General features: G+C 42.4%; 67 protein-coding genes, 1 tRNA gene, 1 pseudogene and 1 riboswitch (2 of these 70 cut by a window edge). Of the genes and pseudogenes, 48 read left to right on the forward strand and 21 right to left on the reverse strand.

The annotated features are described in order from the left end of the window. A protein-coding gene (locus tag AXI57_RS09920) for a Nif3-like dinuclear metal center hexameric protein (protein ID WP_061669978.1) crosses the window boundary here: on the forward strand, positions 1-21 show its 3' portion. The gene continues 1,101 nt to the left of window position 1, outside the view; only the last 21 of its 1,122 coding nucleotides appear in the window; the start codon falls outside the window, past its left edge; it ends in the stop codon at positions 19-21. A gap of 21 nt (positions 22-42) precedes the next feature. On the opposite strand, the gene AXI57_RS09925 is transcribed toward AXI57_RS09920, so the two are convergent. Further along, positions 43-987 carry a 4-hydroxy-3-methylbut-2-enyl diphosphate reductase gene (locus AXI57_RS09925; RefSeq protein WP_061669979.1) on the reverse strand — a complete coding sequence of 315 codons (945 nt, stop codon included), beginning with the start codon at positions 985-987 and terminating at the stop codon, positions 43-45. A gap of 124 nt (positions 988-1,111) precedes the next feature. After that, positions 1,112-1,789, reverse strand: coding sequence for a VrrA/YqfQ family protein (gene vrrA, locus AXI57_RS09930; RefSeq protein ID WP_061669980.1), 678 nt, complete (start codon positions 1,787-1,789; stop codon positions 1,112-1,114). Positions 1,790-1,961: 172 nt separating this feature from the next. Between vrrA and AXI57_RS09935 the strand changes: the two genes are divergently transcribed. Beyond that, positions 1,962-3,278, forward strand: a complete 1,317-nt coding sequence (locus AXI57_RS09935; protein WP_004429519.1) for a DEAD/DEAH box helicase — start codon at positions 1,962-1,964, stop codon at positions 3,276-3,278. Between the two features lie 9 nt (positions 3,279-3,287). Further along, positions 3,288-4,181: a deoxyribonuclease IV gene (locus AXI57_RS09940; protein ID WP_061669981.1), complete on the forward strand. Its 894-nt coding sequence runs from the start codon at positions 3,288-3,290 to the stop codon at positions 4,179-4,181. A gap of 27 nt (positions 4,182-4,208) precedes the next feature. Here the strand turns inward: AXI57_RS09940 and AXI57_RS09945 are convergent, their stop codons facing one another. After that, positions 4,209-4,463 (reverse strand): DUF2624 domain-containing protein, encoded by a 255-nt coding sequence (locus tag AXI57_RS09945; protein WP_004429521.1) that lies wholly within the window; start codon positions 4,461-4,463, stop codon positions 4,209-4,211. A 116-nt stretch (positions 4,464-4,579) separates the two neighbouring features. On the opposite strand from AXI57_RS09945, the gene AXI57_RS09950 reads away from it, so the two are divergent. Together AXI57_RS09950 and zur are read left to right on the forward strand one after the other, a co-directional pair. Next, positions 4,580-5,461, forward strand: a complete 882-nt coding sequence (locus AXI57_RS09950) for a YitT family protein (protein ID WP_004429522.1) — start codon at positions 4,580-4,582, stop codon at positions 5,459-5,461. Between the two features lie 153 nt (positions 5,462-5,614). Further along, complete coding sequence (zur, locus tag AXI57_RS09955; RefSeq protein WP_004429523.1) at positions 5,615-6,052, forward strand: zinc uptake transcriptional repressor Zur; 438 nt, start codon at positions 5,615-5,617, stop codon at positions 6,050-6,052. Between the two features lie 49 nt (positions 6,053-6,101). Here zur and AXI57_RS09960 read toward each other — a convergent pair whose 3' ends face one another. Next, complete coding sequence (locus tag AXI57_RS09960) at positions 6,102-6,683, reverse strand: hypothetical protein (protein WP_061669982.1); 582 nt, start codon at positions 6,681-6,683, stop codon at positions 6,102-6,104. A 132-nt stretch (positions 6,684-6,815) separates the two neighbouring features. Between AXI57_RS09960 and AXI57_RS09965 the strand changes: the two genes are divergently transcribed. Next, entirely contained in the window at positions 6,816-7,196 is a 381-nt protein-coding gene (locus tag AXI57_RS09965; RefSeq protein WP_141292144.1) for a DUF308 domain-containing protein, read from the forward strand. 38 nt (positions 7,197-7,234) lie between these two features. Here the strand turns inward: AXI57_RS09965 and ispG are convergent, their stop codons facing one another. The 3 genes from ispG to AXI57_RS09980 all read right to left on the reverse strand — a co-directional run bounded on the left by ispG (position 7,235) and on the right by AXI57_RS09980 (position 9,631). Continuing rightward, positions 7,235-8,338, reverse strand: a complete 1,104-nt coding sequence (gene ispG / locus AXI57_RS09970) for a flavodoxin-dependent (E)-4-hydroxy-3-methylbut-2-enyl-diphosphate synthase (protein WP_170316254.1) — start codon at positions 8,336-8,338, stop codon at positions 7,235-7,237. Positions 8,339-8,471: 133 nt separating this feature from the next. Continuing rightward, positions 8,472-8,774 (reverse strand): LysM peptidoglycan-binding domain-containing protein, encoded by a 303-nt coding sequence (locus AXI57_RS09975; RefSeq protein WP_004429527.1) that lies wholly within the window; start codon positions 8,772-8,774, stop codon positions 8,472-8,474. Between the two features lie 95 nt (positions 8,775-8,869). Beyond that, a complete protein-coding gene (locus tag AXI57_RS09980; protein WP_004429528.1) occupies positions 8,870-9,631 on the reverse strand; it encodes a DUF1189 domain-containing protein in 762 nt (253 codons plus the stop codon). Positions 9,632-9,811: 180 nt separating this feature from the next. Here AXI57_RS09980 and AXI57_RS09985 point away from each other — a divergent pair, with 180 nt between their 5' ends. From AXI57_RS09985 to pstB (AXI57_RS10025), 9 genes are all read left to right on the forward strand, one after another. Then, positions 9,812-10,294, forward strand: a complete 483-nt coding sequence (locus tag AXI57_RS09985; protein ID WP_004429529.1) for a DUF456 domain-containing protein — start codon at positions 9,812-9,814, stop codon at positions 10,292-10,294. Between the two features lie 179 nt (positions 10,295-10,473). Beyond that, a complete protein-coding gene (gene sodA / locus AXI57_RS09990; RefSeq protein ID WP_061669984.1) occupies positions 10,474-11,082 on the forward strand; it encodes a superoxide dismutase SodA in 609 nt (202 codons plus the stop codon). Between the two features lie 118 nt (positions 11,083-11,200). After that, the gene (locus AXI57_RS09995) at positions 11,201-12,493 is read left to right on the forward strand and encodes an MFS transporter (protein ID WP_004429531.1); all 1,293 of its coding nucleotides are present in this window, start codon (positions 11,201-11,203) and stop codon (positions 12,491-12,493) included. 113 nt (positions 12,494-12,606) lie between these two features. Then, positions 12,607-14,751 (forward strand): penicillin-binding protein 2A, encoded by a 2,145-nt coding sequence (gene pbpA, locus AXI57_RS10000; RefSeq protein ID WP_010789220.1) that lies wholly within the window; start codon positions 12,607-12,609, stop codon positions 14,749-14,751. Positions 14,752-14,906: 155 nt separating this feature from the next. Beyond that, entirely contained in the window at positions 14,907-15,809 is a 903-nt protein-coding gene (locus AXI57_RS10005) for a phosphate ABC transporter substrate-binding protein (RefSeq protein WP_004429533.1), read from the forward strand. Between the two features lie 68 nt (positions 15,810-15,877). Then, on the forward strand, positions 15,878-16,807 hold the full coding sequence (gene pstC / locus AXI57_RS10010; RefSeq protein ID WP_004429534.1) for a phosphate ABC transporter permease subunit PstC: 930 nt from the start codon (positions 15,878-15,880) through the stop codon (positions 16,805-16,807). Continuing rightward, on the forward strand, positions 16,807-17,691 hold the full coding sequence (gene pstA / locus AXI57_RS10015) for a phosphate ABC transporter permease PstA (protein ID WP_061669985.1): 885 nt from the start codon (positions 16,807-16,809) through the stop codon (positions 17,689-17,691). The genes pstC and pstA overlap by 1 nt, the downstream gene beginning before the upstream one ends. Positions 17,692-17,709: 18 nt before the next feature. Next, positions 17,710-18,516, forward strand: coding sequence for a phosphate ABC transporter ATP-binding protein PstB (gene pstB / locus AXI57_RS10020; protein WP_061669986.1), 807 nt, complete (start codon positions 17,710-17,712; stop codon positions 18,514-18,516). A gap of 10 nt (positions 18,517-18,526) precedes the next feature. Next, complete coding sequence (gene pstB / locus AXI57_RS10025; protein ID WP_061669987.1) at positions 18,527-19,309, forward strand: phosphate ABC transporter ATP-binding protein PstB; 783 nt, start codon at positions 18,527-18,529, stop codon at positions 19,307-19,309. A gap of 174 nt (positions 19,310-19,483) precedes the next feature. On the opposite strand, the gene AXI57_RS10030 is transcribed toward pstB (AXI57_RS10025), so the two are convergent. Both AXI57_RS10030 and AXI57_RS10035 read right to left on the reverse strand, forming a co-directional pair. Continuing rightward, positions 19,484-19,948 carry an endolytic transglycosylase MltG gene (locus tag AXI57_RS10030; RefSeq protein ID WP_061669988.1) on the reverse strand — a complete coding sequence of 155 codons (465 nt, stop codon included), beginning with the start codon at positions 19,946-19,948 and terminating at the stop codon, positions 19,484-19,486. Continuing rightward, positions 19,945-20,298, reverse strand: coding sequence for a hypothetical protein (locus AXI57_RS10035; RefSeq protein WP_003325404.1), 354 nt, complete (start codon positions 20,296-20,298; stop codon positions 19,945-19,947). Before AXI57_RS10035 ends, AXI57_RS10030 begins: the two co-directional genes overlap by 4 nt. A 180-nt stretch (positions 20,299-20,478) precedes the next feature. Between AXI57_RS10035 and AXI57_RS10040 the strand changes: the two genes are divergently transcribed. The 12 genes from AXI57_RS10040 (at position 20,479) to AXI57_RS10085 (ending at position 30,814) form a co-directional block, all read left to right on the forward strand. Beyond that, the gene (locus AXI57_RS10040) at positions 20,479-20,952 is read left to right on the forward strand and encodes a hypothetical protein (RefSeq protein WP_238380179.1); all 474 of its coding nucleotides are present in this window, start codon (positions 20,479-20,481) and stop codon (positions 20,950-20,952) included. Further along, positions 20,949-22,076: a glycosyltransferase family 4 protein gene (locus tag AXI57_RS10045; protein ID WP_061669989.1), complete on the forward strand. Its 1,128-nt coding sequence runs from the start codon at positions 20,949-20,951 to the stop codon at positions 22,074-22,076. Before AXI57_RS10040 ends, AXI57_RS10045 begins: the two co-directional genes overlap by 4 nt. Before the next feature lie 84 nt (positions 22,077-22,160). Continuing rightward, positions 22,161-22,310 (forward strand): 50S ribosomal protein L33, encoded by a 150-nt coding sequence (gene rpmG / locus AXI57_RS20845; protein WP_003153056.1) that lies wholly within the window; start codon positions 22,161-22,163, stop codon positions 22,308-22,310. A 50-nt stretch (positions 22,311-22,360) separates the two neighbouring features. Next, the gene (locus AXI57_RS10050) at positions 22,361-22,924 is read left to right on the forward strand and encodes a 5-formyltetrahydrofolate cyclo-ligase (RefSeq protein ID WP_061669990.1); all 564 of its coding nucleotides are present in this window, start codon (positions 22,361-22,363) and stop codon (positions 22,922-22,924) included. A gap of 65 nt (positions 22,925-22,989) precedes the next feature. Next, positions 22,990-23,163, forward strand: coding sequence for a hypothetical protein (locus AXI57_RS21340; RefSeq protein ID WP_003325409.1), 174 nt, complete (start codon positions 22,990-22,992; stop codon positions 23,161-23,163). A 90-nt stretch (positions 23,164-23,253) separates the two neighbouring features. Further along, positions 23,254-24,789 carry a rhomboid family intramembrane serine protease gene (locus tag AXI57_RS10055; protein WP_061669991.1) on the forward strand — a complete coding sequence of 512 codons (1,536 nt, stop codon included), beginning with the start codon at positions 23,254-23,256 and terminating at the stop codon, positions 24,787-24,789. A gap of 142 nt (positions 24,790-24,931) precedes the next feature. After that, positions 24,932-25,132, forward strand: coding sequence for a YqgQ family protein (locus tag AXI57_RS10060; protein WP_061669992.1), 201 nt, complete (start codon positions 24,932-24,934; stop codon positions 25,130-25,132). A gap of 29 nt (positions 25,133-25,161) precedes the next feature. Further along, positions 25,162-26,127, forward strand: coding sequence for a glucose kinase GlcK (gene glcK, locus AXI57_RS10065; protein ID WP_061669993.1), 966 nt, complete (start codon positions 25,162-25,164; stop codon positions 26,125-26,127). Positions 26,128-26,238: 111 nt separating this feature from the next. Next, positions 26,239-28,155: an LTA synthase family protein gene (locus tag AXI57_RS10070; protein WP_061669994.1), complete on the forward strand. Its 1,917-nt coding sequence runs from the start codon at positions 26,239-26,241 to the stop codon at positions 28,153-28,155. Between the two features lie 84 nt (positions 28,156-28,239). Further along, the gene (locus AXI57_RS10075; RefSeq protein ID WP_061669995.1) at positions 28,240-29,370 is read left to right on the forward strand and encodes a M14 family metallopeptidase; all 1,131 of its coding nucleotides are present in this window, start codon (positions 28,240-28,242) and stop codon (positions 29,368-29,370) included. Positions 29,371-29,437: 67 nt separating this feature from the next. Then, positions 29,438-30,493: a YqgU-like beta propeller domain-containing protein gene (locus tag AXI57_RS10080; protein ID WP_061669996.1), complete on the forward strand. Its 1,056-nt coding sequence runs from the start codon at positions 29,438-29,440 to the stop codon at positions 30,491-30,493. A 6-nt stretch (positions 30,494-30,499) separates the two neighbouring features. Continuing rightward, positions 30,500-30,814 (forward strand): MTH1187 family thiamine-binding protein, encoded by a 315-nt coding sequence (locus AXI57_RS10085; protein WP_003325417.1) that lies wholly within the window; start codon positions 30,500-30,502, stop codon positions 30,812-30,814. Positions 30,815-30,844: 30 nt separating this feature from the next. Here the strand turns inward: AXI57_RS10085 and AXI57_RS20850 are convergent, their stop codons facing one another. Next, positions 30,845-31,018, reverse strand: a complete 174-nt coding sequence (locus AXI57_RS20850; RefSeq protein ID WP_003325419.1) for a DUF2759 domain-containing protein — start codon at positions 31,016-31,018, stop codon at positions 30,845-30,847. Positions 31,019-31,170: 152 nt separating this feature from the next. Between AXI57_RS20850 and AXI57_RS10090 the strand changes: the two genes are divergently transcribed. Beyond that, positions 31,171-31,809, forward strand: a complete 639-nt coding sequence (locus AXI57_RS10090; protein ID WP_061670245.1) for an MBL fold metallo-hydrolase — start codon at positions 31,171-31,173, stop codon at positions 31,807-31,809. A gap of 39 nt (positions 31,810-31,848) precedes the next feature. Here the strand turns inward: AXI57_RS10090 and AXI57_RS10095 are convergent, their stop codons facing one another. Beyond that, positions 31,849-32,094: a DUF2626 domain-containing protein gene (locus AXI57_RS10095; protein ID WP_003325421.1), complete on the reverse strand. Its 246-nt coding sequence runs from the start codon at positions 32,092-32,094 to the stop codon at positions 31,849-31,851. 237 nt (positions 32,095-32,331) lie between these two features. Here AXI57_RS10095 and AXI57_RS10100 point away from each other — a divergent pair, with 237 nt between their 5' ends. Further along, a complete protein-coding gene (locus AXI57_RS10100; RefSeq protein ID WP_003325422.1) occupies positions 32,332-32,712 on the forward strand; it encodes a Spx/MgsR family RNA polymerase-binding regulatory protein in 381 nt (126 codons plus the stop codon). Positions 32,713-32,775: 63 nt separating this feature from the next. Here the strand turns inward: AXI57_RS10100 and AXI57_RS10105 are convergent. Next, positions 32,776-32,846 (reverse strand) — tRNA-Gln (locus AXI57_RS10105). A 130-nt stretch (positions 32,847-32,976) separates the two neighbouring features. Between AXI57_RS10105 and AXI57_RS10110 the strand changes: the two genes are divergently transcribed. Continuing rightward, positions 32,977-33,828, forward strand: a complete 852-nt coding sequence (locus AXI57_RS10110; protein WP_061669997.1) for an STAS domain-containing protein — start codon at positions 32,977-32,979, stop codon at positions 33,826-33,828. Positions 33,829-33,895: 67 nt separating this feature from the next. Here AXI57_RS10110 and AXI57_RS10115 read toward each other — a convergent pair. Continuing rightward, positions 33,896-35,244 (reverse strand): annotated as a pseudogene (locus tag AXI57_RS10115) (hemolysin family protein). Positions 35,245-35,365: 121 nt separating this feature from the next. Between AXI57_RS10115 and AXI57_RS10120 the strand changes: the two are divergent. The 9 genes from AXI57_RS10120 to AXI57_RS10160 all read left to right on the forward strand — a co-directional run bounded on the left by AXI57_RS10120 (position 35,366) and on the right by AXI57_RS10160 (position 40,938). After that, on the forward strand, positions 35,366-36,319 hold the full coding sequence (locus tag AXI57_RS10120; RefSeq protein WP_003325425.1) for a magnesium transporter CorA family protein: 954 nt from the start codon (positions 35,366-35,368) through the stop codon (positions 36,317-36,319). A 416-nt stretch (positions 36,320-36,735) separates the two neighbouring features. After that, positions 36,736-37,806, forward strand: a complete 1,071-nt coding sequence (comGA, locus tag AXI57_RS10125; RefSeq protein ID WP_061669998.1) for a competence type IV pilus ATPase ComGA — start codon at positions 36,736-36,738, stop codon at positions 37,804-37,806. Beyond that, positions 37,793-38,830, forward strand: a complete 1,038-nt coding sequence (comGB, locus tag AXI57_RS10130; RefSeq protein WP_061669999.1) for a competence type IV pilus assembly protein ComGB — start codon at positions 37,793-37,795, stop codon at positions 38,828-38,830. The genes comGA and comGB overlap by 14 nt, the downstream gene beginning before the upstream one ends. Positions 38,831-38,844: 14 nt before the next feature. Continuing rightward, complete coding sequence (gene comGC / locus AXI57_RS10135; protein ID WP_003325429.1) at positions 38,845-39,144, forward strand: competence type IV pilus major pilin ComGC; 300 nt, start codon at positions 38,845-38,847, stop codon at positions 39,142-39,144. Further along, positions 39,134-39,574, forward strand: coding sequence for a competence type IV pilus minor pilin ComGD (gene comGD / locus AXI57_RS10140; RefSeq protein WP_061670000.1), 441 nt, complete (start codon positions 39,134-39,136; stop codon positions 39,572-39,574). Before comGC ends, comGD begins: the two co-directional genes overlap by 11 nt. Further along, positions 39,558-39,905: a competence type IV pilus minor pilin ComGE gene (comGE, locus tag AXI57_RS10145; protein ID WP_061670001.1), complete on the forward strand. Its 348-nt coding sequence runs from the start codon at positions 39,558-39,560 to the stop codon at positions 39,903-39,905. The genes comGD and comGE overlap by 17 nt, the downstream gene beginning before the upstream one ends. Next, positions 39,808-40,314: a competence type IV pilus minor pilin ComGF gene (gene comGF / locus AXI57_RS10150; RefSeq protein WP_274379311.1), complete on the forward strand. Its 507-nt coding sequence runs from the start codon at positions 39,808-39,810 to the stop codon at positions 40,312-40,314. Before comGE ends, comGF begins: the two co-directional genes overlap by 98 nt. Further along, the gene (gene comGG / locus AXI57_RS10155) at positions 40,315-40,689 is read left to right on the forward strand and encodes a competence type IV pilus minor pilin ComGG (protein WP_061670002.1); all 375 of its coding nucleotides are present in this window, start codon (positions 40,315-40,317) and stop codon (positions 40,687-40,689) included. A gap of 69 nt (positions 40,690-40,758) precedes the next feature. Further along, on the forward strand, positions 40,759-40,938 hold the full coding sequence (locus tag AXI57_RS10160) for a YqzE family protein (RefSeq protein WP_003325435.1): 180 nt from the start codon (positions 40,759-40,761) through the stop codon (positions 40,936-40,938). Positions 40,939-40,984: 46 nt separating this feature from the next. Here AXI57_RS10160 and AXI57_RS10165 read toward each other — a convergent pair whose 3' ends face one another. Then, positions 40,985-41,308 (reverse strand): DUF3889 domain-containing protein, encoded by a 324-nt coding sequence (locus tag AXI57_RS10165; RefSeq protein WP_003325436.1) that lies wholly within the window; start codon positions 41,306-41,308, stop codon positions 40,985-40,987. Between the two features lie 261 nt (positions 41,309-41,569). On the opposite strand from AXI57_RS10165, the gene tapA reads away from it, so the two are divergent. From tapA to tasA, 3 genes are all read left to right on the forward strand, one after another. Then, on the forward strand, positions 41,570-42,271 hold the full coding sequence (tapA, locus tag AXI57_RS10170) for an amyloid fiber anchoring/assembly protein TapA (protein WP_061670003.1): 702 nt from the start codon (positions 41,570-41,572) through the stop codon (positions 42,269-42,271). Continuing rightward, entirely contained in the window at positions 42,255-42,827 is a 573-nt protein-coding gene (sipW, locus tag AXI57_RS10175) for a signal peptidase I SipW (protein ID WP_141292150.1), read from the forward strand. Before tapA ends, sipW begins: the two co-directional genes overlap by 17 nt. A gap of 63 nt (positions 42,828-42,890) precedes the next feature. Further along, positions 42,891-43,673, forward strand: a complete 783-nt coding sequence (tasA, locus tag AXI57_RS10180) for a biofilm matrix protein TasA (RefSeq protein ID WP_061670005.1) — start codon at positions 42,891-42,893, stop codon at positions 43,671-43,673. 190 nt (positions 43,674-43,863) lie between these two features. On the opposite strand, the gene sinR is transcribed toward tasA, so the two are convergent. The 4 genes from sinR to AXI57_RS10200 form a co-directional block, all read right to left on the reverse strand. Beyond that, positions 43,864-44,199 (reverse strand): transcriptional regulator SinR, encoded by a 336-nt coding sequence (gene sinR / locus AXI57_RS10185; RefSeq protein WP_003153104.1) that lies wholly within the window; start codon positions 44,197-44,199, stop codon positions 43,864-43,866. 33 nt (positions 44,200-44,232) lie between these two features. Beyond that, positions 44,233-44,406, reverse strand: a complete 174-nt coding sequence (gene sinI / locus AXI57_RS10190) for an anti-repressor SinI (protein WP_003325442.1) — start codon at positions 44,404-44,406, stop codon at positions 44,233-44,235. Positions 44,407-44,596: 190 nt separating this feature from the next. Beyond that, complete coding sequence (locus tag AXI57_RS10195) at positions 44,597-45,391, reverse strand: YqhG family protein (RefSeq protein WP_003325443.1); 795 nt, start codon at positions 45,389-45,391, stop codon at positions 44,597-44,599. 20 nt (positions 45,392-45,411) lie between these two features. Beyond that, positions 45,412-47,082: a DEAD/DEAH box helicase gene (locus AXI57_RS10200; RefSeq protein ID WP_061670006.1), complete on the reverse strand. Its 1,671-nt coding sequence runs from the start codon at positions 47,080-47,082 to the stop codon at positions 45,412-45,414. Between the two features lie 174 nt (positions 47,083-47,256). Then, positions 47,257-47,357: riboswitch (glycine riboswitch) on the forward strand. A gap of 185 nt (positions 47,358-47,542) precedes the next feature. On the opposite strand from AXI57_RS10200, the gene gcvT reads away from it, so the two are divergent. Genes gcvT through gcvPB form a run of 3 tightly spaced genes read left to right on the forward strand, consistent with a single transcriptional unit; the run spans position 47,543 to position 51,474 of the window. After that, entirely contained in the window at positions 47,543-48,637 is a 1,095-nt protein-coding gene (gene gcvT, locus AXI57_RS10205) for a glycine cleavage system aminomethyltransferase GcvT (RefSeq protein ID WP_003325445.1), read from the forward strand. Positions 48,638-48,659: 22 nt separating this feature from the next. Then, positions 48,660-50,006, forward strand: a complete 1,347-nt coding sequence (gene gcvPA, locus AXI57_RS10210; protein WP_061670007.1) for an aminomethyl-transferring glycine dehydrogenase subunit GcvPA — start codon at positions 48,660-48,662, stop codon at positions 50,004-50,006. After that, positions 49,999-51,474 carry an aminomethyl-transferring glycine dehydrogenase subunit GcvPB gene (gene gcvPB, locus AXI57_RS10215; RefSeq protein WP_061670008.1) on the forward strand — a complete coding sequence of 492 codons (1,476 nt, stop codon included), beginning with the start codon at positions 49,999-50,001 and terminating at the stop codon, positions 51,472-51,474. Before gcvPA ends, gcvPB begins: the two co-directional genes overlap by 8 nt. A gap of 54 nt (positions 51,475-51,528) precedes the next feature. On the opposite strand, the gene AXI57_RS10220 is transcribed toward gcvPB, so the two are convergent. Further along, positions 51,529-51,909, reverse strand: coding sequence for a rhodanese-like domain-containing protein (locus AXI57_RS10220; protein ID WP_061670009.1), 381 nt, complete (start codon positions 51,907-51,909; stop codon positions 51,529-51,531). A 190-nt stretch (positions 51,910-52,099) separates the two neighbouring features. Here AXI57_RS10220 and AXI57_RS10225 point away from each other — a divergent pair, with 190 nt between their 5' ends. The 3 genes from AXI57_RS10225 to AXI57_RS10235 all read left to right on the forward strand — a co-directional run bounded on the left by AXI57_RS10225 (position 52,100) and on the right by AXI57_RS10235 (position 54,463). Next, entirely contained in the window at positions 52,100-52,936 is an 837-nt protein-coding gene (locus AXI57_RS10225) for a lipoate--protein ligase family protein (RefSeq protein ID WP_003325449.1), read from the forward strand. A 100-nt stretch (positions 52,937-53,036) separates the two neighbouring features. Further along, positions 53,037-53,465: a transcriptional regulator MntR gene (gene mntR, locus AXI57_RS10230; protein ID WP_003325451.1), complete on the forward strand. Its 429-nt coding sequence runs from the start codon at positions 53,037-53,039 to the stop codon at positions 53,463-53,465. A 122-nt stretch (positions 53,466-53,587) separates the two neighbouring features. Further along, positions 53,588-54,463 (forward strand): patatin-like phospholipase family protein, encoded by an 876-nt coding sequence (locus AXI57_RS10235; protein ID WP_061670010.1) that lies wholly within the window; start codon positions 53,588-53,590, stop codon positions 54,461-54,463. Here AXI57_RS10235 and AXI57_RS10240 read toward each other — a convergent pair. Together AXI57_RS10240 and AXI57_RS10245 are read right to left on the reverse strand one after the other, a co-directional pair. Continuing rightward, complete coding sequence (locus AXI57_RS10240) at positions 54,460-54,855, reverse strand: SA1362 family protein (protein ID WP_003325453.1); 396 nt, start codon at positions 54,853-54,855, stop codon at positions 54,460-54,462. The two genes, AXI57_RS10235 and AXI57_RS10240, sit on opposite strands and share 4 nt — an antisense overlap. A gap of 38 nt (positions 54,856-54,893) precedes the next feature. Further along, positions 54,894-55,666, reverse strand: partial view of a DUF1385 domain-containing protein gene (locus tag AXI57_RS10245; RefSeq protein ID WP_061670011.1) — the 3' portion only. Its footprint extends 184 nt past the window's final position; only the last 773 of its 957 coding nucleotides appear in the window; its start codon lies beyond the right edge, outside the window; its stop codon occupies positions 54,894-54,896.

A 55,666-nucleotide genomic window follows, 5' to 3' on the forward strand; every position in this document is an offset into this window, starting at 1 on the left:
AATCCGTTTACATTTTTATAAAAAAACTGAGGCGTAAGGGCCTCAGTTTTTTGCTTTTACTTTAGGCAAGATTTTTTGCAGCGGGACGTTATGCTGAACTGTCCATGTCGATTCATCCTGATGATCAAATTGTTCTAAGAAGCGAATGACTTCTTTCGTAATAGGTGTTGGCGTAGAAGCGCCAGCGGTTACTGCTACAGTATTTACACCTTGAAGCCACTCCAGCTTTAATTCGCTTAAGTCGCCGATGCGGTAGGCTTTCGTTCCGGCAATTTCTTCGGACACTTGTGCGAGCCTGTTTGAGTTGTTGCTCTTTGGATCTCCGACAACGATTGTTAAGTCTGCTTTTTTTGCTTGTTCTGATACGGCTTCTTGGCGGACCTGTGTAGCCAGACAAATTTCCTGGTGATATTCAACATGAGGGTATTTAGCCTTTACAAGCTCCATGATGTCATGAACATCCCATTGAGACATTGTCGTTTGGTTTGTTACGATTAATTTTTCTGCTTGAATATCAAGGTTTTGGACATCCTCTTCAGTTTCGACGAGGTGAACGATATCTGGCGCGACGCCTACCGCTCCTTCAGGCTCCGGATGGCCTTTTTTGCCGATATAGATGACATGATAGCCTTCCGCTTTCATTTTCAAAATTAAATCATGGGTTTTCGTGACGTCCGGGCATGTTGCGTCAATTGCGACTAAGCCTTTTTCTTCTGCTATTCTCCGGACTTCGGGAGAAACGCCGTGCGCCGTGAAAATAACGGTGCCTTTGTCTACCTGCTTTAATATTTCCAATCTGTTAGCTCCGTCCAGCGTGTAAATTCCGTCCTCTTCAAACGCATCTGTAACGTGTTTATTATGAACAATCATTCCGAGTATATAGATTGGTCTGGGTAAGTTTTTATCAAGCGCCGCGTTTTTAGCGATGACCATGGCATCTACAACGCCATAGCAATAGCCGCGCGGCGAAATTTTAACTACGTCCATTTTTGGTTGTCCTCCTATTCAGAAGTGAGTGAGAGGCAATATAAAAAGCCGTAATTAAACGGCTTTATTCTTGCATTCTTCTGATCTCTATTATAGCCAATCTTAGTTCAGATATCAAAGAATGTTAAATATATAATCTTGGCTTTGAACTGCCTGACGTTCTTTTGACAGGAGCGGAGACCGGAGAGGGAGACACTTCTTTTTTCTTAGAGGCCGGCGCCGGAGCAGATTTTGCTTTTGGTTTTACGGGAACTGGGCTCGTTTTTTTCACCGTCTCTGTTTCATCAGGTATATCTGTTTCATTCGTCTCAGCTTCTTTTCCGTCTGCTTTTTCTGTTTCGTCATCATTGCTGCTCAATTGGCTGTACAGCTTCATCATGGCCGGCAGGTTTCGCACTAATGGGCCATACTGCTGAATCATGGGAGTGACTTGCTGAGCCATGCCGAGCACTTTTTGGACATTGCCGAGCATGCTGGACAGCGACGCCGGATTGGCCAGATTCTGAATGCCTTGTAAACCGGAGCCTCCGCCTGCCGCTGCCCCGGGCGCCCCTGTGCCTCCTGCACCCGGCAAAAACTTGGACAACATGCCCTTTAATCCTCCCCCTAAGCCATTTCTGGATTCGATTCCCGGCTGCTGGGGAAATGACTGGCGAGGGGGCTGGAAACCTTGCTGCTGGCCGGAAAATGAAGGCTGTCGCATTGCGGGCGGTCTTCCGCCCATCATGCGCTGGTTAGGAGCGGGCCGGTTTGGCGGTCCCGGCTGACGCATATTTCTCATTGGCTGCTGCTGTGAAAACATACTTGTACCTCCTTTCAAACTCTCCCTGCTATTACAATATGCATGTGAGTCTGTATTTGCTTTTTTTCGAGAGAGCGTAAAACAAGCTCCTGACAAACATGGTGTTTTTAAGCCAAATCGGGTATAATGTGATGATGGACACATAATGTGCCGCTTTAAGGAGCTGGGAAAAATGAAAGAAACAAAATTTGAATTGTATGATCTGAAACCGTTTATTATAGATGCCGTACATCGCCTTGGTTTTTATGAGCCGACTGATATTCAAAAAAGGCTGATACCTGCTGTGTTAAAAAGAGAAAGCGTGATTGGGCAATCTCAGACCGGTACAGGAAAGACTCACGCTTATTTATTGCCTTTGTTAAATGAAATTGATCCGAATAAGGACGTTGTTCAGGCCGTTATTACGGCTCCGACAAGAGAGCTTGCCAACCAAATTCATCAGGAAGCCCTAAAAATTACAGAAAGCATGACAGACGATTCTATCCGTTCGAAATGCTTTATCGGAGGCACGGATAAACAAAAATCAATTGATAAGCTGAAGACACAGCCACATCTGGTTGTCGGAACCCCAGGACGGATTGCTGATTTAATAAAAGAGCAGGCGTTAAACGTTTATAAGGCTAAATCACTTGTTATTGATGAGGCAGATTTAATGCTTGATATGGGTTTTATAGCTGATGTTGATTATATCGGATCACGTATGCCGGAAGATTTGCAAATGCTTGTTTTCTCCGCGACGATTCCTGAAAAACTGAAGCCTTTCTTGAAAAAGTATATGGAAAATCCGAAATACGCGCATGTGGAGCCGAAGCAAATCACTGCAGAAAAGATTGAGCATGTTCTCATCCCTTCAAAACACCGCGATAAGGACAAGTTGCTCTTTGACATCATGTCCCATCAAAATCCGTATCTTGGCATTGTATTTGCCAATACAAAAAATACGGCGGACCATATTGCTTCATACTTAACAGGCAAAGGGATGAAAATCGGTCTTCTTCACGGCGGGCTGACGCCTCGTGAGCGTAAAAAAGTAATGAAGCAGATTAACGATCTGGAGTTCACATATGTCATCGCGACAGACCTTGCGGCTAGAGGGATTGATATTAAGGGTGTAAGCCACGTTATCAACTATGAGTTGCCGGATGATCTTGATTTTTATGTTCACCGTGTAGGAAGAACGGCGCGTGCCGGATCTTCAGGCCAAGCGATGACGATTTATGAGCTGTCTGATGAGGATGCGCTTGTCAAACTGGAGAAAATGGGCATCGTATTTGAGTATGTTGAGCTTGAAAAAGGCGAATGGAAAAAAGGCGACGACCGCCAGCGCCGTAAAAACCGTAAAAAGACGCCGAACGAAGCTGACGAAATGGCACAGCGCCTTGTGAAAAAGCCGAAAAAAGTAAAACCGGGCTATAAAAAGAAAATGAGTTATGAGATGGAGAAAATAAGAAAAAAACAAAGAAGACAGCAATCTAAAAGAGGAAAGTAGGGAAACCGGTTGTTGAAAATAGGTTCACATGTCTCAATGAGCGGAAAACACATGCTTCTTGCCGCAAGCCAAGAAGCTGTCTCTTATGGGGCAAACACATTTATGATCTATACAGGCGCGCCGCAAAATACGCGCCGTAAAAAAATTGAAGACCTCAATATAGAGGCAGGCCAGGCGCACATGAAAGAAAATGGCATTGACGATATTGTCGTTCATGCGCCTTACATCATCAATATTGCGAATACGACCAACCCGGCAACATTTGAGCTTGGCGTTGACTTTCTGCGTTCGGAAATCGAAAGGACAGCTGCGATCGGAGCAAAACAAATTGTGCTTCACCCAGGCGCTCATGTGGGAGCGGGGGCTGATGTAGGTATTCAAAAGATCATTGAAGGCTTAAACGAAGTGATTGATCCGAATCAAAAGGTGCAGATCGCTTTGGAAACGATGGCCGGCAAAGGTTCTGAGTGCGGCCGGAGTTTTGAAGAGCTTGCCCAAATTATAAACGGTGTCACTCATAATGAGCATCTGTCCGTCTGCTTTGATACATGCCATACGCATGATGCAGGCTATGATGTTGTTCATGATTTTGACGGCGTTCTTAATGAATTTGATAAGATTGTCGGGATCGACAGAATAAAAGTGCTTCACATTAATGACAGCAAAAATGTCAGAGGTGCGAAAAAAGACCGTCATGAAAATATCGGCTTCGGTGAAGTCGGATTCGACGCTTTGCAATATGTGGTGCATCATGATCAGCTTTCAGATATACCGAAAATCCTGGAAACTCCGTATGTAGGGGAAGATAAGAAGAATAAAAAACCTCCATACCGATTCGAGATTCAAATGCTGAAGGACAAGCAATTTGATGAGGGATTGCTGGAAAAAATAGCAGAACAATAAATAAAGGGGGAGTGAATCTCCCCCTCTTTAGCTTGTGAATTGTTTGAAAAGTTCATTAACTGTATTTGCAGTTTCTTTTGATGTAATGTTTTCAACCTGTTTCAGCAGCTGCAAGCGTTCCTGATCATCAAAAATGTTTATGTTTTTACCGTTCATAAGGTTTGCGACTTCAGCCGCTTGTGTTCTGGTAAGACTGATTCCGTATTGCTTTGAATACTTGAGTAAATCCTCCGCAGTCACTTGGTTCAGCCGCTGCAGAATAATTTTTTGAAATAAAATCATCGAACATTCCACCTCTCAGGAATAATGTATGGGCAAATCAGTAAAACGTTCCAGCTTTTAATGGTAAAATAGATTCATAATCTATTTTTAATAGTTATTTTCAGGAAGGAGATTTTATGACCTCAACAAAACAACATAAGAAAGAATCATTCATTCATTTCCTTTTCAGAGTCATTATGATTTTGATCGGAGCTGCTTCAGCGGCGGTAAGTATTGAACTGTTTTTGGTCCCTAATAACTTCATTGACGGAGGCATCATCGGAATATCGCTTATTTTAGACCACCTCTTTATGGCCAACCCCATTCTTAATTTCGCTATTTTTGTCGTAGTGCTAAACATTCCGTTTATGATTTTTGGTTATAAATATATCGGAAAGACATTCTTGGTTTCCACCGTTATTGGAATTGTAGGGTTAGCGGTTATCGAATCTTCGCTTCACCATGTAGATGCCGTTACAACACAGCCAATTTTGGCTACAGTTTTTGGAGGGCTTTTGCTTGGCTTCGGTGTCGGTCTGGTGATTCGATTCGGGGGATCAATGGATGGCACAGAGATACTCGGTATCCTCCTGACGAAAAAATTGCCATTTTCAGTCGGCGAATTCGTTATGCTCATTAACGTGTTCATCTTTATTTGGGCCGGTTTTGTGTTTGGCCCGGAACAGGCGATGTATTCCTTCATGACCTATTATATTGCTATGAAAACAATAGATGCCGTTATTCAAGGACTTGATGAAACAAAAGCTGTCATTATTGTGGCAGAACAATATGCTGAAATATCAGACGCCATTTTGCACCGGCTTGGACGGGGGACAACCAAACTGCAGGGTAAGGGCGGTTATACCGATGAAACGAAGGAAGTCATATATGCTGTTGTCACAAGGCTTGAAGTAACCAAGCTGAAATCCATCGTCTTTGAAATTGATAAAAATGCATTTATAACTATTATGAATACTCATGAAACAAGAGGCGGCAAATTCAAAACCGCTATCCATTAGGCTTTCATTTACTTTTATTAATTTTATAGGTATAATTTATATACGACATAAAGAGATGGCTTGCTGATTTAACAGCTGCCATTTTCTTTTTTGGAAAATCGGATTGATTGAGCATAAACATACGTTCTTTCAAAGTGACAAGGGAGGCCCTCCATGAACGTACAAGAAGCACTTAACTTGCTGAAAGAAAAAGGATATAAATATACAAGCAAACGGGAAGATATGCTTCAGCTTTTCGCTGATTCGGACAGATATCTTACTGCTAAAAACGTTTTGGCAGCTTTAAATGACGATTATCCCGGTCTGAGCTTTGATACAATATACAGAAACCTTTCATTATATGAAGAGCTGGGCATTTTGGAAACGACTGAGCTTTCCGGTGAAAAGCTTTTCAGATTTAAGTGTTCATACACGCATCATCATCATCATTTTATTTGTTTAGAATGCGGAAAGACGAAAGAGATTGAATCATGCCCGATGGACAAACTTAACGACGATTTGGAAGGCTATGAAATCAGCGGCCACAAATTTGAGATATACGGCAAGTGCCCGGGATGCGAACAAAAAAATGCGGAAAACCCTTCAGCGTAAGGGTTTTTATTTTTTAAAAAAGCAGGAGCCTTATTCGGCTCCTGCTTTGTCAGCTTTTCACACGCAATAAACTGTGTTTGTTTTCATTTATCCAGTGAACGGCGTCAAGCCAGTTATTCACCCTGATGATATTCGAATCGATGGGGAGCTGATTATAGGGGGAATTGAACAAAATAACCGGAATATTGGCTTCTTTTGCTATCATCGTCGCATTACCGTGATGATCTTCAAAAAATAAGTCAATGTCATGCTTTCTCACAGCTTCTACCTTGTTGTGCCCGCCGACAAGCTCAATATGGTCATAGTGAATATCCCGGCTGCCGAACCACTCATAGGTGACATCAGTCAAATGGTTCCGCCTTGCTGTAATATAGATCAAAGAGTGCTCTTCTTTCAGTTTATCAAGCGATTGTTTTGCGAACTGCGCGAGCATGGCTTCTTTATATATCATCGCTTCATTGCGATTCATCCAGTCCCAAAATTCTTCGGTTGTAATATTCAGCAGCTTTGTCAGATCATAGTCCGTCATATCGTCTAATGAAATAGAAAGGTTAAACGAGTGGTTTAAATAAGGGACAAATGTATCTTGAGCCGTTATGGTGCCGTCAATATCTATTCCTAAGCGTAACATGCCCACACTCCTTTATTTTCATACTTTCAAGTGTAACATAAACAATTAACATTACCAGAAAAGTTTAGCAAACATGAAACAGAAGAAATTGCTTAAACTATAAAAGCTCCTTTAATAAAAGACAAGGGGGAATTGAAGGTGGCATACGACTACGAAAAACGTGAAGGTAATAATTATTATGTCGATCATGGCTCAGAGGGCACGAACATTACCCATGATGACGGTTATTTAGAAGAAACTTCTGCTGAAATTGCGGAGCCTTACCGCGCATCAGACCGCGTCGGTGACCGTGATGAGAATACTGCAGGAGCCAATGAAGGGCGAGGCATTGGATTTATTGCCTTAGCTCTATCCATTATTTCCTTGTTTGTCCTTCCTGTGCTGTTAGGGGCGGCTGGAATCATCGTCGGCTATATCGCACGAAGAAGAGGCGCAACCAGCTTAGGCGGCTGGGCAATGGGAATTGGCGTAATATCACTTGTGCTGGGAATATTTATTATTCCGTTTTTCTAAAGCAAAAGCTTGACGGGTTTCCGTCAAGCTTTTTGTGTCTAAGCATTTAATTTCGATTTTTCAGCTTCGAGTTTTGCATAATGTTCCTCGGCAAGTTTGTCAATTTCTTTTTTCAGTTCCTCAACCATTGTTTCTTCGGGAACCTTGCGTACAATTTCGCCTTTGCGGAACAGAAGTCCTTCCCCGCGGGCACCGGCAATACCGATGTCAGCTTCTCTTGCTTCTCCCGGACCGTTTACGGCGCAGCCGAGAACAGCTACTTTAATCGGTGCCTTTACCTTTGAAATGTAGTCTTCCACTTCGTTTGCAATGCTGATTAAATCAATCTCAATCCGTCCGCAAGTCGGACACGAAATAAGGGTGGCCGCATTTGAAGCAAGCCCGAAAGATTTTAACAATTCTCGTGCTACTTTTACCTCTTCCACCGGATCGGCGCTTAATGAGATACGCACAGTGTTACCGATACCCAAGCTTAAGATAGCTCCGAGGCCTGCCGCGCTTTTAACCGTGCCGGCAAACAATGTTCCTGACTCTGTAATACCGAGGTGAAGCGGATAATCGAAAGCTCTTGATGCCTTTTCATATGCTTCAATCGCAAGGTTCACATCGGACGCTTTCATGCTGACGATAATATCGTGAAAATCCAGATCTTCAAGGATTTTAATATGGTGAAGCGCGCTTTCGACCATTCCGTCTGCTGTCGGATAGCCGTATTTTTCTAAAATGCGTTTTTCCAGAGAACCTGCGTTAACGCCGATTCGAATAGGAATTCCTTTTTCTTTTGCTGCTTTCACAACAGCTTCGACTTTTTCACGGCGGCCGATGTTCCCAGGATTGATCCGGATCTTATCTGCTCCGCCTTCTATCGCTTTTAAGGCAAGCTTGTAGTCAAAATGGATATCGACAACAAGCGGAATGGATATCTGTTTTTTGATATCGGCAATCGCATTAGCCGCACGCTCGTCAGGGCACGCGACCCGCACGATTTGGCATCCCGCTTCTGCCAATCGGTTAATCTCCGCTACTGTTGCTTCTACATCATGTGTTTTTGTTGTTGTCATGCTTTGAATGACAACTTCATTATTTCCGCCTATTGTTAAAGGTCCCACTTTGACGGGACGCGTTTTTGTACGATGGGTGATTTCACTCACTTGTCAATCGCTCCTTAATTGTAGTTACCGCTTATTGAATCCAGTCCTGATATGGTCTGTGTGTTTTTGATTTACAAATTATATTGTAACAGTGTATTCGCCGAACTGACAAGAAATTAACGTTTTAGTTGCGATATACGGGGAATTTATACGCTGTTCCGGCTTGAATGCTGCTTGCTTTTACATTTGGATTCAGCGCTTCAAAATCCCTCACAATCTCATCCGGCGAGCCCGCATTTCCGACAATTGACATGACCGTGTCACCCTTTTTCACTGTAACTGTTTTATACGCCGCTTCTTGTTCAGAAGTTTTTGCTGACACTGCATAAACAGGGAGGTCCTGAAAGGGAATGGTTCCTATTTTTACATCGTAAAATATAATAAAGATGACAAATATACTGCTGAATAGAAAGATGAGACGCTTCATGTTTTTTGCCTCCCGCATACGAATTTTACTTCATTGTATGCTTGTCCCTTTTCCTTCATGACAAAAGAAAAGAGACTGTGCGGGGCAGTCTCAGACTAAACGGCTGTTTTCTTTGACGGTATCTCTTTTAAGACGAGGAAGAGGATCACAAAGTTTACAAACCAATTAACAAAAAATTCACTTGGCACAGAAGCTTCCAATGCTCTCATAATGGTAAAGAAAATGGTTGAAAGGGTAATCGAATAAGCAGAAAGTTTCCATAGCTGCGGATAGGACAGCTGTTTTCTTTGGGCGTTTTTCATGATGAGCCCGATCAAGCCGAGGAAAGAAACTTCTATAAATTTACCCACGGCAGTCATGAGAAACAATAAGACAGAAAGCACGGTCACAATCATTGTTTTATTTTGATGTAATGCGGACATGACATCCTTTTTCGTCAATTCAGAAGGGAGCAATGAGTAATTCATTTCTGTCGCCTGGCCGTCGATTGCCAAGACAAATTTGTCTTTCAAAATGCCGATAGCATTTTGTTTTGCCTCGATTTGTTCTGTGCCGTATGCGTCAGTGGGATCAAATACAATGACAAATCCATTCGCCTGTGATTCCGTGGATTTTTTTTCATCGGTTTGCAGTTTGCCGTTTGAAATCGTAAAATCGGGGAAATCATCTTGTAAAACGGATTTAAACCCGTTCATTGATTTCACAGTTCCGGAGCTTAAATAATAAGCGCTCGGGAGTGTAAAAAGGAGCGAAAGAAGGAAAACATAAAGAATCGCCTTCCCTATCCCTTGGAATCTTGTCTTTGCGATATCCTTGGGAGAGTATGTACTTTTGACAAAAAGCTTAAATAAATTCAAAACCTTCACTTCCTAGCTATACTGATATATGTTGCTTATTGTATCGTTCACACCGCATGAACACAAGGGAGATCTATTATTGTAAGCCAATTTTAAAGTGAAGGTTACCAGCACCAAGATAAGGAATAATACATAATAAGCTTAGAGCGGATAGATAAATCCGCGGAAAGAGGAGATTTTATGGATATTTTATATTGGCTGATCATAGCTGTTGTATTTGTTATCGCATTTATCGGGCTTGTGTACCCTATCATCCCGAGTGTCGTGTTTATTGTTGCAGGATTTGTTCTATATGGATTTTTGTTTACGTTCAGTCCTTATTCCTATATGTTTTGGCTTGTGGAAGCCGTATTTGCCGCTGTTTTATTCGCAGCAGATTATGTATCCAATTTGCTGGGGGTTAAAAGATTCGGGGGCAGCAGGGCGGCGATTTGGGGAAGCACGATTGGCTTATTAATCGGACCATTTGTCATTCCTGTAGCAGGTATCATTTTGGGACCGTTTATCGGCGCGGTCGCAGCTGAGCTTATCGTTCATCAGAAAGATATAAAGGCCGCATTCAAAATCGGCTTGGGATCACTGATCGGGTTTTTAACGAGTGTCTTGGCAAAGGGCGTCATTCAGCTAATCATGATCGGGTATTTTTTATGGACTGTTCTATAGAAAAGCAAAAACAACAGGTTTAGTAACAAGTCTTAACGGTTAAAGTGAAGTATGCCTGCTGAAATGACCTTTTATGAGCTTTTTCATTGATAACGCGCCTTTCTTTTGATAATCTGAATGAAGAAAGGCTCGCTTGATAGCGGCATTTCAGTACATATAATATTAAGGAGGAATTTATCATGGCTTACGAACTTCCAGAATTACCTTATGCTTACGATGCGTTAGAACCGCATATCGACAAGGAAACAATGAATATTCACCATACGAAGCACCATAACACTTATGTTACAAACTTGAACAAAGCGGTTGAAGGAAATACTGCTCTTGCAAACAAATCTGTTGAAGAGCTTGTAGCTGACCTTAACGCTGTGCCGGAAAACATCCGCACTGCTGTACGCAACAATGGCGGCGGACATGCCAACCACAAATTGTTCTGGACACTTTTATCTCCAAATGGCGGCGGCGAGCCGACAGGAGATCTAGCAGAGGCAATCAAAAGTGAATTTGGAAGCTTTGACAAATTCAAAGAGCAGTTCGGAGCTGCGGCAACAGGCCGTTTCGGTTCTGGCTGGGCATGGCTTGTAGTAAACAATGGCAAGCTTGAAATCACTAGCACGCCAAACCAAGATTCTCCGCTTTCTGAAGGGAAAACTCCGGTTTTAGGTCTTGATGTGTGGGAGCACGCTTACTACCTTAACTACCAAAACCGCCGTCCTGATTACATCTCCGCTTTCTGGAATGTTGTCAATTGGGATGAGGTTGCCCGTCTTTACAGCGAAGCAAAATAAAGGATTAAATGAAACAAGGCCCTTTACGGGTCTTGTTTTTTTGTGTGGAACTTTCTCTCCTTTTTACATATCTGAGTTTTAGTTTAGACAAACTATGGATAGTAAAGGGGAGTAAGTGATGAGCAAACTAAAAAAAGTAATTGGCAACGTAGAAGTAAACAAAGGCTTACTGCTGCTGCTTACCATTGGAGGACTTTACTCATTAGGTATTGCGCTTTCTAATACATTTGTGAATGTGTACCTATGGAAGCAATCAGGAAAATTCGTTGATTTGGCCATCTATAATCTGTCAATTGTGACGATGCAGCCATTCACCTTTTTATTAGCCGGACGGTTGGCTAAGAAAATAGACAGGGTGTTTATCCTTAGATTTGGCGTGATTTTTTTAGCCGGATTTTATTTAACGGTGCTGTTGGCGGGTGAAACGGCCGCTTCCCGGCTGGTGCTGATCGGGGCAGTCCTTGGTGTAGGCTACGGTTTTTATTGGCTTGCATTTAATGTGCTGACTTTTGAAATCACAGAGCCTGATACGAGAGATTTTTTCAATGGTTTTCTGGGGATTTTATCATCGACGGCAGGGATGATTGGGCCGATTGTTGCAGGTTTTGTGATCTCAAGATTTGAAAATAATACAGGATATACGGTCATTTTCAGCCTTTCCCTCAGTTTATTTGCACTCGCTGTAGTCATGAGCTTCTTTCTGAAACGGAGAGAGTCAAAAGGCCGTTTTATGCTGAAAAAAGTATTTGCTGAACGCCATACGAATATGAATTGGCGCAAAATTACAAATGCGCATTTTTTTCAAGGCTTGAGAGAGGGAATTTTTGTTTTTTTAATCAGTGTGTTTGTTTTTATTGCAACAAACAGTGAATTGGCGCTTGGTACCTTTGGTCTTGTTAATTCAGCTGTTTCCTTCTTTGCCTACTATTTTGTGTCAAGGCTGATCAAAAAGAAGGCAAGAAAAAAGGCAATACTTGTAGGAGGACTGGTGCTGTATGGAGCGCTGTTTCTCATCCTTTTCCATATGAGCTTCACGACCTTGCTCACCTACGGCGTTTTTATCGCAATTGGATATCCCTTGCTTCTCGTTCCCTATTTATCCCTTACCTATGATGTCATCGGACGGGCGAGGCATGCAAGAAAGGCGAGAATTGAATATATTGTGCTGAGAGAATTGTTTTTAAATGCAGGCAGAATTGTGTCGATTCTATTTTTTCTCATTATCGTCTCATTATTAAAAGACGATGTGGGAATCCCGGTGTCCCTTGCATTGCTCGGAGCGGGGCATACACTGATTTATTACTTTGTCAAAGACATCAGATTCACAGAACCGGACCCGGCTGAAGAAACGATGGCAGAAGACGGTCAAAAACGAGTGGCAGAACCGAACCTTTTAAAAGGAGAAAGATAATAATTCGTGAAAAAAGGGTTATCTGTAGAAAAAAGTCGAAAAAACCTTTAGAATAATCTATGGCACTCTTACTTGAGTGTCATTTCTTTCTGTAATAAAGAAAAGGTGATGTCATGAGAAGAAGTAAACCGAAAAAACAACATAATGAGAAAAAGAAGTCTCTGCCGATTCGGCTGAACATTTTATTTTTGCTTGCATTCATCATTTTCACTTGGATTATTGTAGAGCTTGGCATCAAGCAAATCGTTATGGGTGAAGATTATAAAAATGAAGCAAGCAAGCAGGAAGAAGTGGATGTCAGTTCAGCTGTGCCGAGAGGGAAAATTTACGATCGAAACCTGAATTCAATTGTGACCAACAAAGCGTTAAATGCGATTACATACACAAGATCTACCTCAACGACACAAGCGCAGCGTTTAAAAATTGCGAAAAAACTTGCAGGTATGATTAAAGTGGATACTGAAAAGGTCACAGAACGGGACAAAAAGGATTATTGGATTCTGACGAGACCGAAAGAAGCGAAAAAACTCATTACAGCTAAAGAAAGAAAAAAAGTTGAAGATAAATTGCTTTCTGACGATGATTTATACCAGATTCAGTTGAAGCGTATTACCGATAAACAACTGAACGAACTGACAGATGAAGATATGCAGATACTCGCCATTAAAAGGCAGATGGATTCAGGCTACTCATTGACGCCTCAATATATCAAAAACAAAGATGTGACTGCCAAGGAGATGTCTGTCGTAAGTGAACATTTGGAAGAATTGCCAGGGGTAGATGTTACCTCAGACTGGGAACGGGATTATCCGTATAAAAGTTTGCTGCGTACATTGCTTGGCAGTGTATCCAGTTCAAATGAAGGGCTTCCTTCAAGCCTTCTTGAACATTATTTGTCACTCGGCTACAGCCGAAATGACAGGGTCGGCAAAAGTTATTTAGAATATCAATATGAAGATGTTCTTCAAGGACAAAAAGAAAAAGTGCAAAACATGACAGACTCTTCCGGCAACGTCACCGGCAAAAAAACCATTTCAGAAGGCAAAGCCGGCAAGGACTTGGTGCTTACAATTGATATTGATTTGCAAAAATCAGTCGAAAAAATTATTGAGAAAAATTTGAAATCGGCCAAAGCAAGAGCAAGCACTGAATTATTGGATCGCGCATTTGTGGTCATGATGGATCCGAGAAACGGTGAAGTCTTGACAATGGCAGGTAAACAAATTACCAATCAAAATGGTAAATATAAAATCGACGATTATGCTCTAGGCGCTATGACTTCTTCCTATGCAATGGGGTCTTCTGTTAAAGGTGCGACTGTGTTAACAGGGCTGCAAACAGGTGCGATCAATTTAAACACTGTATTCCAAGATGAACCGATTCTAATTAAGGGTTCAAACCCTAAAAAATCTTGGACGAATTTAGGCCCTGTCAGCATTCAAAGAGCACTTGAACAATCGTCAAACGTATTTATGTTTAAAACAGCAATTGCGATCGGTAAAGGTGAATATAAAAGCGGTCAATCATTGCCGTTGGACACAAAAGCCTTCGATACATTCCGTTATAATTTTAGTCAGTTTGGCTTAGGAGTAAAAACCGGAATTGATCTGCCGAATGAAGCAACCGGTTATCAAGGTACTAAGAGACAATCAGGGCTTTTGCTTGACTTTGCTATCGGACAGTATGATACGTATACACCGCTCCAAATGGCGCAATACGTGTCCACCATTGCAAATGGAGGATATCGTTTGAAGCCTCAGCTCGTGAAAGAAGTAAGAGAGCCGGATGCTCAAAAAGGCATCGGAGCTGTAGTGGAATCTGTCCAGCCTCAAGTTTTAAATAAAGTAAATATGAGCAGTGATGAGATCGGAGAAGTTCAAGCCGGCTTTAAACGGGTCATGACAAAGGGAACAGCAGCAAGCCAATTTGCGTCGGCGAAATATAGTCCGGCAGGCAAAACTGGTACAGCGCAATCTTTCTATGATGGTCCAAATAAATCAAAAACAGGCGAAAGTACTTATAATACAACACTCGTTGCCTATGCACCTGCAGACAACCCGGAGATAGCCATTTCGGTAGTCGTTCCTTGGGCCTATGTTAACTATAGTGACAGATATTCCATTACGAATGAAATCGGACGAGAAGTATTAGATAAATATTTCGAACTGAAATCAAAACAAGAAGACGACAACACTCAGCAAAAAAACAAAAATAAAATTGAAGAAGAGGCGCAAAGCTCAACATCTTCAAATCATTAAAACAGAACGCCCACATGTGTGGGCGTTTTTTTTGTATACAAAAAAACACACGTATTTACAAAACCTTTACATTCGTTTAAAACGCTTTTTACACTCAACCTTTACGCTATACGTGTAGGACAAATTACACATTATACGCAGGGGGAATTCAAGAAATGAAAAAAAACAAGTTGGTGCTCATGCTTCTTATGGCTGCTTTTATGATGATTGCAGCAGCATGCGGAAATGCGGGAGAGAGTGAAAAGTCAAATACCGGGTCTGCAAGCGGAGAAGGAAAGGCATCTGGTTCTTTAACCATTTCTGGTTCATCGGCCATGCAGCCGTTAATACTTGCAGCGGCAGAGAAATTTATGGAAGAAAATCCGGAGGCAGATGTCCAGGTGCAGGCCGGAGGGTCTGGTACAGGACTTTCTCAAGTGTCTGAAGGAGCTGTCCAAATCGGAAATTCTGATGTGTTCGCTGAAGAAAAAGAAGGCATCGACGCAAAAGCGCTTAAAGATCATCAAGTGGCAGTCGTCGGTATGGCAGCGGCTGTAAACCCTGACACAGGCGTGAAAGATATTTCTAAAAAAGAGTTAAAAGACATTTTCACAGGAAAGATCAAAAACTGGAAAGAGCTTGGCGGCAAGGACCAAAAGATTACTCTTGTGAACCGTCCTGATTCTTCAGGAACACGCGCTACGTTTGTGAAATATGCGCTTGACGAGGCTGAGCCTGCTGAAGGAATTACAGAGGATTCTTCCAACACGGTCAAAAAAATCATTGCTGATACTCCGGGAGCTATCGGATATCTGGCATTCTCATATTTAACAGATGACAAAGTAACACCTCTTGCGATCGACGGCGTCAAACCAGAAGCGAAAAATGTCATGACAGGCGAGTACACGATCTGGGCTTATCAGCACTCTTACACAAAGGGTGAAGCAGAAGGGCTTGCGAAAGAGTTTCTTGATTACTTAAAAAGTGAAGAGATTCAAAAAAGCATTGTAACAGATCAAGGTTATATTCCGGTCACAGATATGAAAGTGACCCGTGATGCAAGCGGAAAGCAAAGCTGATTGAACACAAAAAAGGGGAGTGCGGATCACCCGCTTCCCCTCTTAACACATTCATAGGAGTGTCATAGATGATAAACAATAGAGAAAAATGGTCTGTGAGCGAAAGATTAATCAGCTCAAGGCAAAACCGGCAACTGGATGAAGTCCGGGGAAGAATGATCGTGACCGCCTGTGCGCTTATCATGATTGCGGCGTCGATAGCGATCACCATTTTCCTTGGCGTAAAGGGGCTGCAATCTTTTCTTGTAAATGGTGTAAGCCCAATTGAATTCTTAACGAGCCTGAATTGGAACCCAACGAATACCGAGCCTCAGTTTGGGGTGCTGCCGTTTATTTTCGGCTCATTTGCGGTGACTGTTCTTTCCGCCCTTATTGCTGCTCCGCTCGGCATAGCCGGTGCTATTTTCATGACGGAAATCGCGCCGAATTGGGGAAAGAAAGTGCTGCAGCCGGTGATTGAACTTCTAGTCGGCATTCCTTCTGTTGTTTATGGATTCATAGGTCTTACAGTATTGGTGCCGTTTATCGCTGCATTTAAAACAAGCGGAACTGGGCATAGCTTATTGGCCGGTACAATTGTGCTGTCAGTGATGATTCTGCCGACGATCACATCAATTTCGGCTGATGCGATGGCCTCGCTTCCGAAAAGTCTCAGAGAAGGCTCATATGCGCTCGGTGCAACAAGATGGCAGACGATCAGAAAAGTGCTTGTACCTGCAGCCTTTCCAACTTTGATGACTGCGGTGGTGCTGGGTATGGCGCGGGCGTTCGGAGAAGCACTCGCTGTGCAGATGGTTATTGGTAATACGAGAATTTTGCCTGAGAGCCTGCTTGATACAGCAGGAACATTGACAACGATTATTACCCTGAATATGGGTCATACCACTTATGGAAGCGTGGAAAACAATACGCTATGGTCAATGGGACTTGTTCTTCTTGTGATGTCGTTTCTATTTATTCTGCTCATACGTTACTTGTCATCTAGGAGGAAATTGTAATGAACAGCAAAATGACGGACAGAATTGCGACAGGTGTATTCGGTTTATGCGCCGCGATCATTGCGGCCATCCTTGTGGGGCTGTTTTCTTATATTCTTATAAACGGTGTTTCTCAGCTCAGCTTTGATTTCATCTCGACAAAATCAAGCGCCATTGCGGCGGGAGGCGGTATACGCGACCAGCTGTTTAACTCCTTTTATATTTTGTTTATTACCATGCTGATTACGATTCCGCTCGGTGTCGGCGGCGGTGTGTACATGGCGGAATATGCGCCTCAAAACAAATTGACTGATTTTATCAGAACGTGTATTGAAGTGCTGTCATCGCTTCCTTCTATTGTGATCGGTATGTTCGGATTATTGATGTTTGTCAATCTGACGGGCTGGGGGTATACAATTATCGGCGGCGCACTTGCTTTAACCGTCTTTAATTTGCCCGTGATGGTTCGTGTCACAGAAGACGCGGTTCGTTCAGTTCCTAAGGATTTGAAAGAAGCGTCGCTCGCTTTAGGCGTTTCAAGATGGCATACAGTTAAAACGATTTTACTGCCAAGTGCCATTCCATCTATCATTACAGGTGCGATTTTAGCGTCCGGCAGGGTTTTTGGCGAAGCGGCGGCATTATTATTCACAGCCGGCCTTACGACGCCTCGCCTCAACTTTACGGAATGGAATCCATTTTCAGAAACATCGCCTTTCAATATTTTCAGACCGGCTGAAACGCTTGCGGTGCATATTTGGAATGTGAACACCCAAGGGATCATCCCAGATGCTGAAGCGATCGCTAACGGAGGATCAGCAGTGCTGGTTATTTCTGTCCTGTTTTTCAACCTGGCGGCAAGATGGCTCGGATCATTTATTTATAAAAAGCTTACGGCAAACTAGAGGAGAGGGCGATTTGAGATGATCAACCTAATGGAAAAGGAAAAAATGGAGCAGCCCATTTCTGTTCCGCGGCAGCATGTACTAGAGATGAGGGATCTATCTATTTTTTACGGAGAAAAGCAGGCGGTTTATCATGTTAACATGGATATTGAAAAGAACGCTGTGACAGCTCTGATCGGTCCGTCCGGATGCGGCAAGTCAACCTTTCTCAGAAACATTAATCGCATGAACGATTTAATCCCCTCGGCAAGAAGTGAAGGAGAAATTTTGTATGAAGGATTAAATATTTTAGACAGCAAGATTAATGTCGTCAATCTTAGAAGAGAGATCGGAATGGTCTTTCAAAAGCCGAACCCTTTTCCGAAATCTATCTATCACAATATGACACATGCCTTAAAATATGCCGGAGAACGGAGAAAAGCAGTGCTTGATGAGCTTGTCGAAGAAAGCTTAACGAAAGCGGCGCTTTGGGATGAAGTAAAGGACCGTCTTCACTCCTCGGCCCTGTCTTTATCAGGGGGGCAGCAGCAGAGGCTGTGCATCGCGAGAACGCTCGCAATGAAACCTGCCGTCCTGCTGTTAGATGAACCGGCTTCAGCCCTCGATCCCATTTCAAATGGGAAAATTGAAGAGCTGATCACTGAATTGAAAAAAGAATATTCAATTGTCATCGTGACGCACAATATGCAGCAAGCACTGAGGGTTTCCGATCGAACGGCATTCTTTTTAAACGGAGACCTCGTAGAATATGGACAGACAGAACAAATTTTTACAAGTCCGAAGCACCAAAAAACAGAGGATTATATTAACGGGAAATTCGGTTAGGAGGGCACCGATGAGTATTGCTACAGAGGCTGTTAAGAAATCGGAAGTTTTTGAAATCAACGGGATGAACTTATGGTACGGAGAACATCAGGCCTTAAAAGATATTCATATGAAAATGAATAAACATGAGGTCACGGCGATCATCGGCCCATCCGGCTGCGGAAAATCTACGTTTATCAAGACATTGAATTTAATGATCCGTATGACGCCGAACGTAAGAATGACCGGCGACATGATCTATAATGGCAGTAATCTTTTGCAGCAGAAAGTGGATGTCGTAGAGTTAAGAAAAAATATCGGCATGGTCTTTCAAAAAGGCAATCCGTTTCCGCAATCCATCTTTGATAATGTGGCTTACGGACCGAGAATTCATGGTATGAAAAACAAAAAGAAGCTTCAAGAAACGGTAGAAAAATCGTTAAAAGATGTTGCGTTATGGGATGAAGTGAAAGACCGTCTGCATCATCAGGCGCTTGCATTATCCGGAGGCCAGCAGCAGCGTCTCTGCATCGCCAGAGCGCTTGCCACAAATCCCGATATCTTACTAATGGATGAACCGACGTCAGCGCTTGACCCGATTTCAACAAGAAAAATTGAGGAGCTTATCCTGCAGTTGAAGGGAAAATACACTATCGTTATTGTCACGCATAACATGCAGCAGGCAGCCAGAGTTTCTGATCAAACCGCATTCTTTTACATGGGAGAGCTTGTTGAGTGCGATGATACGGTAAAGATGTTTTCACACCCAAATGATAAAAGAACGAAGGATTATATTACAGGGAAGTTTGGATAACCCTCAAAAAGGGCTGTTTTAGCCTGCGGAGGCTCGGAGAGATCACTCAGAGCCTCTTTTGTATGCAGAAAATGCAGGTAAACCTCAGCGGCATTAAAATGTCCTAAAATTAAAAAAAGCTTGCCGGCAGTATCCAGAAATGGACGCTGCCGGCAAGCTGAAACAGGCTGTTTATCAGCGTGTCAAAGTTTTAACAATCTTTTTGAAGCTCATGCCCTGCTTTAACTTAAAATTACCGGCTCGGATTTCTTTATGGTAGCCTGCGTCAATGACATAATCATTAAAATCCTGCGCTGAGGAAATGAGGCCCTCTTTTTCAAGAATGTCCGAAACATCAGCAGTGCTCATGCCGTCTTTGATGGTAAGTTTATACGTTTTATTTTTATTTTTTTCTGTATCTGCATTGCTGTCATCACTTAATGATTTCTCTTTTGAATCCAACAGCTTTTGATATTCATCACGGTCGACTGAGACCATTTTTTTAGAGTCAAGATAAGCGCTGACATCCTGTTCGCTCACTGATTTTTCATTTTTAACAGCGGCGGCTTGGTCTTCATCGGTCAAATAGAAAACACCGGCAAGAACGGCAGTCGCTAAAATAATGCCGCCGGCAAATGCTTGAATGCCCCGTTTTGTCATACGAGCACCCTCTCGTTATCCTTAATAATATGATTCACATCTTCTACTGAAACATGCTCCGCTTTTGCAATAGCTTCCACAGACATGCCGTTATTATATTTAGATAGAATTTGCTTAGCGATTTTTTGATTGATGCCGCTGTGCTTAGATTTGCGGATGACAAGATTTGTTTCCAGCAATTCTTCTTCAAGCACAGTCATTTTCTTTTTCAATTTATAAATTTCCTGCATAGCGGAAAGCTGAAGAGTCTCAACCTCTTGTTCTACATCCTTCATTGGATCTCTCTGAGAATATGAGAATGCAATTAGCGCTATACTGACGATAAACAACGCAATAATAGCGATTTCCACGTTTCATCACCTTCTATTCTTATTTTACCCTTCTTTTTTATACCATAAAATAGCTATATACTAAAGGAATTCGTGAAAAAAACGGATATTTTGTCGAGAAATCTTTCTTTGTTTACACCAGATGTAATGGTTTAATAGGATCAGTGAGAAATACCAGGGGAAGGAGACTGTTAAAAGCAAATGGATAAACACCCAGTTTCCCATATTATTCGAAACACTGACCCTTTTTATAGGGACAGCTTCGACATTATGATACAACATTATTCTCAAACCTTAATTGTAAAATGGAATTTTCCCGCCGGCATATTGCAGCGCACAGAAGCGGTGCTTTTTGAGGATACACAAGATATGGTGAAAGAAATCAGCCTCTTGCTGACCAAAGGCAACGAGAAGTTTGTCTATAAGGCGCATACCAATCTTTATAAAGGAGAACTGAAGTTTCATCCGGCAGCCGGGGATGCAGAGTACAGGGCCGAATTCAGAGTGTATAATTCGCTGAATGTCTGCCTCAAATGGGCGGAGACACCACCTGTATTTATGAAAGAAAACGAAGTAAAACAGGTGAAGGGTTTCAGCCGATTTGAGCCTTGCGGGAATTGGTCAGAACAATTTTCTGCATATACCTCTTATCCGACTGAGGACAAGAGACTGTGAAGATCCTGATTCTTTCATCCGAAAATCCAAGCCATCCCAAAAGCGGACTAGGTGTCCACCTCAGCCGTTTGATACCGCTTATTGAGCCGCACGCAGAGCTATATGTTTGCGCACCTGACGGATGTCATACTTCCCCGATACATATACATTTGCCCGTTTCAACGAATTTCCTCTCTTATGCTGACTTTGAAAGCGCTATGGCGGATGTAAATGCACAAATGATTAAACATGTGATGGACGGCAAATGGCGATATGATCTTATCCATGCACACGATGACATCACGGCTCCTGCAGCCCGCTATTTGAAAAACAAGCTTAATATCCCGCTGCTGACCACAATACATGGGCTTGAAAGCAGCCGAAAACAAGTTGTCCAACAAACGCCTCATCCATACAGACAATTGACAGAGTGTATTCTGATTGAAGCCTCTGACCGGATCATCGTTCTGAGCACTTTTATGAAATCATTCTTAGAAAGAGCGTACGGAGCAGGCAAAAAAGCAATTGTCATTCCAAGCCCTATCACGCAGGAACACATCAGCTCCTCCAGATTGAAAATGATCAACAAACCGTACTTGTTTTCCTTCGGGAGATTTGTGCCGGAAAAGGGGTTTCACCATTTGATACAAGTGTTCAGCCTGCTGAAAAAGCGCCATCCCGAACTCAAGCTGGTGCTGGCAGGCGAAGGACCGTCTCTTGCTTCTTATACTAAGCAGGCTGAGACCTTAGGGCTGAAACAATCCGTTGTATTTTTGCCTTTTTTAAGCCAAGCAGAAAAGCAAGGATGGCTGTCCCGGTGCGAACTTGCTGTTTTTCCGAGCTTGTATGAACCTTTTGGTTTGGCCGCGCAAGAAAGTATGGAGCGCGGCGTGCCGACGGTTGTTTCCCAAAAGGGAGGATGGCTTGATTACGCGCACCATAACAAAACTGCTTTTGTTGCAGACTTTACCAGAGAGACAGAAGTTGCTGAGACGATAAACGGCTTGCTGATTGACCGCAAAAGGCTCAGCCGAGTGAAAGAAAAAGGCAGGGAACATATTGTTAGGCAGCATCATCCGGCTAATATCAAGCGTGCATATCTTACACTTTATGAACAAATGCTCAATAAATCAGCATTTCATTAAAAAACATCCTAGCTTTCTGTCCATTATAGTGGTATTATGTATAAGTCTGAATAAGTAAATGATATTGAGTTTGGAGGGAAAATAATGCGCGTTAATATTACTTTGGCTTGCACAGAATGTGGTGAGCGTAACTATATTTCTAAAAAGAACAAACGCAACAATCCAGATCGCGTTGAATTTAAAAAATATTGCCCACGTGATAAAAAATCTACGTTACACCGTGAAACAAAATAACAGCAGGATTTTCCTGCTGTTTTTTCTTTGCCCACAGGGAGGGATTTCATTTGAAAACACAATTAAGAAAAGCTGTGAAAGATCAACTGTCGGCCGTATCAGACATAGAATGGCTTCAAAAATCAGCGATTATTCATCAACGATTATTTTCTTTACAAGAATGGCAAGAAGCTCAGACGATTGCGGTTACCATCTCCAGAGGCCAGGAAATTCCGACCGGACCGTTAATTCAGCAGGCTTGGGAGGAAGGAAAACAAGTCTGTATTCCTAAGTGCTTTCCTGACACCCGCGACATGCAGTTTCGTACATATAAAGACGGTGATCAGCTTGAGACGGTTTATGTAGGCCTGCAGGAGCCTATTACAGAAAAAACCGCCGAAGTTAAGAGCTCTGACATAGATGTAATGATTGTTCCCGGCGTTTGCTTTGACCATGACGGCTACAGGATCGGCTATGGCGGAGGCTATTACGACCGTTATTTGGAAGGTTATAATGGAAGCACGGTTTCACTCCTCCTATCGTGCCAGCTTGTTGCTAGCATTCCTCGCATGCCACATGATATCCCCGTGAAAAAACTAATAACGGATAATAAAATCGTGGATTGTTTTTCATGAAAAATCATCCCTCCTAAAAGAATAATTACGAAGAAATAACAAACGATACTGGTAGGAGGGATCATATGAAAAAATTGATTATCTTTTCGATATGCACCGTTTCTGCCGTGCTGTTTTACCAAAACCGCTACAGAGTGATGAATACGGTTCTCGGACAGCCAAGAATCAGGCAGTCCTTTATACACTTCTTTTTAAAAATTCCGTTTATCCGCAACAAATTTATCCAGCAAGCCTTTTAAAAAATCCCGTTTCCTGCGGGATTTTTCCTTTCAGTATGAGATCGATTCGCTACCTGTTATAATAAAGAAAAACAATTGGAGCGGTAAAAGATGTATTTGTTAGATTATACATATTGGAAAACAGCGGACACCCTGCTGAGAAGCGGCTATGAATTCATTCCGTCCTCGGATTATTCAGATGAAATCTGGCTGGAAGCGCCGGGCAAGTCTCCTTATGACATGGTGCGCCTGCATAGAAAGAACGTGGATTTTCATCAGGAAATCGTAAGGGACGCGAATATGCAAGCCGAACGGATCGAACAGGTGAGAATTTCTCTTAACAAGCGAAGCATCAAGGTGCTGAACCTTCTGTTTTCTGCTGAAGCGCCTGTGGATGACTGGGAAGAAGCTACCGGCGAGCCTTATAAAAAAGGTAAGGCATCAGTCGAATCAGCGCTTATCCATACGGCGGAGCTTGACCAAGGTATTCAGAGAATCGAAGCCTCCCTGCAAACAGATCTTGCGGTCCTCAGGCATTTGAGAGAAGATGATATTTCGTATGATGACGTGCAAGGCGTAAAGGAGAGCTTTATTTCTTTATTGAAGAAAAAAGAAGAACGAAGAAAAAAGGAAGCGGCATTTTTTCAAAACGGAAAACCGTTTTTCACCTATATTTTTATCGCACTGCAGCTGATTATGTTTTTCTTGCTTGAAATCAATGGAGGCAGCACCAATACTGAAACGCTAGTTGCTTTTGGCGCAAAGGAAAACAGCCTGATTGCAGCAGGAGAATGGTGGAGGCTTGTTACGCCGATCGTTCTTCATATCGGACTGGCGCATTTAGCCTTTAATACCTTTGCTTTATGGTCGATAGGAACTGCCGTCGAAAAAATATACGGATCAGGCAGATTTCTTTTGATTTATTTACTGGCTGGTGTAACGGGATCCATTGCCAGCTTTGTGTTCAGTCCATATCCATCCGCCGGTGCTTCGGGAGCGATTTTTGGCTGTTTGGGAGCCCTGCTTTATTTAGCTGTTTCCAACCGGAAATTGTTTTTGAAAACGATTGGCACCAATATCATTGTGATTATTATTATAAATCTGGGCTTTGGATTTGCTGTTTCAAATATTGATAACTCCGGTCATATTGGCGGATTAATCGGCGGTTTTCTGGCGGCGGGAGCTTTAGGATTACCAAACACTTCAGCGCGGGCCAAAAGAATCGTCTCAGCGGTGCTGCTTGTTGCGCTGGGCGGGGGCTTTCTTTATTACGGCGTCCATTCACCAGCTCATCAGCAAACGGCATTGGTGCAGCAGGCGGGCAGGCTGTATCAAGACGGCCAATATGAAGAAGTGTCCGAATTGCTGAGCGGAGAGGCTCAGCAGGAGGGTGCCTCAGCCGATCTCCTGAGGATTCTGGCTGTTTCAGATATGCAAATTGGAGAATATGACAAAGCTGCTGCATTGCTTGAGAGGGCCATTGATAAAGAACCTGAAGACGATACGTCTTATTATTATCTGGCGTTTCTGTATGCGGAGAAAAATGAATGGGCAAAGGCAGAAACGGCCATTAAAACTGCGGTGAAGCTGAAGCCGAATGAGCAAAGCTACAAAGAGCTTCAGGAACAAATTGAAAGAAAAGAATAAAACAGGGGCGAAAGGGCTCCCTGATGTTATAAGCTGAATTTTCATAGAAAAACGCCGGGCATTGTGCCGGGCGTTTTTTGCTTGACGGACAGGTTGTTTATGAATACGCTATTTATAGTCAAGATAGAGAATGGTGAGGAATATGAATACATTATATGATGTACAGCAGCTGTTAAAGAAGTTTGGCCATATTGTTTATTTTGGGAACAGAGAGCTGGAAATTGAATTTATGATGGACGAACTGAAGGAAATGTATCTGTCCCATGTGATTGAGAGGGAGCAATGGATACAAGCGGCTGGTGTCCTTCAAAGGGAATTGGAACAGACAAAACAGCGGAAGTAATAGATATGTAAAGGTAAAGGTGATGAGAAATGGACGAGGTATGGTTTGCGGGCATTGATTTAGGAGGAACTACAATTAAGCTTGCGTTTATTAATATGTATGGAGAAATTCAGCATAAATGGGAGGTCCCGACCGACAAAACGGGAGATACAATCACAGTTACGATTGCAAAAGCGATTGACAGCAAATTAGAGGAAGTAAGCAAACCGAAGCATATTGTAAAGTACATTGGAATGGGGGCGCCCGGCCCTGTAGACATGATGACGGGCACGATTTATGAAACCGTGAACCTAGGGTGGAAAAATTACCCGCTGAAGAATCATTTAGAGGCGGAAACGGGTATTCCCGCCGTTATTGAAAACGATGCCAATATTGCCGCGCTGGGTGAAATGTGGAAGGGCGCCGGCGACGGAGCAAAGGATGTGATTCTTGTGACGCTTGGCACCGGCGTAGGCGGAGGCATTATCGCTAACGGGGAGATCATTCACGGGAAAAATGGAGCCGGCGGAGAAATCGGCCATATATGCTGTATTCCTGAAGGCGGAGCGCCTTGCAATTGCGGTAAAACGGGCTGTATCGAAACCATTGCGTCGGCGACCGGAATCGTAAGAATTGCAAAGGGGAAAATTGCAGAGGCTAAGCAGGCGACGCGCCTTGCAGAACAGAAGGATTTATCAGCGCGCGATGTGTTTGAAGCAGCAAATGCCAATGATGCAGCTGCACTTGAAGTCGTTGATGAGGTCGCTAATTATCTCGGCCTTGTGCTTGGAAATTTGGCAAGCTCACTCAATCCGTCAAAAATCGTTCTTGGCGGAGGCGTTTCCAAGGCGGGAGAAATATTAAGATCAAAAGTCGAAACAGCGTTCCGCCAATATGCATTTCCGCGTGCGGGCAAAGCGGCTGACATTTCAATCGCGGCTCTCGGCAATGATGCCGGAGTCATTGGCGGAGCATGGATTGCCAAAAATGAGTGGCTGACCCATCAAAATGGTTAAAAGGTAAACGCTGTATTGATTTTTTGTGATATGCACGTTAAGATATGGTTTAGTGTATTGAAATCACAATGTTCTGATTAATTTTATTAGGGTGCTGCATAGGAGGTTGAAATGCGGAAAAGTTTTTTTTTGAAAATTTCATTTATGCTGATTGCCATTTTGTTGATGTGGCTGAAAACGTATGCCGTTTATAAAACCAGTTTTAACATCAAAATCGAAAATTTTGCACAGGAATTTATTTTATTTATCAACCCATTGAGCTTTTTGCTGCTGATTTTTGGGTTTGGCTTATTTCTAAAAGGCAAAAACAGAAACCGCTACATAATTGCAATGAGCTGTGTGGTGACATTTGTTTTGCTGGCCAATATGGTTTTTTACCGATTCTACAATGATTTTCTAACAATTCCTGTTCTTTTCCAAACGAGCAATATGGGTGATTTGGGAAGCAGCATCAGCACCTTGCTGGAACCGACAGATATCCTTTTGGCGGTCGACATTGCGATTTTAATTTGGCTTTATACACGTCAGAAAACTTTTCAAACAAACAACGTCACCACAAAAAAAGAACGTGCGGCTTATTTTTTGTTTGTAGCTTCTGTTTATTTTTTTAATTTAGGTTTGTCAGAAGCAGAAAGACCTCAGCTATTGACACGTTCATTTGACAGAGAAATGCTGGTCAAAAATATCAGCCTTTTTAATTTCCATATTTATGACGGTGTGCTTCAATCAAAGCAATCGGCACAGAGGGCCTTGGCTGACAGCAACAATCTGACTGAAATTGAAAACTATGTAAACGCTAACGCTAAAGATACGAACAAAAGTCTGTTTGGTGCCGCTAAAGGCAGGAACGTCATACTCGTATCTTTGGAATCGACCCAAAGTTTTGTAATCAATGAAAAAGTGAACGGGCAGGAAATAACGCCTTTTCTCAATGATTTTATAAAAGAAAGTTTCAATTTTAACAATTTTTATCATCAGACCGGACAAGGAAAAACATCGGATTCTGAATTTATCGTTGATAATTCGCTTTATCCCCTTGGAAGGGGAGCGGTGTTCTTTACAAACGCGGGAAATGAATATACGGCTGCCCCGGAAATTTTAAAGAAACGGGGCTACTATTCGGCTGTTTTGCATGCGAATAACAAAAGCTTTTGGAATCGGGATTTAATGTATCAATCGTTTGGATATGACAAATTTTTAGATGTTGATTCATATGACGTAACAGATAAAAATTCAGTCGGCTGGGGTTTAAAGGATAAAGAATTTTTTGAACAGTCTTCGGAATTATTAAGAACCCTGCCTCAGCCGTTTTATTCGAAGCTCATTACCCTGACGAATCACTTTCCTTTTGAGCTTGACGAAGAAGATAAAATGATCGAGGAATTTAATTCAAACAGCCAAACGCTTAATAAATATTTTCCGACAGTGCGTTATCAGGATGAGGCATTAAAACGGTTTATTGAAAAGCTGAAAGAAGATGGGCTGTATGAAAACTCGATGATTGTTTTATACGGTGACCATTATGGCATTTCCGAAAACCATAATGAAGCGATGGAGCAATTTCTAGGAAAAGAAGTCACGCCGTTTGAAGAGGTACAGCTTCAAAAAGTGCCGTTTGTTGTTCACATTCCGGGTATTACAGATCAACAGCCGAAAACCATAGAAAAAGTCGGCGGGCAAATTGATATCCGGCCTACGCTTATGAACCTTTTAGGCGTTGATACAAAAGAACAGATCCAATTCGGAAATGACCTGCTTTCTGATAAGAAGCTTGACTTTACCGTGCTTCGGGACGGGAGCTTTATTACAGATCGGGTTGTGTACACAGATGGAGTCTGCTATGACAAATCAACCGGCAAACCTGTGAAAGAAGACCAAACCTGTGAGCCGTTTGCGGATAAAGCTAAGCAGGAGCTTTCGTTCTCAGACCAAATTATATACGGCGATTTGTTAAGATTTTATGATCAAGACAGGTTGGACGATTCGTCAGAAAAGAAAGAAAAAGAAACACTTGATCAGGCATCATAAAAAGAAAGCCTTTCGTTCCTTTTGAACGGAAGGCTTTCTTTTTTGAAATCCGCAGTCATATAGTAACAAAAAAGGGGGATGAAAATGGCATCTATCCGCGTAAAACCTGAAATCAAACAAAATTTAGCTATATTAGCGAAAGAATTAACAATAGACGAAGCACTGCTGATCAGTGCAAATCAAAGAGCCGGAAAAACGGAGCTGTTTTGTCCGGGGATTTGGATTGGAGAAGGCAGTGACGCACCAATTGAAACCATTCAGGAGCTGAAGCGATTTTTAGATACGTGTCAATCTATACAGCCTGCGAACGAATGGCTTCGGGAAGAAAAGGCCTATGATTTTCAGGCAGTAGAAGAAGAAATCGAAAAAATCATTGATGTGTTTCCGTTTGTCACATATCGTTCAATAGGCCGCTCAGTATTGGGAAGGCCGCTGTATGAACTTAGTGTCGGAGCGGAAAATGCCCCCAAAAAGGTGCATATGAACGCATCTTTTCATGCGAATGAGTGGATTACCACATCAGTTTTATTAAAGTGGTTTAAAGAGTACTGTATGGCTTTGTGTGAAAACCAGCCTTTTTTTCAATTTTCTCCTCTCAAACTTTTCAGTCAAACGTCTCTCTCTGTCGTGCCTCTTGTCAATCCTGACGGTGTTGATTTGGTTTTGCATGGTTCCGGATTTGCAGGGGAAAGGCAGGATTTTTTAAATACATTAAATGAACATCGGACTCATTTTAATGAGTGGAAGGCGAACATCAATGGTGTTGATTTAAATAAACAATTTCCTTCGCTATGGGAAATTGAAAAACATCGAAAACCGAAAGAGCCAAGCTTCCGTGATTTCCCTGGCACCGCTCCGTTAACAGAGCCCGAAGCAATGTCGATGCAGCGTCTTATAACAGATCATCCGCCAGACAGACTGATTGCGCTCCATACTCAGGGCGAAGAAATATACTGGGGATACAAAGGACTTGAGCCAGAAGAATCAGCGCGTGTGGTGAAGGATTTCGAAGTTCTGAGCGAAAACTGTTATAAAGGGATACGTGATATCGACAGCTATGCCGGATACAGAGACTGGTTTATCCATCATTATTTTAAAGAGGGCTATACGGTAGAGCTGGGAAAGGGAAAAAATCCTTTGCCGTTTTACCAGTTTCCGGACATTTATGAAGTGACAAACGGGATCTTATGGCGGTCGTTATTTTTTTATGAATAATTGAAACTTTTTCTTTTTTCTCCCGTACCAAATATGGGACAATAAATATGATCGGAGGGGAAGGCTGATGAGATTTGTTTATTTTATTCTGATGTCAGCTTTAATGTTTAGTTTATCGGCATGTGAACCATCTCATCAGCAGCAAAAGCAAGCATCGGCATCGGACAAAACAGAAAAAGACATCATTCCGCTGAAAAACGGCAAAGCTGATGAGGTGGAAGGATGGCTGAATGACCATACTATCCTTTACACAGCATCCGATCCGACGAAAAGCGAGCTTTTTGCATATGATCTATTTAAAGGCAAGGCTCAAAAGCTGTATGAGACAGAAGGCCAAATGGTGGATGTGCAAATAAATGAAAATAGGCATATGATTCTCTTGCAAATCACACACAGTCAACGGACGGCAATTGTTCTGCTGGATCAGAACGGGAAGAAGCTGTATGATAAAAATTATGAAACATATGAGCTGGAAGCCGCCTGGAATCAATATAACCCATATCAAATAATGGTTACGGTATTTACGCAGGATTGGGACTTTGATACATATGTAGTGGACGCAAAAAAAGGACACTCAAAAGAAAGCCCGATACAGGTCCCTTTTATTCATTGGACTTCTGCTGATACGTTTGAGTATATAAAGAATGGAAAAAACAATGATTCCGGTCCTTTATATACGTACGACTTGAATACGAAGCGCGAAAAAAAACAGCTTGATGATGTTCTGGCCATTGATTCATTTCAAAATATGCGCCTTGCTGTCAAATCGGCTTCAGACGAAAATGGAACATTTATTTTCCAGTGGCCGGGAGCCGATTCATCTGTCACATATGAGCTTCCGCTTCAGACGAAGTATTCAAGCCTCAGTCCGATGGAATACGATTATGACGAATCAGGCAGGCTGTTTTATACGTTCACACAAAGCGGCGGTGCGTATAAGCTCATCGAAGTTGACTTGGAGTCAAAAAAGAAAAGGGACATTCTCGATTCGGCTGAAATGGAGCCGATTCAAATTTCTCCAAACGGACAATTCGCTTTATACGGCTATCAATTTGACCGTATAATATCGTTAAAGACTCACAAAGTTGAGCCTATCATAACAGAGAATGTGAAAGGAGATTAAGTAACTATGGCAATTGCAGATGTAACCATTATTCCGATCGGAACAGAAACCCCAAGCGTCAGCGGGTATGTGGCGGATGTGCAAAAGATTTTGGAGGGCTACAAAGCGGAGGGGAAAATCAAATATCAGCTAACCCCGATGAATACCCTAATCGAAGGGGAACTCAGCGACCTATTTACGGTCATTCAGGCCATACACGAAGCGCCATTCCAAAAAGGGCTTCACAGAGTGGCGACGAACATCCGTATAGACGACAGACGCGACAAAGAGACGACGCTTGAAAGCAAAATCATAAGTGTCAATAAACATCTGAATCAATAAAAAAATGCCTGTATCCGATGGATACGGGCATTAGTGTACTGTCGGATAACCGCTGTTGATGACCGTCATGACTGTAAACCAGCCAAAAACAAACAGGGTTGCTCCGGCAAACAGAAAACCGAGTATATTTTTATTTCTTACAGAACGCAGAACTCCCCAAACAGCAAAAAGTGTGACAAGGCCAAAAATCACCATCAGTAACATTATGCAGCCCCCTTTGTCATTGAAACCTGCAATTCTTTCCAGTTTTATTTTAACCGTTTTCATTGTGTTTGTCGATAGAGTTTCCTTATTGTTTGTTTGAATCTTTTTTGAAAAACCTTCATAATAGAGCAGAAAGGAAAGAGGTGGATCATGTGAAGTGGAGACGTATGCCTGTAGGGCCTATTCAGGCCAATGCTTATTTTTTAATCAGTGAGGATCAGTCATGTCTGATTTTTGATCCGGGAGGCGAAGGGGATAAAATCAACCGATACATAAAAGAAAAAGGCCTTAAGCCATTGGCGATTTTACTTACCCATGCCCATTTTGACCATATCGGAGCGCTTGATGATGTAAGAGATAAATGGAACATTCCTGTCTACCTTCATCAAAAGGAAAAGGAATGGCTGACGGATTCTTCATTAAACGGATCTGGACTTTTGAGAGGAATCGAAGTCACTGCAAAGCCTGCTGATCATTTAATAGAAGGTGACGGTGAGCTGAATATCGGACCTTTTCATTTGGAAACGCTTTTTACACCGGGGCATTCGCCGGGAAGCGTTTCTTACTACGTGAGAGATGCAGATCTGGTCATCTCAGGAGATGTTTTATTCCAAGGAGGCATCGGACGAACCGATTTGCATGGCGGTGACCAAGAAACCCTCCTTACGTCCATTCATGAAAAGTTACTTACGCTCCCAGAACACACATTAGTATTAAGCGGCCACGGACCGGAAACAGATGTGCAGACGGAGCAGGACCAAAATCCGTTTTTAAATGGCTTTTCATTATAAAAAAGAGACAAACCGTTTTGGTTTGTCTCTTTTTGCATGTTAATGCCCTCCCCCGCCGGGAACCATGATAAAGATCGAGTAGTATGTAAATCCGGCAAAGAAAATTGTTAAGTAAGCGCCAAAAATATAAATATACATGCGTTCTGTTAAATTCAAATACGATAAAAACACGAAAAGTACAGTTTGCCCAAAAAATAAAAGAGATGCGTCCTTCATGTCCCCCAAATAAAACATCACTGCGAAAATTCCCGTCCAAAATCCTAACACCCGGAACATGCGATTCATTTTTTTATCCCCTCCCGAGAGTCTATCTGATTTTTATTATAATGGATCGCAAGCTCAAATGTAAACATTTTCATTATTATAATTAAGATGGAATAAATTCCTTTGATTGCGTTTTCTATTATATGTTCCTCTTTTCAAAAGAATCCTGAAAAAATATGTAGAAAATGTGTTTAATACAAAAAAGATCGGGGTACATATTCTACAAAGAGATGGTTATAATCGGAGGAGGAACTACACATGGAAGAACTAACATTTTATTCGTACCCAAGCTGCACGTCTTGCAGAAAAACAAAACATTGGCTAAAAGCTCATCAGATTGATTTCAACGAACGTCACCTATTCAGAGAAACCCCGACAATGGAAGAGTTAAAGTACATTTTGTCCCTTACGACAGAAGGCATTGATGAGATTCTGGCAACGAGAAGCCAAACTTTTAAAGAGCTGAACTTAAATATTGAAGAGATGACAGTCAATGAAGTGCTGGACCTGTTAATCGAAAAACCAAAGCTTTTGCGCCGCCCTATCCTTGTTGACAACAGAAAACTCGTTATCGGCTATAATCCGGGAGAACTTTTGAAACTGACTAAAAAGAAAACGGTTCATCAATCCGTATCATGATGAAAAAACGAAGATCCGCTGAGTGAATTGTTCAGCTTATCTTCGTTTTTTCAGGTTGTGAAACTGGGCTAGCTGGGTTCGAACCAACGATCACGGAGTCAAAGTCCATTGCCTTACCACTTGGCTATAGCCCATCGGGTTGGTATGAATAGTATGTGCAAAGAAACGCACCGTATACATATGGACTAAAAAAGTTGTGTTTCTGATTTTTGCAGAATCAGTTTTCAGAGAGGAAATAGATGGACCAATTACAGGAGGTACCCAATGGAAAAGGCTAATGTAGCTCTATATCAATATTTAACAGAGCATGCAAACGAAATGACATATCAATGGCTGCAGAAGAGGACGCCAAAAGAAACCTTGCATTATATTGCTGACAGAGAGTCGGAAACTGAATTGAAAGAAAGGGAGCAGCATGAGGCATTGATTTCTATTGTTGCAAAAGCTCTTACAGGAAAAGAGGAAACGGGAGAGGAGCTTAACAAATGGGCGCTTCAGTTTGCCAGAGACCGCGCGGTTCATGAAGTGCCTGTGTTTGAAAGTGTCGGCCAGTTTAAGATTTTCAGGGGAATCGTGTGGAGCAGGGTGCAGGCGTTTAGCGAAACTTGTTCCCAAGAGATTGCAAAGCAGGATGTGTTTGATTGGAGTGAAAGACTGAATCACACAATTGATGAGATCATAGAAGTGTTTACAGAAGAATATCATCAGGTTACGATCATTCAGCTAAACGCGCAAAAAGAGATGATTAATGAATTAAGCGCTCCGATTATGCCGATTTCAGAGGGGATCGGAATACTCCCGCTTGTCGGTGAAATTGATACTTATCGGGCTAGAACGATTTTAGAATCCGTTCTAGAGCAATGTTCAGCATTGCGTCTGTCTTATTTATTTTTGGATATTTCAGGTGTGCCCATCGTTGATACAATGGTGGCGTATCAAATTTTTAAAGTCATCGACAGCACTAAGCTTCTCGGCATTGAGACCATCATATCTGGCATCAGGCCTGAAATAGCCCAAACAGTCGTTAAACTTGGGATCGACTTTTCAAATGTGAAAACAGAAAGAAGTCTCGTGAAAGCTTTATCCAAAAGAGGCTTTAAAATTCATGAATCTTGAGCACTCTCATTGGGGGTGTTTTTTTTATGAGCGAAGAGAGGGGAGAGAAAGACTGAACAGCAGTATGCTATTCAGCCTTTTTAACTTCTATAAATAAAATATGGTGGCTGTCAATGTCTTTCACTTTAAAGGCATAACCGTCATATTCGATGACACTTTCAGGTGCAGCGTCAATATCCTGGGTGAGAAACCAGCCGCCGATTGTATCCACTTCTTCATCTGATAAATCGGTTCCCAGCAGATCATTTACTTGGCTGACTAATACTTTTGCGTTCAGCATATAATGATTTTTGTCCAATTCGCGAATATGAGGGATTTCATCCGCGTCAAATTCGTCACGGATTTCTCCCACGATTTCCTCAACAATATCTTCAACGGTCACCAATCCCGATGTACCGCCATATTCATCTATCAGTATTGCCATATGAGTGCGTTCTTTTTGCATTTTGATTAATAATTGATAAATGGGAATGGTTTCGATCACATGTATGACTGGCTGGATAAATGGGTCCAACTGTTCTTTTGTAAATGAAAACCGCTCTGACAATAGAGAGAACAGCACTTCTTTTATATTCATCACACCGATGACATGGTCCTTGTCTTCTTTTACTACAGGGTAGCGTGTGTATTTGGTTTGCTTGATAATTTCCTGAAGGCTTTCTACAGACTCGTCATCTATTGGCAAGCTGACCATTTCATTTCTTGGCACCATTATTTCTTTGGCCATACGCTTATCAAATGTGAAAATATTGTTCATGTACTTTAACTCGCTTTTTTTAATCTCTCCGCTTTTATAGCTTTCAGCCAACAGAACCCTTAGCTCTTCTTCTGTATAAGCCAATTCAGTTTCCGAGGCCGGCTTTAAACCGAACATGCCGGTAATCAATCGGGCTGATTGATTGAGCACCCAGATAAACGGAAACATGATTTTATAAAACCAAATCATTGGTTTTGCAAACATCAGGGTAATGCTCTCTGCTTTCTGAATAGCGAAGCTTTTCGGTGCCAATTCTCCAATGACGACATTCAGATAAGTGACTAATAAAAATGCAATCACAAGTGACAGGAAATGTGTCAAAGACTCATGGAGCCCCAATTTCAAGAAGAGGGGATGAAGCAACGTTTGAACTGTTGGTTCTCCGAGCCACCCAAGCCCCAAAGCTGTCACTGTAATTCCTAATTGGCAGGCAGACAAATATTCATCAAGATGCGTGATGACATGTTTTGCTGCTTTTGCGCCTTTTATTTCTTTTGCGACATATTGGTCAATTCTGGAGCGTCTTACTTTTACAATAGAAAATTCTATGGCAACAAAAAATGCGGTTACCATGATTAAAACGGCTACTGCTATTAATTTAGTATATTCCAATGGTCTGCCTTCACTAAGGAAGGCGTACACCTCCCTTTTCCGATCATCTTCTAACATTCAATACCACCGCGTTATGTTCATAAAACATATAGAGAAACCTCTTATGAAGTTTAAGATGTATGACTTTTGGCAAATAAAGAGTTAAATAAGAATTTGGAGGACAAAGTGATGAAGATTCATTCGGGAGAGGATTGGTTTTGGTACCAATTAGGCCCTCAGGAAAAAAAGCAAGGGAAGGAACTGATTCATTTCTCTCATTGGCCGCAATGTGAAAAGTGGTTCGAAAATGAACATCACATCAATTTCTTGCGAGTAGATACTAATGAGCTCGATAATGAAGCGGTGTACGGTTCTTTCATTTACGACCAAGGGCTTGAACAAGAAAAAGACCATACAGTTTTTCATTTTTATATCACCAGACAATATTTTTTTACGATAAACTTTGATTTCTCAGTTCTTGAAGGGATCAAAAAAGAACATGTGATTCAGCAAATGAAAAGAACAGACAATGCGTTTGAAGGATTTTTCATTTTGCTTGGAGAATTGATGAATGCGTATTTAATCGGCTTAGATGAATTTGAGGTAAAACTGAGAAAATTGAAGTGGCAAATATATGCGGACAACAGCAAAAGCATTGTAAATCGCGTTCACAAGCTTCGGCACGAACTGATGATTTGGAAAGGCCAGATACTGAGTGTGAAGAAAATTGAAATGGCTTTAAAAGAAGCCTTTATGCCGAAAAATGACCAGAAAAAAGATTATCAAAGAACGCATCATAAAATAGACAGAGGTTTTACATATGTCAGCGAATTCGAGGGGGAACTTAGCAATCTCATGCATTCAGAAGAAGTCATCACCTCTCAAAGAGGAAATGAGATCGTTAAGGCACTGACTATTTTTACGACTCTCTTTACGCCAATGACCGCTCTCGGCGCGCTTTGGGGGATGAACTTTGAGGTAATGCCTGAACTGAATTTGAAGTATGGCTATGTTTTTTCTATCATCTTAATTCTGATTTCTACGTTATTGATCTATATTTACTTAAGAAAGAAAGGCTGGACAGGAGATATGCTGAAAGACCGGGAGAAGAAATACTTTCGGAAAAAGCGATCCCGTAAGTGAAGTTGAAGGAAGGGAAAACCCCTTCTTTTTTATATAAAAGCATTGACTTTCTACCCGAGTGAAATGGGACGAAACTTCGCAATGTGGCAGACATTCAAATGTTGTTTGGAAATAACGTACAAAAGAAAACAGCTTATCCGGGGTGCGGGAGCCAAAAGTTTGGACGCCAAACTCCCTTGCAAAAATATTATTGGGATTTACGGGCAGGTCTTCTATGAAGGCCTGCCCTTTTTTTGTTCACTGATATTTAAAATAGGGTTATGAATGACAATCCAGCTTCTTGAAAGGAAGATTATCCTGTTTTACCTGCCCAAAATCCTTATTTAAGCCTATTTGTATTGAGAAAAATCAATTTTGCACTTTTGAAGATATCTATTCGTTTACATACAATTCAATGTGAAAGGAGGGAAATTCCATTGGATACGATAGAAAAAACTAGCAGAACATTAATTGAAGAGGCATATTCCGTGAAGGCCTCGGATATTCACATTGTACCAAGGGAGCAAGATGCTTTGATCCATTTTCGGATTGACCATGCGTTGCTGAAGAAGCGGACAATGAAAAAGGAAGAGTGCGTTCGGCTCATTTCCCATTTTAAATTTCTGTCAGCCATGGATATAGGAGAAAGGCGGAAGCCGCAAAGTGGTTCACTTTCTTTAAAGCTTAAAAAAGGGACAGTTTATCTCAGAATGTCGACACTTCCAACGATTAATGATGAAAGCCTCGTGATCAGAGTTTTGCCTCAGCATAATATTCCTGCGATCGAAAGACTGTCCCTGTTCCCAAAGACAGGCGCCACGCTGCTATCCTTTTTAAAGCACTCCCACGGCCTCATTATTTTTACCGGTCCGACTGGCTCAGGGAAATCTACCACCCTATATTCACTGGTTCAATATGCAAAAAAGCATTTCAACCGAAATATTATCACTCTCGAAGATCCTGTGGAAACAAGAGATCAGGATGTCTTGCAGGTACAGGTGAATGAAAAAGCCGGCATTACGTACTCAGCGGGCCTGAAGGCGATTTTGCGCCATGATCCAGACATGATTGTTCTGGGGGAAATCAGAGATGCTGAAACAGCAAAAATCGCCGTGCGGGCTGCTATGACAGGCCATTTGGTATTAACAAGCCTGCACACAAGAGATGCCAAGGGCGCCATTTACAGACTGCTTGAATTCGGAGTAAATATGAATGAAATAGAGCAAACAGCGATTGCGATAGCAGCCCAGCGATTAGTCGACTTAACCTGTCCATTTTGTGAAAACGGCTGTTCCTCTGTTTATTGCCGGATTACACGTGATGTAAGGCGAGCGACCATTTATGAGCTTCTTTACGGGAAAAATCTTCAGCAATGTATACAAGAAGCTAGAGGAGAACGGGCCAATTATCAGTACCGAACCTTACGGCAGATTATCAGAAAAGGAATCGCGCTTGGCTATATAACGACGAATAATTACGACCGGTGGGTTTATCATGAAGAGGATTAAAAAAAGCTGGCCGATAAACGATCAAGCTAATTTGCTAAACAGACTCGGTGACATGACAGAAAACGGATACAATCTTCTGGATGGATTGCGGTTAATGGAACTGCAAATGAATAAGCGTCAGCGTACGGAAATGTCTGCTGCTGTAAATCGTTTACGAGAGGGGGAACCATTCTATCAGGTTTTGCAGGCTTTGGCTTTCCACAAGGAAGCCGTAAGCATTTGTTATTTAGCAGAAATGCATGGAGAATTGTCCGTTGCTATGAGGCAAAGCGGAGGGCTGTTGGAAAGGAAATTAACACAGGCCAATCAGCTGAAAAAAGTCATCCGTTATCCGATTTTCCTGATCTTCACTGTCTTTGTGATGTTTTATATCCTGCAAGCTGTCATCATCCCGCAATTTTCAGGAGTTTATCAGTCCATGAATATGGAAACCTCACGCACAACCGCTGTTATATTCGCTTTTTTTCAGCACGTTCATTATGCAGTGATTGGTTTTGTCTTGCTTGCTCTCGGAGCGGCACTCTATTACTGGTTTGGATTTAAGAAGAAGTCCCCGGCAGACAAAATGCTCTTTTTTGTACGAATACCCATACTCGGAAGACTTGTCATTTTATTTAACAGCTACTTTTTTTCTTTGCAGCTCAGCAGCCTATTAAAGTCTGGACTGTCTATTTACGACAGCCTTAAGGCCTTTAAAGAGCAATCGTTCCTCCCTTTTTACCGTCAGGAGGCAGAACAAATCATTAACAAATTAAGGGCTGGAGAGTCCATAGATAGAGCTCTGTATAAACACCCATGCTATGAAAATGACTTTTGTGAAGTGGTGCTGCACGGCCAATTAAGCGGGCAGCTGCATCGTGAACTATTCACCTACAGCCAGTTTTTAATGGAGCGGCTGGAGCGAAAGGTTGAAAAATGGACGGGAATCCTTCAGCCCGTCATCTACGGTATTGTTGCCGGGATGATTTTAATTGTGTATTTGTCGATGCTTTTGCCTATGTATCAGATGATGAATCAATTGTAGAAGGGGTGTTTTGTTTGAATAATGAAAAGGGATTTACGCTGATCGAAATGCTGATTGTCCTATTCATCATTTCCATTTTGCTCTTGATTACCATTCCGAACGTAACAAAGCACAATCAAAGCATTCAGAAAAAGGGCTGTGAAGGTCTGCAAAATATGGTGAAGGCACAGATAACAGCATTCGAACTCGACCATGACGGGAAAACGCCGAGTCTTGGTGATCTTCAGTCTGAGGGGTATGTGAAAAAGAATGTAACATGCCCGAACGGCAAACAAATTATTGTCACTGGCGGAGAAGTAAAGGTTGAAAATTAATATAGGCGGTGAGAAAGGGTTTACTCTTTTAGAAAGCTTGCTCGTTTTATGTCTGGCATCCGTTATGCTGATTTGTGTTTTTACAGTCATACCTCCCGTATATAAAAATACATCTGCCCGCCAAACTGTTGCCAGGCTTGAAAGTGACATTCTCCTCGCTCAGCAGACTGCAATTTCTAAGCATGAGCGTGTGCGTATCGTGTTTTTGTCCAAGGAACATAAGTACCAGATCATTATGGGGGCTAGTATCGTTGAACGAACCTATGAGGATTGGATTTTCATTGAATGTGCAACATTGGCGGACCGTCTTGATTTTAATGAAAAAGGAAATCCGAATTTGGGCGGGAAAATCAGGCTGAAAACAGATCGCCTCACATATGAAATGACTGTCTACTTAGGGAGCGGAAAAATCAATGTGGAAAGAAAATAAAGGCTTCTCAACAATTGAAACAGTATCGGCTTTAAGCACTTGGGTATTGATTGCAGTGATGATTCTTCCTATGTGGGCCAGACTGATATCAGATGAAAAAGAGACAGCCATTCAGGAAACCGGTTATCAGCTTCTTCACGAAAGCATCAGTACATACATGCTTTCTGGAGAGTACGGAAAATCAGAGACAATAAAAAGGCTGAACCAAACCTATAAGGTCAGGTGGGAGGAGGATGGCGACAATCAAAAAGTATGTATGGAAGCGGTCAGCCCGAAGGACGAGCCCTTTTGTCTCAGCATTCTTCGGACAGACTGGTTATACCCTTCTTAACGTTTTATTTTCACTGTCAGTTTATCTGCTCATATCAGGCTCTTTAGCCATGATCTTTTATCAGTTTTTATCCCGTCAACTGGAGGGAGAGGGAGTCAAGCAGGAGGAATGGATCATTTCCGTTGAGCAAATGATGAATGAATGTAAGCAGGCTGAGAGTGTGCAGCTGACTGATAAGGGCGGCGGTGTGCTGTGCAGGAATGGTTCAGGCCGAGAGATTCTTTTTGAAAAATATCATAAAATGATCAGGAAAAGAGTGGACGGTAAAGGGCATGTCCCGATTCTTCAGCATATTAACACATTGAAAGCTGATATAAAAAACGGCATGCTGATCTTGAGCGTAACAAGCGAAGACCATAAAGAGTACAAAACCTCTTTTCCTATTTATACATCATTGAAAGGAGGATAAATGTCACGGTCGAAAGGCTTTATTTATCCTGCTGTGCTTTTTGCAGCAGCTGTTATTTTGCTCGTTGTCGGTTATACATCGTCGGAATATATCACCCGTAAAACATTTGAAAAGGAGACCAAAGAATTTTACATCAGGGAAAATTTACTGCAAAATGGCGCACTTCTATCCATTCGTCATATACTTGAGGGCCGTCAAGGACAAAAAGGCTCACGGCAATTTGAATATGGGCTGGTGTCTTATCAAATTCAAAGCACATCAAAAAAAGAGCAAAAAGAGATCAATGTAAAATCTGTCACGAATTCAGGCTCGGAAATGACCGCCCGGTTCATGTTTGATTTGAAACAAAAAAAAGTTATTCATTGGGAAGAATAAATGGGAAGAAACGTATAAAAAGCAGCGGCTGAGACAACACTTCATAATAAAGGCGTATGAGGTGGTCACTTGAAAACGAATGATTATGTAAAATACATGACCGAACAATTCGTAAAATATATGGATACACCAAAGGTTGAACGAAAAGAATTAAAAGAGGTTCGAAAAGAAAGAAAAGTACCGGCAACCCAGCATTGGTTTGGGATAGTGCCTTATGGCGTAAAACTTTGGCTGAAACGCAAAAAATAATTGAGCATTTTCAACGAAAAAAGGTCCTGCCGTATAACGGAGGGCCTTATTGATATTCTTCAACTATTACAATTTTATTGACCTTTTTGCTCTGCGGTTCGAATGAAATGGTGACAAATACTCCGAATTCTTTCGCCCCTTCTCTCAGTGTCAGATGGTATTGTTTGACGGCTTCATCTTTTCTTTTTCGGTCCCATACCTTTTGTTTAAACAACACTTGTGCGAGAGGATATCTTTTTTTTGCTTCCTTCACAGCAAACTCTTCCCACTTCGGTGTTTGATGGGCAGAAGAAAATGCCGTTTCTTCCGCTTGAGCTGCCGCGGTTGTAAAACTAAAAAAAGAAAGGCATATTAGGCATTGCTTTATCATGGAAATCCACCCCTTTACTTCTTATTATTCCCAATTGATTTTCAGTTATGCTCCTCATTTTCTCATGTGTTATTTAGAAAAAATTTCAAAAAGGTGAGTAATTTGAAGGAAAACACTGTATTTGAAGGAAAACATTCTTTTAAACGAACGAAATGACCAATTTTGGCATTTTTAATTATTATAATCCTTGATTATACTCTATTTGTGCGGTTCTTTAAAGAGAACGATCATCAAGTTACAGTGTTTCACAGGAGGTTATCTATGCTTCGATTGTCTCGAACTCAAAAAAGGGCGAAACCGAGACGGAAAGTCCTGCTGCTTTTTCAGCTTTCGTTGATTTTCAGTCTGTCAGCAGCGATATGCTTACAGTTTACCGGTGATACCAGCTCCGCTTTTCATGATGTGAAAAATGTCAGTTTTTCTGTTCAAACGTGTGAGGATTTTCAATATACAGATGAAAACTGCAGCTATGATGAACGTTGGGATAAGAGTGATTTGCACTTGAAAAACCAAACCGAGACAAAAGGGAGCGTTTGTTCACCGCTTATTCTTTTCGCAGAATTTGAAAACAGAGGAAATGAACTTACGACATCCCGATGGAAATGGGAGCTTCATAAAATAGCAGATGCAAATAAGCCTTTGCGAGACGGCAACGTCATTGAAAGAGGAAGTATCACAGATAAGGCAAGTGATTCTCTTTATAAGATTGAATCCAAACGTGCGATGAAACCGGGTGTTTATGCGTTTAAGGTATACAAACCCGATGGTTATCCCGCGCAGAATGAAAAGTTCGAGTGGTCGGAGCCTATGACCGTAGCCAAATGCACAGAAAAACCGACTGCAGCACCGGCGAAAACAGAGATTCAAAAGTCTGATGAAAAACAAAGCGAAAGCAAAACGGGTGAACCAGTTGAGAAAGAAAGCGGGGAAGATGATGAAAAAGCCGATGAAACTGATCAGTAATATTCTTTACGTCATAATTTTCACGTTAATTATTGTGTTAACACTGATTGTGATTTCAACACGATCATCGGGCGGAGAGCCGGCGGTGTTTGGCTACACGTTGAAATCAGTGCTCTCGGGTTCAATGGAACCGGAATTTAAGACGGGATCTTTAATTTTGGTAAAAGAAATGACAGATGTGAAAGCTCTCCAAAAAAATGATGTCATTACTTTTATGCAGGATGAAGAGACAGCTGTCACTCACAGAATCGTCAACATTACAAAACAAGGCGGGCACTTATTATTTGAAACAAAAGGTGACAATAACGCGGCTTCTGATTCATCGCTTGTATCGGAACAAAATGTATTGGCGAAGTATACCAGCTTTAACCTGCCTTATGCGGGGTATGTCATTCATTTTGCCAGCCAGCCGATTGGCACGGCGGTCTTGTTAATCGTTCCCGGAATTATGTTATTGATTTACTCATTTATGACAATCAGCAGCGCGATCCGCGACATTGAGAGAAAGACAAAAGCTTTGGAGACAGATGCGAAGGACCGCACAATGTCTACTTGATATCAGTTGCAACCTGGCGACAGGTTTCGATAAACAAAATTAATTGATAAGGGGAGTTTACACATGGGTATGAAAAAGAAATTGAGTTTAGGAGTTGCCTCAGCTGTGCTTGGGCTTGCATTAGTCGGAGGAGGCACATGGGCGGCGTTCAACGATATTAAAACAACGGAAGCCACTTTTGCGTCTGGTACACTTGATCTGTCAGCAAAAGAAAATTCCGCAAATGTCAGCTTGTCCAATCTAAAACCGGGTGATAAATTAACGAAAGATTTCGAATTCAAAAATAACGGCACCTTGGCGATTAAAGAAGTGCTGATGGCGCTAAATTACAGCGGTTTTAATACAGCAAAAGGAGCCAATAATTCTCCGGAAGATTTTCTCAGCCAATTCCAAATCACCTTGTTGACAGTCGGGAAAGAGGGCGGCAATGGCTATCCGAAAAATATTATTCTCAAAGCAGCCAACTTAAAGGATTTATATTTAATGTCTGCTAAGCAGGACAAAACAGCTGCTGAAAAAATCGGCCAGCTGATTGACTCAAAGTTCTTAAGTGAAAGCGGTAAAATTAACGTTGCGACGATTAATGGAAAAACAGCTCCGGAATATGACGGGGTGCCAAAAACACCGGTCGACTACGACCAAGTGCAAATGGTGATTGAATTTAAAAATGACAATGCGAAAGACGCAAACGGACAAATGGTCCAAAACAAATATCAAGGCAACTCGATTCAGCTTAATTTCTCTTTTGAAGCCACTCAGTGGAACGGGCTGACGATTAAAAAAGAACACACAGATAAAGACGGATACATTAAAGAAAATGAAAAAGCACACAGTGAGGACAAATAAGAAAAATGAAGCGCGGCCTGAGCCAAGCTCAGGTGCGTTGCAGAAGTGTTGAAGCATGGGCGGTCCTAGCCGCCCAGCGACGATACAGCAGTCTTAGAAGACTGCTGTATCGTTTTTTTGATTGCAGATGATGCTGCCACGCACTTTTATAGTAAGGTAAAAGAGGAGTATGCGCACCCCAATGGCGGCACTACTCCTCTTTTTGCGCTTTTCTCCATTTTTGATAATCTAAAAATTCACGAAATTGTTTTTTTGAAACCCCGGATGTCATAGCATCGCGAACTAATTTCTCCCATTCACTATCTAATTGACCATCGTATTCGGTTTCATGTTTTTCATCAAGTAGTGTATGAACCGAGACGTCCAGAACAGCGGAGACTTTTTCGAGAAATTGAATGGAGGGGTTTGTTTGTAAATTTCGTTCTATTGAGCTTAAATAAGACTTCGCTACCCCAGCTTTTTCAGCTAGTTCTGATAGTGAGTAGCCTTTTTCTTTTCGGTATTGTTTAATACGCTGGCCAATCAATGTCATCACCTTCCTTGTGATATTATAGCACATTCAGAAAGGATTTATGGTATGACTTCTGGTGGCTGGGACAGGATGAGCAGACTTTTTATGCAAATATAAATATTTGCGTATCTCCTCCGGGTTGATATTTGCTTCTCTGGCTCTTTTCATTAATTCAACCCATTCTTGATCTAATTCTAAAAGCTCTTTTTTTGCATTTTTCATGCATTTTCTCCTCCTAAAATACTTGTTTATGTATTTCAGCCAGTCCGGCCATGACCATAACTGATATGCCATTACATCTCTCTGGAAGTCTTTTTTTCGTCATGTGAAGCGCCAGAATTATTTTCCAGTATACTTTTATTATAATATAACTTTTCCAAAAAAAACGAGAACGATGTCGAATGTTAAAAAGTTAGCTTGGAATATTATTTTGCAGAAAAAATAATCCTCCGTTTTCGATGTGCACTAGTATTTTAGGCTTATACAAGGTTTGTAATGCCTGTTTTTCCAAATGATATTCTTCAGGCTTTTCTTCAGTATCTTCATAAAATTGATCAAGCAATTGTAAATCATTTTTCCACCTTTTGACGGATGCTTCTGCCCAATCGGAAGGTTCTTGTAAAGCTGCTTGTGTAATATAGTGCTCCATGCGTTTAAGCCCGCTTTCCGGTTTAATCATAGGCGACATTGTAAAACAATAATCAGATATTTGTGAAGCAAGCGAATGCGTTGTAAGCTTGCGCTGAAAATCTTCAACCATTTTTCCAGAGACGAGATGAAGACCGAGTGACAATAGCTTATCCTTTTTCATGTCGGACTGGTATGAAATCATCACGTTTAAGCCAAGCCAAGGCTGGAGCGGGATTTTGGCTCCGGCTGATTCAATTTTCTCATACATCCTGATAAATCTCCCATTTTGTTTAACTGCCTTAAAGATTTCAAAGAGACGCGGTGCCCCGAAATAAATGAACTCTCCGTCAAGGTCTTCGGGAGCGGCATCTTTATCGGTTATAAAGGTGATTTTCATCGGGTTTGGTTCGCCGCCTGTTTTTTCACGCCAGTGCCAGTAAAAAGGCCTATTCATAATCTGTTTGTCCATCTCAACTGTCAGCTGCACGGTCATATGGCCCGGTCCCTGATCGATGATAGGGCAGCTGTTTGCTTGAAAGAAACGAAGTAAAAATTGGTGAACCTCTTGCTGTTTCACTTGTAAAACCTCCTTACAGGCTATGATCCTCTTTTTTCAGCCGGCTGCTGTTCGTACGAGAGGAAGGACGTCAAATTTTCCATTTTGATCTTGATTTCTTCATCTGTTGCCGAATGAAACAAAATATCATGCAGATGCTCTTCGAAATTGGCAACTTGAATTTTAGTTAAAATATCATCAAGTTCACCGACTACCTTTTCAAACAAATGAATTTTTTCATAAAGCAGCTTTAAAATATGCTCTTCAACCGTATGCTTTGTCGCCATATTGTAAATATGCACGTCACGCTCCTGCCCAAGCCGGTGTATTCTGCCGATTCTCTGCTCAAGCCGCATCGGATTCCAAGGCAGGTCATAGTTAATGATATTGTTGCAAAATTGCAGGTTGATCCCTTCACCGCCGGCTTCTGTAGCAATCAGCACTTGAACTTTGCCGCGGAAAAGATCCTTCATCCAATCTTTTTTCCCGCGTTTAAATCCGCCCCGAAACGGCACAGAACTGATTCCGTTTTGCTGGAGAAACCATTGCAGGTAAATTTGTGTCGCCCGGTATTCCGTAAAAATGATGACCTTATCATCTATTTTTTTAATGAGGTCCACAACCTGAACCGCTTTTGAATTTTGCGTCACTTCATTAATGCGGTCCATTAAAACCGAAATTGTATCTTCACTGATGGCGGGCGCTTGTTTTTCTCTTTGATCAAGCATTTTTTTGAGCGTCATGTAGACGGCTTCCCTGCTTGAACAGCACTCCCGCTGCAGGGTCATTATAGAGAACATGCTGGCGGCCTGCTGCCTGTCTTCCTTCAGCCGTGTGATCTCATCATATAGCGCCTGCTCTGTCGGAGAGAACGTAATCGGCACCGTTTCCACATAACGCTTTGTCCAGGTCAGTCCGGTGTCTTGCCGTCTGTTGCGGATCATGACTTTATTGACCAGGCTCTTTAAATGGTCATGAGCATCGATGCCTGAATTCTTTTTCGAAAAAACGTCATGAAAATGGCTTTCGTTACCTAAATGGCCCGGTTTTAATAAAGACACCAAATTGAAAATTTCTTCAATGCGGTTCTGGATGGGTGTCGCCGTCAAAAGCAGACAATATTTTTTAACGAGATTCCGAACGAATTCATAGTTTTTCGTTTTGCTGTTTTTCAGTTTGTGTGCTTCGTCAATAATAACGAGATCATATGGAATAGAAAGCACAATTTCACGATGGGGCGATCGCTTAGCCGTATCGATGGAGGAAACGACGATGTCGCATTGCTCCCAGACGTAGCTCTTTTTCTGTTCAACTGCAGGGATTAAAAATTTTTCTTGCAGCTCTTTCACCCACTGTGATACAAGTGAAGCCGGCACCAAAATAAGAATTTTTTTGGCCAGACCGCGAATCATATATTCTTTTAAAATCAGACCCGCTTCCACTGTTTTTCCCAAGCCGACTTCATCCGCTAAAATGGCTTTGCCGTTCATTTTTTCGACGACCTTTTGCGCCACTTCCAGCTGGTGGGGAAGCGGAGTAAAAGAAGGTAGGTATAAAGGGGCCCGCAAGCCTTCGAACTCAGGAATTGCAAGTTTTTCCTGGATTTCTGCTGACAGTTTGTAAAGCTCCCAGTTTGACCAAGGCCCGTCTGCTTTGAGACGTTCTGAGAATTCTTCAGGCCATCGTGCATCATAATGTATTTCTGCATCCATCTGTATGTCAACCGCCTTTCTGCTGGCTCATGATTCTCTTTTATAAAAATACATATCAATGTTACCCATTATTTTTTATTGCCCAATATGTATGGTGAGTGTTAGGATATGGGTAAGAGTTTTACCTTAAGATATTGTTTTAGTATGTCCATAAAAATTGGTAAATATGAGCGAATGACAGCAAGGGGAGAGACCTGACCGTAAACTTGGGATTCAGGCGCCGAAGGAGCAAACTGCGGAGTGAATCTCTCAGGCAAAAGAACTCTTGCTCGACGCAACTCTGGAGAGTGTTTGTGTACACATGCAAACCACCAAAGGGGACGTCTTTGCCTAAATCGCAAAGTAAACTTTCAGGTGCCAGGACAGAGAACCTTCATTTTCGAATGAGGTGTTTCTCTGTCCTTTTTTATATGGTTTTTAGCCGCACCCATTTTGGTCAAATGAGAAGAGGGGGAAGTGTATGTTGAAAAGAACACCTTTATATGATGTGTATAAAGAATACGGCGGGAAGACGATTGATTTCGGGGGATGGGAGCTGCCTGTTCAATTTTCTTCTATCAAAAAAGAGCATGAGGCTGTCCGGACAAAAGCGGGACTGTTTGATGTATCCCACATGGGAGAAGTGAAATTGACCGGAAAAGACAGTCTGTCCTTTTTGCAAAAGCTGATGACAAATGACGTGTCAAAGCTTGAGCCGGGCTGCGCGCAATATACGGCAATGTGCTATCCCGATGGCGGGACGGTTGATGATCTGCTCATTTATCAAAAAGCAGACAGCCATTACCTCCTTGTCATCAATGCTTCTAATATAGAAAAAGATATCAATTGGCTGAAGGAACACGCAGAAGGTGATGTACATATCGAAAACCTTTCAGATCAGCTGTCTCTTTTGGCTGTGCAAGGGCCTGAAGCAGAAACTGTTATGAAAAAGCTGACTGCATGTGATGTATCAGCTCTTAAGCCTTTTACATTTCTAAACGACGCTGAAATCGGCGGGTGCAAAGCGCTTATTTCGAGAACCGGATATACCGGAGAAGACGGCTTTGAGTTGTATTGCCGGAATGAAGATGCGGTGAGCTTGTGGAAACAAATCATAGAGGCGGGAGAGGGTCAAGGACTGATTCCGTGCGGACTTGGGGCGCGCGATACACTCAGGTTTGAGGCGAAGCTGCCATTGTACGGGCAGGAGCTTACTAAGGATATTACACCGATCGAAGCGGGAATCGGTTTTGCTGTAAAACATAAAAAGGATTCTGATTTTTACGGTAAATCAGTATTGAGCGAACAAAAAGAAAATGGAGCGGATCGAAAGCTTGTCGGTTTGGAGATGATCGAAAAGGGCATCCCGAGACACGGTTACGCTGTCATGCAAAACGGAACACCAGTTGGAACAGTTACAACCGGCACACAGTCGCCGACACTGAAAAAAAATGTCGGCCTTGCGCTGATGAAACGGGAAGCCAGTGAGATTGGGAGTATTGTGGAAGTGGAGATTCGGAATAAACTCGTAAAAGCACAAGTGGTCAAAACCCCATTTTATAAACGAAAAAAATAAGCACTCGGAAAGGAGCAATGATATGAAGCATCGTTATTTGCCCGCGACAGAACAGGATAAAAAAGAAATGCTGGCCGCCATTGGCGTGAGCAGTACAGATGAGCTGTTTGCTGACATTCCGGACAGCGTGAGATATAAACAGGACTATCAGATTAAACAAGCTAAATCGGAAACAGAGCTAACGAAAGAGCTCACGAAGCTCGCCGCTAAAAACCGTGATGCCGGAACCTATGCATCTTTTTTGGGAGCAGGCGTTTATGATCATTATCAGCCTGTGATTGTGGATCATGTTATTTCAAGATCTGAATTCTATACGGCGTATACCCCTTATCAGCCGGAGATTTCTCAAGGGGAGCTTCAAGCGATCTTTGAATTCCAGACGATGATTTGCGAATTGACTGGCATGGATATAGCCAATTCCTCCATGTATGACGGCGGGACCGCTTTAGCTGAAGCAGCCATGCTCGCTTCCGGGCATACGAAAAAGAAAAAAATCGTCGTTTCCGCCTCGGTTCATCCGGAGTCGAGGGAAGTGCTGAAAACATACGCGAAAGGCCAGTATATTGAAGTGGTGGAAGTCCCTGCGGTAAATGGCGTGACAGATCTTGACGCCTTAAATGAAGCCGTTTGTGATGAAACGGCTGCCGTTGTCGTCCAGTATCCGAATTTTTTCGGAAGAATAGAGCCTTTAAAAGAGATAGAACCGATTGCCCATAAAGGCAACAGCATGTTTATTGTGTCATCCAATCCGCTTGCTCTCGGACTTCTGACTCCTCCAGGCGCGTTTTTTGCTGATATTGTGGTCGGGGATGCGCAGCCGTTTGGCATACCGGCGGCTTATGGAGGACCGCACTGCGGTTTCTTTGCGGTCACTAAAAAATTAATGAGAAAGATGCCGGGCCGTCTTGTCGGCCAAACGGAGGATGAAAACGGAAAAAGAGGATTCGTCCTCACCCTTCAAGCGAGGGAACAGCACATCCGCCGAGATAAAGCGACATCAAATATTTGTTCGAATCAAGCATTAAACGCGCTTGCAGCTTCTGTGGCGATGACCGCATTGGGAAAAGCCGGCGTAAAAGAAATCGCCCGCCAGAACATCCAAAAAGCGAATTATGCAAAGCAGCAGGCCAAACGAGCCGGCCTTTCCGTCGTGTTTGACGGGCCGATATTCAACGAATTTGTCGTCAAGCTTGAAGACTCCGTTAAAGCTGTGAATAAACGCCTGCTTGATAAGGGGATCATCGGCGGCTATGATTTAGGCCTTTCATATCCGGAGCTTACACATCATATGCTGATCGCCGTGACTGAGCTGAGAACGAAAGAAGAAATTGATGCACTTATTGCGGAATTGGGGGATCGCCATGAATAACAAAGACCAGGCGCTTATTTTTGAGCTTTCAAGAGATGGCCGGATCGGCTACAGTCTTCCGGAACTCGATGTGCCGGAACAAGATATGGATACTCTGCTGTCAGACGGCTATATCAGGAAAGAGGAACCCAACCTTCCCGAAGTTTCCGAGCTCGATATCATGCGCCATTATACAGCGCTTTCCAGACGTAATCACGGAGTGGACTCCGGTTTTTATCCGCTCGGTTCCTGTACGATGAAGTATAATCCGAAAATAAATGAAAAAATCGCCCGCATTCCCGGTTTCGCTGCGATTCATCCTCTTCAGGATGAAGACACCGTGCAGGGTGCACTTGAGCTTTTATATGATTTAAGTGAGCATCTGGAAGAAATTACAGGAATGGACGCCGTCACTCTTCAGCCTGCTGCAGGGGCTCACGGAGAATGGACCGGATTGATGATGATCCGTGCGTATCATGAAGCGCGCGGGGATAAGCAGCGGACAAAGGTTATTATTCCTGATTCCGCCCACGGAACAAATCCTGCTTCCGCGACAGTGGCGGGGTTTGAAACCATAACTGTAAAATCTAATGAAAACGGGCTGGTAGACTTAGAAGATCTGAAAAGAGCGGTGAATGAAGAAACGGCTGCACTGATGCTGACCAATCCCAACACTCTCGGCTTGTTTGAGGAGCAAATCGTAGAAATGGCGGAAATTGTCCATCAAGCCGGAGGAAAGCTTTATTATGACGGTGCGAATTTAAATGCCGTTTTAAGCAAGGCCAGACCTGGAGACATGGGATTTGATGTTGTCCATCTCAATTTGCACAAAACCTTTACAGGCCCGCATGGCGGAGGAGGTCCCGGATCAGGGCCGGTCGGTGTCAAAAAAGAGCTGATTCCTTATTTGCCAAAGCCGGTTTTGATTAAAAAAGACGGGCGCTTCACCTTCGATGCTGACCGTCCGTTTAGCATCGGAAGGGTTAAGCCTTACTATGGAAATTTCGGCATCAATGTCAGAGCGTATACATATATCCGCTCCATGGGTCCTGACGGTTTAGAGGCCGTGACGGAAAACGCTGTGCTAAATGCAAATTATATGATGAGAAAGCTCGCGCCTTATTACGACCTGCCGTTTGACCGCCATTGTAAACATGAATTTGTGTTGTCGGGCAAACGCCAGAAAAAGCTGGGCGTCCGGACGCTTGACATTGCCAAACGTTTGCTGGATTTCGGCTATCATCCGCCGACAATTTATTTTCCGTTAAATGTCGAGGAATGCATCATGATCGAACCGACCGAGACGGAGTCCAAAGAAACGCTTGACGCTTTTATCGAGGCGATGATCCAAATTGCCCAAGAAGCGGAAGAACACCCGGAAGTTGTTCAAGAGGCGCCGCACACAACGGTTGTGAAAAGAATGGACGAAACGAAGGCTGCCAGAAAGCCGGTTCTTCGGTACGAACATAAAACAGGTATAGGCGTTTAAAAACTTGCTGCCCAACAAAAAAAGCTGTCCGTTTAGCGGACAGCTTTTTCTTAATTAGTTCTTTGATTTAATTTTTCCGCCCCATTTTTTAAAGCCGCCTTTTAAATTGTAAATTTCCTTGCAGCCGTTTTTGCGGAGTGTTTGAGCAGCACGCCCGCTGCGGATATTGTTTTGGCAGTAAAGATAGACGGGCTTGTCCGGACGGATTTCGCTTTTTCTTTGCTTCAGCTGGGAAAGTGGAATATTTCTGGCGCCTAAAATATGGCCGCCTTCAAATTCATTCGGCTCACGCACATCAATCAGCTGCGCTTTTCGATAACCGGCGCGGAACTCTTCCTCGGTAAGTGTTTTCATAATACGCTGCTGATAAATATAAGAAATCACCATATAGACGATAAACGCAGCAAAAATAATCAGAACAATCATGTTAGACAATGCGATTCTACTCCTTTAGCTTATAAAATCAAAACCATCTTATGTAAAGAGGGCGTAACAGAACGTTTTCGACAAATACTATTATAGTAAAGCGCGGGGGGATTGTCATCCTTAATGAAACGAAATATTTTTCATTTTCACAGCGGTTTGATAAACTGATTCTATCAAAACGGTAAAGAAGGGTTTAGAGATGGAAAAAGAAACTTGGCGTTTTATTGATTCAGGGAATGCAAGTCCGGCCTTTAATATGGCGCTTGATGAAGCGCTTTTATATTGGCACAGCGAAAAAAAAATTCCTCCGGTGATTCGTTTTTACGGCTGGAATCCGGCGACGCTTTCTGTCGGTTATTTTCAAAATATTAAAAAGGAAATTAATTTTGAAGCGGTACATAAATATAACCTTGGGTTTGTCAGACGACCGACCGGCGGCAGAGGGGTGCTGCATGATAAGGAATTGACATACAGCGTCATTGTGTCAGAAGATCACCCTGAAATGCCGGCAACAGTAACTGAGGCCTATCGGGTGATTTCAGAAGGAATTCTGCAAGGTTTCAGAAATCTCGGGCTTGATGCGTACTTTGCCATTCCGAGAACGGAAAAAGAAAAAGAAAGCTTAAAAAATCCGCGCTCATCCGTCTGCTTTGACGCGCCGTCTTGGTATGAGCTTGTCGTCGAGGGACGTAAGGTGGCCGGCAGCGCGCAAACAAGGCAAAAAGGAGTCATCCTTCAGCACGGCTCCATTTTGCTTGATCTGGATGAAGATAAGCTGTTTGATCTGTTTTTATATCCGAATGACAGGGTCAGAGAGCGGATGCAGCGTAATTTTAAAAATAAAGCAGTGGCGATTAATGAATTAGCGTCAAATCCGGTGACAATGGATGACGCACGTAAAGCCTTTAAGGCTGGTTTTGAAACGGGCCTTGATATTCATCTGGAGCCGTATGAGCTGTCTGAAAAAGAGCTTGAGTTTGTCAACGAACTGGCGGAAACGAAATATGCATCAGATCAGTGGAACTACAAGCGGTAAAAAGACTTTTGAATAAGCCCGGGCATCCTTGTTTTTTCAAGTTCATTAGTGTAAACTTGTAATGATGTATTAAGCTAAGGTGCTTTTTGGGAGGGTTTTGATGACAACACCAAGTATGGAAGATTATATTGAACAGATCTATATGCTGATTGAAGAAAAAGGATATGCAAGAGTTTCTGATATCGCGGAAGCATTGGCAGTCCACCCCTCCTCTGTAACGAAAATGGTTCAAAAACTAGATAAAGACGAGTATTTAATTTATGAAAAATATCGAGGTCTCGTGTTAACGCCTAAAGGGAAAAAAATAGGCAAACGGCTAGTATACAGACATGAATTGCTTGAGCAATTTTTAAGAATCATTGGTGTTGATGAAGAGAAAATATATAACGATGTTGAAGGCATTGAACATCATTTAAGCTGGAACAGCATTGATCGTATCGGCGACCTTGTTCAATATTTTGAAGAAGATGATGTCCGTAAAAAAGAACTGAAATCCGTACAAAAGAAAACAGAGAATCATAATCAGTAAAAGGGCGGTCCCGCTAAGGGGCTGCTTTTTTTATGTGAGCGTCTCAATCCATTCTTTGGTCTATTTTTTCAAGCTTCTTCTTAAAATAGTAATAGACCTTGGGATGGAAGGAGAGGGCAGAGATGTACATTGACGGCGTATTTTCAGGCGGGGGAATAAAAGGTGTAGCGCTGGCCGGTGCTTATGAAGCGCTTGAGGAAAAAGGCTTTCGATTTGAAAGGCTTGCCGGTACAAGCGCGGGCGCCATTATTGCTGCTTTCATCGCTTCCGGTTATACAAGTAAGGAAATTAATGCTCTGATTAATGAGGTAGACGGAGAGCAATTATTAGATCAAAGGTATTCATTTTTGCCTTTAAAAATGCTGCAATGGGTGTCAATCTATTGGCGGCTTGGTTTATATAAAGGAGAGACGTTAGAAAAATGGATTGCGGATCAGCTGAGAGCGAAAGGCGTCAGAGTGTTCGGGGATCTGAAGAAAGGCTCGCTGCGTTTGATCGCATCTGATCTGACAAACGGAACAATGATTGTGCTTCCAGATGATCTTGGCCGCTACGGCCTAAATCCGGAGCTGTTTCCGGTCGCAAGGGCAGTGCGAATGAGCTGCAGCATCCCATATTTTTTTGAACCGATTAAATTAAAATGCGACGGCGGCACAAGCACTGTCGTTGACGGAGGCGTTTTAAGCAATTTTCCCATCTGGCTGTTTTCCAAAGAGCGAAAGCGTCCTGTCATTGGAGTCACGCTCGCGCCCCATGAAAAGGAACGGCCGAAAAAATCAATCCGGAACGCTTTTGAGCTGTTCGGCGCTTTGTTTGAAACAATGAAAGACGCACATGATGCAAGGCATATTGCCACCCGGTATGAACAAAATATCATTTTTCTCCCGGTTGATCATGTAATGGCGACGGATTTCCATTTGACCCCACAAAAAAAACTAGCCCTGATTGAGCTAGGAAAAAGCCGGACAGAGCTGTTTTTAAAGCAGTGGACCTATTAAAAAAGGGCTCTGTTTTTCTTTTTATTTTTTTTCCCTTCTATGACGGTGAGCTGAGTCTGGCTTTTTTTCTTGAGAATCATCGGCTTTGGTTTGCTGTCGCTTGGAACACTTCGTAAATGGCTCACTCGGTTCTTATGGCCTGCGCGATGTTTCGCTTTTTGGTCCTTAAATCGGCGCCGCGATTGTTTGGCCGCTTTTTTGAAGGAAGCTCCTTCTCGTCCCGCACTTCGATTCATTACATATCGGACAATAAAATAAATAATGATACCCGCAAGGATGACGGTGATCCCCATTTTTACCATTTCTCCGGGATTGGTTACCAAAGCATAGAGGAAACCAAATGCGCCCAGCGCAATGATTACAGCAATAATAGGTTGTACACGATGATTCATAACTGTCCACCTCCGAAAATAATAGCAGGGTAACGGATTTAAATGACAACGTGAGAAGGCTGCCGGTTTTCAGCAGAGATCTCTTCCATTCTAAGAAGCTCGTTGAAGCTTTCTATCGCAACTTCGACCTGGTCATCCTTAGGTTCTTTCGTCGTTAAAAGCTGAAGCCAAAGGCCGGGATAACCGAGAACCTTCAGTCCGGGAATATGCCGTACTTTGTTCGTCAGCTGCAGTACTTCAAAGGATATGCCCAGTACGACGGGGATTAACGCTACTCGGTCTAAAATACGCACCCAAAGCGGATCTGTCGGAACAAGTAAGTATACAAACATGCCGACAATAATTGTGAATAAGATAAAGCTTGAGCCGCAGCGATAATGGAGCCGGGACTGTCTCTGGACATTTTCAACTGTAATTGGCAAATTCTGTTCATAACAGTTTATGACCTTATGTTCTGCTCCATGATATTGAAAAACTCTTTTAATCAGCGGCGTCATGGACAAAAAGTAAATGTAGCTTAGCAGCAGAATGAGTTTAAACAGGCTTTCAACTGCAATCTGCGCTGTGTCCGATGAAAATACCGGCCTTGTCAGTTCAGCCAAGAATACAGGAACCAATGTAAATACAAATTTGCTAAACAAGAACGATAAGACACCGATTGCCGCAATGCTGAAAAACATAGACAATCCTGATCCCTTTTTTTCTTCTTTCTCGAGTGTTTCATCATCAGCAGGGTCAAGCTCATAGCGTTCACTTGAAAAATTCAAATGTTTCGTTCCGTTTGCGCTGGCTTCGATAATAGCCAAGATGC

Source organism: Bacillus atrophaeus, from assembly GCF_001584335.1.
Taxonomy (GTDB): Bacteria; Bacillota; Bacilli; order Bacillales; family Bacillaceae; genus Bacillus; species Bacillus atrophaeus.

Bases quoted from the DNA above. Each gene is read 5' to 3' on its own strand.
- AXI57_RS09960 (WP_061669982.1), bottom strand. From the start codon at position 6,683: ATGTTACGCTTAGGAATAGATATTGACGGCACCATAACGGCTCAAGAT.
- gcvPA (WP_061670007.1), top strand. From the start codon at position 48,660: ATGAAGCATCGTTATTTGCCCGCGACAGAACAGGATAAAAAAGAAATG.
- AXI57_RS09935 (WP_004429519.1), top strand. From the start codon at position 1,962: ATGAAAGAAACAAAATTTGAATTGTATGATCTGAAACCGTTTATTATA.
- sodA (WP_061669984.1), top strand. From the start codon at position 10,474: ATGGCTTACGAACTTCCAGAATTACCTTATGCTTACGATGCGTTAGAA.
- AXI57_RS10200 (WP_061670006.1), bottom strand. From the start codon at position 47,082: ATGGATGCAGAAATACATTATGATGCACGATGGCCTGAAGAATTCTCA.
- AXI57_RS21340 (WP_003325409.1), top strand. From the start codon at position 22,990: ATGAAAAAATTGATTATCTTTTCGATATGCACCGTTTCTGCCGTGCTG.
- AXI57_RS10100 (WP_003325422.1), top strand. From the start codon at position 32,332: ATGGAAGAACTAACATTTTATTCGTACCCAAGCTGCACGTCTTGCAGA.
- vrrA (WP_061669980.1), bottom strand. From the start codon at position 1,789: ATGTTTTCACAGCAGCAGCCAATGAGAAATATGCGTCAGCCGGGACCG.
- AXI57_RS10120 (WP_003325425.1), top strand. From the start codon at position 35,366: ATGAAGATTCATTCGGGAGAGGATTGGTTTTGGTACCAATTAGGCCCT.
- AXI57_RS09975 (WP_004429527.1), bottom strand. From the start codon at position 8,774: ATGAAGCGTCTCATCTTTCTATTCAGCAGTATATTTGTCATCTTTATT.
- zur (WP_004429523.1), top strand. From the start codon at position 5,615: ATGAACGTACAAGAAGCACTTAACTTGCTGAAAGAAAAAGGATATAAA.
- pstB (WP_061669986.1), top strand. From the start codon at position 17,710: ATGATCAACCTAATGGAAAAGGAAAAAATGGAGCAGCCCATTTCTGTT.
- AXI57_RS10055 (WP_061669991.1), top strand. From the start codon at position 23,254: ATGTATTTGTTAGATTATACATATTGGAAAACAGCGGACACCCTGCTG.
- AXI57_RS10235 (WP_061670010.1), top strand. From the start codon at position 53,588: ATGTACATTGACGGCGTATTTTCAGGCGGGGGAATAAAAGGTGTAGCG.
- comGB (WP_061669999.1), top strand. From the start codon at position 37,793: ATGAAGAGGATTAAAAAAAGCTGGCCGATAAACGATCAAGCTAATTTG.
- comGF (WP_274379311.1), top strand. From the start codon at position 39,808: ATGGCGACAATCAAAAAGTATGTATGGAAGCGGTCAGCCCGAAGGACG.
- AXI57_RS10240 (WP_003325453.1), bottom strand. From the start codon at position 54,855: ATGAATCATCGTGTACAACCTATTATTGCTGTAATCATTGCGCTGGGC.
- sipW (WP_141292150.1), top strand. From the start codon at position 42,255: ATGAAACTGATCAGTAATATTCTTTACGTCATAATTTTCACGTTAATT.
- glcK (WP_061669993.1), top strand. From the start codon at position 25,162: ATGGACGAGGTATGGTTTGCGGGCATTGATTTAGGAGGAACTACAATT.
- AXI57_RS09945 (WP_004429521.1), bottom strand. From the start codon at position 4,463: ATGATTTTATTTCAAAAAATTATTCTGCAGCGGCTGAACCAAGTGACT.
- AXI57_RS09985 (WP_004429529.1), top strand. From the start codon at position 9,812: ATGGATATTTTATATTGGCTGATCATAGCTGTTGTATTTGTTATCGCA.
- gcvT (WP_003325445.1), top strand. From the start codon at position 47,543: ATGTTGAAAAGAACACCTTTATATGATGTGTATAAAGAATACGGCGGG.
- tasA (WP_061670005.1), top strand. From the start codon at position 42,891: ATGGGTATGAAAAAGAAATTGAGTTTAGGAGTTGCCTCAGCTGTGCTT.
- AXI57_RS10080 (WP_061669996.1), top strand. From the start codon at position 29,438: ATGAGATTTGTTTATTTTATTCTGATGTCAGCTTTAATGTTTAGTTTA.
- pstC (WP_004429534.1), top strand. From the start codon at position 15,878: ATGATAAACAATAGAGAAAAATGGTCTGTGAGCGAAAGATTAATCAGC.
- AXI57_RS10070 (WP_061669994.1), top strand. From the start codon at position 26,239: ATGCGGAAAAGTTTTTTTTTGAAAATTTCATTTATGCTGATTGCCATT.
- sinI (WP_003325442.1), bottom strand. From the start codon at position 44,406: ATGAAAAATGCAAAAAAAGAGCTTTTAGAATTAGATCAAGAATGGGTT.
- AXI57_RS10030 (WP_061669988.1), bottom strand. From the start codon at position 19,948: ATGACAAAACGGGGCATTCAAGCATTTGCCGGCGGCATTATTTTAGCG.
- AXI57_RS10075 (WP_061669995.1), top strand. From the start codon at position 28,240: ATGGCATCTATCCGCGTAAAACCTGAAATCAAACAAAATTTAGCTATA.
- AXI57_RS09995 (WP_004429531.1), top strand. From the start codon at position 11,201: ATGAGCAAACTAAAAAAAGTAATTGGCAACGTAGAAGTAAACAAAGGC.
- pstB (WP_061669987.1), top strand. From the start codon at position 18,527: ATGAGTATTGCTACAGAGGCTGTTAAGAAATCGGAAGTTTTTGAAATC.
- AXI57_RS10040 (WP_238380179.1), top strand. From the start codon at position 20,479: ATGGATAAACACCCAGTTTCCCATATTATTCGAAACACTGACCCTTTT.
- AXI57_RS10225 (WP_003325449.1), top strand. From the start codon at position 52,100: ATGGAAAAAGAAACTTGGCGTTTTATTGATTCAGGGAATGCAAGTCCG.
- mntR (WP_003325451.1), top strand. From the start codon at position 53,037: ATGACAACACCAAGTATGGAAGATTATATTGAACAGATCTATATGCTG.
- AXI57_RS10110 (WP_061669997.1), top strand. From the start codon at position 32,977: ATGGAAAAGGCTAATGTAGCTCTATATCAATATTTAACAGAGCATGCA.
- AXI57_RS10005 (WP_004429533.1), top strand. From the start codon at position 14,907: ATGAAAAAAAACAAGTTGGTGCTCATGCTTCTTATGGCTGCTTTTATG.
- AXI57_RS10165 (WP_003325436.1), bottom strand. From the start codon at position 41,308: ATGATAAAGCAATGCCTAATATGCCTTTCTTTTTTTAGTTTTACAACC.
- AXI57_RS10095 (WP_003325421.1), bottom strand. From the start codon at position 32,094: ATGAATCGCATGTTCCGGGTGTTAGGATTTTGGACGGGAATTTTCGCA.
- pstA (WP_061669985.1), top strand. From the start codon at position 16,807: ATGAACAGCAAAATGACGGACAGAATTGCGACAGGTGTATTCGGTTTA.
- AXI57_RS10060 (WP_061669992.1), top strand. From the start codon at position 24,932: ATGAATACATTATATGATGTACAGCAGCTGTTAAAGAAGTTTGGCCAT.
- AXI57_RS10085 (WP_003325417.1), top strand. From the start codon at position 30,500: ATGGCAATTGCAGATGTAACCATTATTCCGATCGGAACAGAAACCCCA.
- AXI57_RS09925 (WP_061669979.1), bottom strand. From the start codon at position 987: ATGGACGTAGTTAAAATTTCGCCGCGCGGCTATTGCTATGGCGTTGTA.
- pbpA (WP_010789220.1), top strand. From the start codon at position 12,607: ATGAGAAGAAGTAAACCGAAAAAACAACATAATGAGAAAAAGAAGTCT.
- tapA (WP_061670003.1), top strand. From the start codon at position 41,570: ATGCTTCGATTGTCTCGAACTCAAAAAAGGGCGAAACCGAGACGGAAA.
- comGE (WP_061670001.1), top strand. From the start codon at position 39,558: ATGTGGAAAGAAAATAAAGGCTTCTCAACAATTGAAACAGTATCGGCT.
- rpmG (WP_003153056.1), top strand. From the start codon at position 22,161: ATGCGCGTTAATATTACTTTGGCTTGCACAGAATGTGGTGAGCGTAAC.
- gcvPB (WP_061670008.1), top strand. From the start codon at position 49,999: ATGAATAACAAAGACCAGGCGCTTATTTTTGAGCTTTCAAGAGATGGC.
- AXI57_RS20850 (WP_003325419.1), bottom strand. From the start codon at position 31,018: ATGTTACTGATGGTGATTTTTGGCCTTGTCACACTTTTTGCTGTTTGG.
- AXI57_RS09950 (WP_004429522.1), top strand. From the start codon at position 4,580: ATGACCTCAACAAAACAACATAAGAAAGAATCATTCATTCATTTCCTT.
- comGG (WP_061670002.1), top strand. From the start codon at position 40,315: ATGTCACGGTCGAAAGGCTTTATTTATCCTGCTGTGCTTTTTGCAGCA.